We start from the raw sequence: 56761 nt of genomic DNA, 5'->3' as shown, positions 1-56761 counted from the left end.
GGTGTCGGGGTCGGACAGGAGGGCGACGACGTCGGCGGGCAGCAACGACCCGAGTAGCGGGACCTCGGTGCGGGCGGACACGAACCACAGGTCGCCGCCGTGGTCGTGCAGGACCCCGTCGTCGAGCTCCTCGCAGCCACCGAGGTCCTCGTACACACCCACGCCGACCGGGTCGGCGTGGCCCGGCTGGTCGTGGTCCTGGTCGTGGTCCTGGTCGTGGTCCTGGTCGTGGTTGTGGTTGGGCGCCGGGCCGAGGCAACTCTTCGAGACGCCCAACGGGTCGGTGCGGCCGGGGTCGTGGTCGATGGGGGCGACGAGCTCGATGGTGGTGCTGAACGTGGCGTTGGCCGCGATCAGGTCGGCCAACGCGTCGACCCGCGCGGCCCCCATCCGCTGGCCCGGGTTCGCGCGCGCGTACTCGGCCGCCAACCCGTCGACGGCGGACCAGACCTGCATCGCGACCGGGGTCGGCAGGTCGGCCACCAGCCTGGTCATGCCCGTGCAGTCGCCGGGGCGGACCCGCACGTCGCTGCGGGCCCGGGCCAGGTCCGCGAGGTGGGCGGCGTCGTCGGGGGCGCACCGGTCGGCCGCGCGCCGGGCCCGGCGCCGCAACGCCGCGCACGACACCTGCGTGATGCCGCCCTCGAGGACCCGCGCCTCGAACTCGTGCAACCGTGCCGGCGGCGCCGCCCCCGACTCCGCGACCACCGCGTCCACGCGGTACGGCTCCAGGTCACCGGACCACGCCAGCTCCTGCACCTGCGGCAGCGCGCACACCACCCGCCGGGCCTGGTCCAGACGCGTCGACATCGTCCGCGGTGACACGTGCAGCAGCGCCGCCAGCGACCCCGCCGCGACCGCGTGCCCCGACAGCACCTGCCGGCGACGCCCACCCGCAGCGGCCACGGCGGCCACGTCGGCGGCCTCGCACTCGGCCCGCTCGTCACAGCGCCGGGCCACGGTCTCCATCGCCGACCGCTGCCGCGCCGTCGCCGCGCTCACCACCCGCTGCGCGGCCAACACCAGCGCCTCCGCCGCCTCAACCGGCAGGTCGGCGATCTCGCCATCAGTCAGCGCGAACAACGCACCGGCCAGGACGGCCGGATCGGCCCCCTGCACGGACTCCACGCTGTCGAACATGTGTTCGATCCTACAACCCGCCACCGACAGCCCACCCCCACGGACCGACCCGCCGCCCCAACCCGCGGCCAACAGGCGCGATGACCCGGGCGCAACGAGAACCGTTGGGACGACAAGGGATTTGCGAGCTAGGTTCGAACATGGACCGCCCTTCCCTCGACGACGCCCTGACCGACGGCGAAGCTGTCCTGCGCGCGTTCGTCCGCCCCGACGGAAGGCTCTCGGCCCTCCCCACCCGGATCCGCAAGCGACTCGTCGTGCTCAACGAGATGGCCCAGGCGTTCGAGATCGGGGAGACCTACGACGAGACCCAGGTCAACAACGCCCTGCGGGCGTGGCACGACGACGTCGCCGCACTGCGCCGCTACCTGGTCGAGGAAGGCTTCCTCGAGCGCCGCGACGGGCTCTACTGGCGCGCGGGCGGCACGGTCGACCGATAGCCGCGACGACGCCCGGCCGACTGCCGCGACAACGCCCTGCCGACTGCCGCGGCAACGCGTCACCGGACAGCGGTTGTCCACGACGTGGTTCGGCGTGTGGGTGGCCCCACCTGCTGCCAGACTCTGCTCATGCTGAGGCTGGATGACCTCTGGGTCTGGGACTCCTGGGTGGCCGACGACGGCGACCTCTACCACCTGTTCTTCCTCCAGGCGCCGCGTGCACTGGGCGACCCGGGCAAGCGGCACACCGCCGCGACGGTGGGTCATGCCACCTCGCCCGACCTCGTCAGCTGGACCTACCTCGGCGAGTGCTTCGGGCCCGATCGCAGTGGCACCGAGCGGTTCGACGACCTCGCGATCTGGACGGGCTCGGTCGTCCACGACGGCGAACGGTGGCGGATGTACTACACCGCCGTGTCCAACCGTGGTCACCACGTCTACGACCAGCGGGTCGGCCAAGCGGTGTCCGACGACCTGCACCACTGGGAGCGCGGCGCCGTGCCAGTGGTCGGCGTCGACGGGCGGTGGTACAAGAACCTCGCCAACACCCCAGCCCCCACCGAGGGCCCCGACCTCGAGGGCTCGAGCGAGACCTGGCGCGACCCGCTCGTCTTCGCCGATCCCGGCGGCGACGGCTGGCACATGTTCGTCAGCGCCCGGGCCCGCGACGCCGCCCGCAACGATGACGGCGTCGTCGCCCACGCCACGAGCCCCGACCTCGAGACCTGGACGCTCGGTCCGCCGCTCTGCGAGCCGGGGGCCGGGTTCGGCCAGCTGGAGGTGTTGCAGAACAAGCAGATCGACGGTCGCTGGGTGCTCGTGTTCACCTGTCACCCGCAGGAGATGACCGCCGAACGCATCGCCCGCACCGGCGAGTACTGCACCTGGTCCGTTCCCGGAGCCGGGCCGCTGGGCCCGTGGGACATCGATGCGGCCCGCCCCTTCAGCAGCGAGCCGCACCTGTTCGCCGCGCCGCTGGTCCAGCAGCGTGACGGGTCGTGGGTCCTCATCGGCTTCCGCAACCTGGAGCCCCAGGGCCTCGACGGCTTCGAGATCACCGACCCGATCCCCGTCACCCTCGACGACGACGGCTACCTCGTCGCCCGCTGATTCATCCCGCTGACCACCAGGCCAAGCACCAAACCGACCAGCCACCGGTATGCCGGGTGGCCGAGCCGGCCACGCGGCATACCTCGCCTGCCCGGCATCGAAATTGGAAGGCGACGCGGCCCCCGGCCTGTCTAGGGTCGCGACCATGTTCATCCGCCAGGAGCAGCCATCCGACGCTGACGCGATCCGCGAGCTGCACCGCCGGGCGTTCGCCAAGCCGGCCAGCGGTGACACCCCGGCTTCCAGCGGCGACCTCGAGGCGAACCTCGTCGACGAGCTGAGGGCCGATGGCGACCTGATCCCACCCCTGTGCCTCGTCGCGGTGCGGGACGGGCAGGTCGTCGGGCACGTCGCCATGAGTCGTGCGCTACTCGACGACCAGCCGGCCCCACTGGCCGCGCTCGGTCCGCTGGGGGTCCTGCCGGAGCTGCAGGGCACCGGGATCGGATCGGCGCTCGTGCACGCGACGCTCGCCGCCGCGGACGCCCTCGGTCATGCCGGGGTCGTGCTGCTCGGTCACCCGACCTACTATCCGCGCTTCGGGTTCGGCCCGGCGGTGGACCACGGCATCACGCCACCGCAGGACTGGGGGCCGGCCTACTTCATGCTGCGCACCCTCGGCGCCTGGGGTGAGGGTCTCACCGGCGCGTTCCGCTACGCCCCGGCCTTCGAGCGACTCGAAGGGCACTAGCCGTCCGGGTCTGCCTCAGGCGCCGGTCCGGCCGTCGGCGAGCTCGCGCAGGATGTCGAGGTGGCCGTTGTGACGGGAGTTCTCCTCGATGAGGTGCAGCAGCACCCAGCGCAGCGTCGGGTGCACGCCTGACCGGAACGGCGTCGCCGAGGGCTCGTCGAGGTCGAGCCCGGCGATGATGGCGTCGGTACGCGCCGCCTGTGCCGCGTACTCCGCCAAGGTCTGCGCCAGAGGCGTCGTGGCGCCGAGGCTGAACTCGCGGTCCGGCTCCTCGTCGGTCCACGGGCCGAGGTCGGGACCACCGACGAACCGGTTCTCGATCCACGAGTGCTCGACCCAGCGAAGGTGGTTGACCACCCCGCCCAGGCTCATCAGCGGCGACCCGGGGAGCGGCGCGGCGCCCACGTGCTCGTCGGCGAGGTCGCGGCACTTCTCGGCGGCCGTGTCGCGGGTGTACTGGAGCATGGTGAGGAGCGTGGTGCGCTCGTCCCAGGCCTCGGGGGTGTCGGTACGCGTCATGCGTCGACCCTGTCGCACTCGCTCGCCCGGCGCCAGCGACTTCCGGCGGCTCAGTTCGGGTTGAAGCCGTGCTCGGGAGCGGGTGGCACCACACCGAGCGTCGCGGCCAGCTGCCGCTCGCGTCGCACGAGGGTGAGCCCGAGCCGCAGCCGGGTCTCGGTGTCCGGGGCGGCGAGCAACCGCTGGCGGTCGCCGAGGTCGAGCCCCACGGCCGTGCCCACGGCATACGAGAGCTCCTCGGGGTCCGCGGGCCACTCGGGCTCCTCGGCGCCGAGCGTCGTCGCGTAGTCGTGCAGGGCCGTCCGCAGCCGGTCGGCGAGGTCGTGCACCGCCTCGGCGTCGCCCGTGCGCTCCTCGAGGAGGGTCACCTCCCCGGTGAGGTATGCCGTGCCCGCGCCGGGCACGAGCGCGTCGAGGTGGAACCTGCGCACCCCCGTGGAGAGCACGAGGTAGCGACCGTCGCCCACGGGAGCGGCCTGGAGCACGCGGGCCACGCAGCCGACCTCGTGCAGGTCACGGACCGCGTCGGCACCGACCTCGTGGCCCTGCCGGATCGCCACCACGCCGAACTCGGGCACGTCCATGGCGTTGACGAGGTCGCTGAGCAGCTCGAGGTAGCGAGGTTCGAAGAGCTGCAGCGGCAAGGTCGCCCCGGGCACCAGCACGGTGCCGAGGGGGAACAGTGGGAGCTGGGCCATGTGTTCACGCTAGGTGCCCGCGCCTCGGCGCAACACCCCTGCACGGTGCAGTCCCACTAGGCTGCCAAGCGTGTCGCCCTACGTCGTCATCGCCGCGGTCGTCGCCGTCGGCCTGCTGCTCTTCGTGGCCGCGATGGGCGCGAGGGCGCTCCTCGCCCCGAAGGCGCCGACCCGCGCCAAGCTGTCGACGTACGAGTCCGGCGTCGACCCGGTCGGGCGCGACTGGGCCCAGACCCAGGTCCGCTACTTCGTCTACGCGTTCCTCTACGTCATCTTCGCCGTCGACGCGGTCTACCTCTTCCCGTGGGCGCTCGTCGTGCGGAGCAACCTCGGGGCAGCGTCGCTGGTCGAGATCGCGGTCTTCGTCGGCATCCTGCTCATCGGACTCGTCCACGCCGCACGCCGCGGTCTGTTGAGGTGGCTCTGATGACGACCACTCAGCCGACGCCACTGCCGATGCCGCGCGTCGGCCCGGCCACCGACCTCGCACCCCAGCCGATCCGGGTCGTCCTCAACTGGGGCCGCCGCTACTCGCTGTGGGTCTTCAACTTCGGGCTCGCCTGCTGCGCGATCGAGTTCATCGCGGCGTCGATGGCACGGCACGACTTCATCCGCCTCGGGGTCATCCCCTTCGCGCCGGGACCGCGCCAGGCCGACCTCATGGTCGTCTCGGGCACGGTCACCGACAAGATGGCACCGGCCGTGCGGCGGCTCTACGACCAGATGCCCGAACCCAAGTACGTCATCTCCTTCGGCGCCTGCTCCAACTCCGGCGGCCCGTACTGGGACTCGTACTCCGTGACCAAGGGCGTGGACACCATCATCCCCGTCGACGTCTACGTGCCGGGCTGCCCTCCGCGCCCTGAGTCACTGCTGCAGGGCATCCTCAAGCTGCAGGAGAAGATCGCTGCGGAAACGCTGTCCACCAAAGGAATTCGCGCCAAGTATGCCGGCCATCGCATCGCCTCGGCGGGCGAGGTCAACCGGCCCTTGGTGCAGCGCCCACCAGCGCGCCCAGTGGTGGAGCGTTCGGCCGGGGAGGCCCCGTGAGCGACCCCAGCGCCCTCTCGCGCGCGGAGGTCGACCCCGCTGACTGGGTCGCCACGATCTCGGCTGCCCGCGACGAGGGCTACACCTTCTTCGACTGGCTGACGGCAGTCGACCAGTCCGATGACGAAGCGGCTCCCGGCCTCGACGTCGTATGTCATCTGATGGACGGCTCGACACCGACTGCCTTGCGCCGCAAGCTCTTTCGCACCCGGGTTCCCAGCGGGGCCAGCCTGCCCAGCCTGACCGCCGTGTTCCGCGGGGTGGCGTGGCACGAGCGCGAGACCCACGAGATGTTCGGGCTCGACTTCGACGGCTTCGACGACGGCACGGGCCTGGGTCTGCGCCCGCTCCTCCTGCCGGACGGGTTCGAGGGCACCCCCCTGCGCAAGTCGTTCGTCCTCGCCGCGCGGGCCTCCAAGCCGTGGCCGGGCGCGAAGGAGCCGGGCGAGTCCGAGCACGCCAAGCCCACCGGTCGGCGCCGGGTCTCCGCGCCGGGTGTGCCCGACCCCGAGTGGGGTCCGCGGTGAACGACGCGGTCGAGGTGACGCTGCGCGCCGTCGGCGTGCTGGCGGCCTTCCTCGTCCTCCCGCTGCTGGTGGGCCAGACCGAGCACAAGGTGATGGCCCACATGCAGGGCCGCCTCGGCCCCATGTATGCCGGTGGGTTCCACGGCTGGGCCCAGCTGGTCGCCGACGGGGTGAAGTTCGTCCAGAAGGAGGACATCACCCCGGCGGCAGCCGACCAGCGGGTGTTCCGGTTCGCCCCCGCAGTCGCACTGGTGCCCTACCTGGTGGCAATGGCCGCCATCCCGCTGTCCCCGGACGTCGTGGCGGCCGACCTGCCCGCCTCGGCGGTGTTCGTCCTCGCGGTGACGGCGGTCGGCATCCTCGGCACGCTGATGGCCGGCTGGGCCAGCGCCAACAAGTACTCCCTGCTCGGGGCCATGCGGGCCGCCGCCCAGCTGCTCTCCTACGAGCTGCCGATGGTGCTCGCGGTGGCGAGCGTCTGCCTCGCGGCGGGGTCGCTCTCGCTGTCCGGGATCGTTGCGGTCTGGTCTCCGTGGTGGCTGGTCTTCCAGCTCCCCGGGGCCATCGTGTTCCTGGTGTCGGCCGTGGCCGAGCTCCAGCGGCCGCCGTTCGACATGCCGGTCGCCGACTCCGAGATCGTGTTCGGCGCCTACACCGAGTACACCGGCCTGCGGTTCGCGTTCTTCCTGCTCAGCGAGTACGCCGGGATCGTCGTGATGTCTCTGCTCTTCGCCGTCCTCTACCTCGGCGGCTGGCACGGCCTCGCGAGCGACCAGCTCGGGTGGCTGTGGACCCTGCTCAAGGGCTTCTGCATCGCGGTCGTCGTCATCTGGCTGCGGGTGGCCTGGCCGCGGCTCCGCGAGGACCAGCTCCAGCGGCTCGCCTGGCTCGTGCTCGTGCCGCTCGCTTTGGCCCAGCTGGCCCTGACCGGTGCCTGGGTGGTGGCCACGGCATGAGCGAGCAGCAGAAGAAGCCGGGCGCGATCGGCATACCCGGGATCCTCAAGGGGCTGGCCACCACTGCGCGGACCATGGCCAAGCCGACCCACACTGCGGAGTACCCGCACGCCCAGCCGCACCTTCCCCCGCGCAGTCGAGGGGTCATCGCGCTCCTCGAGGAGAACTGCACCTCGTGCATGCTCTGCGCGCGCGAATGCCCGGACTGGTGCATCTACATCGACTCCCACAAGGAGACCCTCCCGGCGACGACCCCGGGCGGACGCGAGCGGCAGCGCAACGTGCTCGACCGGTTCGCCATCGACTTCAGCCTCTGCATGTACTGCGGCATCTGCATCGAGGTCTGTCCCTTCGATGCCCTGCACTGGAGCCCGGAGTTCGAGTACTCCGAGCTCGACATCCGCGACTTGTTGCACGAGAAGGACCGGCTGGGCCAGTGGATGCCCACCGTGCCGCCGCCGTCCGCGCTCGACGAGCACTCCGCCGAGCCGGCCGAGATCGCCGCGACGACGCGACCGGGTCGCCTCGTCCGCACGACGCCCGCGAGGCCCGCGCCGACGCGCGCCACCCCGACGGCGGAGACCGGGGAATGACCTCACTCGACGTGGCCTTCGCTGCGGTGGGCCTGGTCACCGCCGCCAGCGGCCTGCTCGCCGTGACGACCCGGCACGTGGTGCACGCGGCGCTGTGGCTGGTGGTCTGCCTCGGTGCGGTGGCGGGCTGCTACCTCGTGCTCGGAGCGGAGTTCGTCGCCCTCGTGCAGCTGTTGGTCTACGTCGGCGCGATCGTCGTGCTCGTGCTGTTCGCGCTCATGCTGACGCGAGCCCCCATCGGCGCGAACCCCGACATCAGCACCGGTCGGCTGCACCGCGTGCTGGCCGGCGTCCTCGGCGCGGGCGTGACGGCCCTGCTCGCCGCCGCGTTGCTGCCCCTGGCCGGCCCGGCCGTGCGGCGTCGCGACACCTCCACCACCCAGCTCGCCGAGCAGCTCTTCGGCACCTGGGTCTGGCCCTTCGAGGTGCTGTCCGTCCTGCTGCTCGTCGCGCTGGTGGCGGCGATGGCGGTGTCGCGCATGACCCGTCCGCCGACTGCGGCCGAGCCCGCGGTGACCGGTGAAGGCGGCGCAGGATGATCCACCTGGCCGGTCCGTACCTGCTCGCCGCCGTCCTCGCGGGGCTCGGCGCCTACGGCGTCCTGGCCCGTCGGAACGCGGTGCTCGTCCTCATCGGCGTCGAGCTGGTCCTCAACGCGGCCAACCTCCTCCTCGTCTCGGTGGGGGCGAACGGCGGTGACCGGTGGGCTGCGGGCAACGTGCTCACCCTCTTCGTCATCACCATCGCCGCCGCCGAGGTCGTGGTCGCGCTCGCAGTGGTGCTGGCCGTCTTCCGGTTGCGCGGCGACGTCGACCTCAGCGAGCCCATCACCAGCGAAGCGGACGAGGTGAGGTCGTGAGCGGCACCGCCACCCGCCTCGTCGTCCTCGTGCCGGCCGTCGCCGCGCTCCTCGGGCTCCTGGTGGCGCGACGGGCCGACCTCCGGACGCCCAGGCTCGTGGCGGTCGGGGCGTCCCTCCTCGCGATGGTGTTCTCCCTGGCCGAGGTCGTCGGAGTCCATGGCTCGTCGGGGGCGGGCCCGGTCTCGTCCATCGCCGCCCTCGCAGCGGGGGAGCTGCGGATCCCGTTGCAGCTGCAGGCGACCACGGCCACCGCGACCATCGCGCTCGTCGTTGCGGTGGTCGGCTGGGCGGTGCAGGTCTTCGCCGGGTGGTACCTCCGCGACGACGACCGCTACGGCATCTTCGCCGCCACCGTGTCGCTGTTCACCGCTGGCATGCTCCTCGTGGTCCAGTCCGCAGACCTCGTCCTCACGCTCGTGGGGTGGGAGGTGATGGGCTGGTGCTCCTACCTCCTCATCGGCCACTGGAGCCGCAAGGAGTCCGCGCGTCGCGCCGCCCTCAAGGCCTTCCTCGTCACCCGGCTCGCGGACGTCGGCTTCGTCCTCGGGGTGGTGATCCTCGCCGCGGGGGCCGGCTCCACGGCATACCGGCAGGTCGTGCAGTCCTGGGCGGGCACCGGCTGCAACGACGCGGGCGCGTGCACCGGCCCGAGCACCACCCTCCTCAACGTCGCCATGGTGCTGCTGGTCATCGGCATCCTCGGCAAGTCGGGCATGGTGCCGTTCCACGACTGGCTGCCCGACGCCATGGAGGGCCCGACGCCCGCCTCGGCGCTGATCCACGCCGCGACGATGGTCGCGGCCGGCACCTTCGTGCTCGCCCAGCTGTTCGACGTGCTCGCCGTCGCCGAGGGCGCGCGCTGGCTGCTCGCGCTGAGCACCGCCGTGACCATGGTCTATGCCGCGGTGCTGGCCTTCGGGCAGAGCGACCTCAAGCGGCTGCTCGCCTACTCCACCCTGAGCCAGGTCGCCCTCATGCTCTCCGCCCTCGCGGTGGCTCCGGCCGACGAGGGGCCGGGCGCCGGCGTCCTCCACCTCTACTCCCACGCGTTCTTCAAGGCGTTGCTGTTCCTCGCGATCGGGTGGCTCAGCGTGACCGTCGGCGGCACCGCCGCGGCCACGATGCGCGGTGGCGTGCGCGGTCACCTGTTCATCAGGCCGGCGATGTTCGTCGGGCTGCTGTCGCTCGCCGGGGTGCCCCCGCTGGTCGGTTTCGTCTCCAAGGAGCACGTGCTCTCGGCCGCCGAGGCGGGCATCGGCGACGGCGAGGCCCGAGCGTGGATCGTCATGCTGGCGGGGCTGCTGACGGTCGCCCTCACCGCGGCCTACTGCATGCGCGCGTGGATCGTGCTCGACGACCTCGGCTCCGCCGACATCGAGCGACACGACACCGACACCGCGACGGTCGGCGTGCGGGTCGTCGTGTCGGTCCTGGCCCTCCTCACCGTCGTCGGTGGGCTCGTCGTCCTGACCCCGCTGCTCCACCTCGAGGGGCAGATCGGGTGGCTCGTCGCACTGCTCAGCGTCCTGCTCATCGTCGGGGCAGGACTGGCCGTGCGGTCGGTCGCCGACGGGAAGGACCCGGCCATCAGGGTGGTCGGCGCCCGGACGCCGTCCTTCGACGCCGGTCTCGGGGTCGACCGCCTCTACGTCACGCTGGTCGCCCGGCCGGTGCTCGCGCTCGCCCACCTGGTCGTGTTCCTCGACCGCGAGGTCGTCGACGCCTACGTGCGCGGGGCCGCTGCGGCGGCCCGGTTCGGTGGCGCCGGCGGGCAGCGGGCCCACCGGTCGGAGGTGGCGACCTCCGGGCTGGCCTGGGTCGTCGCCGGGGTCGTGGCCGTCGCGCTCGCAGGAGTGGCGCTGTGGTGAATGGACAGCTGTGGTGAGGGGACAACTGTGGTGAGGGGACAACTCTGGTGAACGGACAACCATGGTGATCCTGGTCAGCCTCGTGGTGCCGGCGGCCGTGGCCGTGTGGCTGCTCACCGGCGGTCGCGGCGTCTCCCACCGCACGGCCAACCTGCTCGCGAGCGCCGCCAGCGTCGTGACCCTCGCGGGGGTCCTCTTCGCCGTCATCACGCGCCCCACGGTCGACCGCGCGTGGGTGCCGTCGCTCGGACTGCGCTGGCAGCTGGCCGTCGACGGGATCAGCGCGCCGCTGTTGCTGCTCACCGCGATCCTGGGCGTGGGCGTGGTCCTGCACACCCTCGACCGGCCGCCGCAGGGTGGCACCACGGCGGCGTTCCACGCCTGCCTGCTCCTCGTCGAGTTCGGGGCGCTCGCCACCTTCTACGCCCGCGACGCGGTGCTCTTCTTCGTCGCGTTCGAGCTGGTGCTCGTGCCGATGTGGGTGCTGATCACCCGCTTCGGCGACCCCCACGACCAGCCCGCGCGGTCTGACGCCGGAGGCCGGTTCGTCCTCTACACCGCGTTCGGCTCGACCCTCATGCTGGTCGGCATCCTCGCCCTCGTCGCCAAGGCCGGCACCTCCGACCTCGACGTGCTCGCGCAGGGCGGCGGGCACGGCATACCCGTCGGCACGCAGACGCTCGTCGCAGCGCTGCTGGTCGCCGGGCTGGCCGTCAAGGTGCCGGTCTTCCCGCTCCACACGTGGCTCCCGCCGGCCCACACCACGGCGCCGACGGCCGGCTCGGTGCTGCTGGCCGCCGTGCTCCTCAAGATGGGCACCTACGGCCTCGTGCGGCTGCCACTTGCCTCGGTGCCCGAGGGCTTCGCCCACGTCGCCCCGGTCCTGGCGGTGTTCGGCGCGGTCGGCATCATCTGGGGAGGCCTGGCCTGTCTCGTCGAGCGTGACCTCAAGCGCCTCGTCGCCTACTCGTCGGTGGCCCACATGGGCTTCGTCGTCCTCGGCCTTTCGAGCGGCACCCGCACCGGGCTGCAGGCCGCGTTGTTCGCGAACGTCGCGCACGGCGTGGTCTCGGCCCTGCTCTTCGTGGTCGTCGGTGGCCTCAAGGAACGCTGGGGCAGCGCCGACCTCGAGACGGCGCGCGCGGCCCTGCGCGAGGTCACCCCGCGCCTCGGGTTCGCGCTCGTCGTCGGCTTCGCCGCCTCCCTGGGCCTGCCGGGCCTCGCCGGCTTCTGGGGCGAGTTCCTCAGCGTGTATGCCGCGTGGTCACCCGCCGCCGACCGTCCCCAGGGCCTCTTCCGGGCGCTGGCCGTCGTCGGCGCCCTGGGCACCGTCCTGGCTGCCGCCTACGCGCTCCGGGTCCTGCGCACCGTGTGGGCCGGCGAACGAGTCGAGCCACGGATCGAGGACAGCCGCGACAGCGAGTGGGACGTCATCGCCGTGCTGGTGCTGGCCGTGCTGCTGCTGGGCATCGCGCCCGGCCCACTGCTCGCCCTCACCGACGACACGGTGACCACGATCATCGGGGCCGCGCCGTGAGCGCGCCGACGGCCACGAGCATGGTCACCTTCGACTGGCTGGCCCTGGCGCCCGTCGCGGTCCCCGCCCTGGGGGCCGTCCTCGTCCTCGTCGTCGACGTTCTCGCCCCGCGGCTGGTGCGGTTGCACGCCGCTGTCGGGGTGCTCGCCCTCACGGCCGGCATCGCCCTCGCCGTACCCGGGGCGCTGCGCTCCACTGACGACCCCTTGCGCACGCTCTGCCTGCCGGCTCCCGACGGTGCCTGCCTGTACGAAGCCGGCCCCCTCGCCAGCGCCCTCCAGCTGGGAGCCCTCGCGTCCGCCCTGGTCGTGCTCCTCCTGAGCTGGCCGGGAGCCGACCCCCGCGACCACCTGCGCGGTGGACCGGCTGTCATCGTGTCGCTCGTCCTCGCGGCGACGGCCGGCGCTGCGGGCGTGGCTGCGGCCCACGACCTGGGGTCGTGGCTCGTGTGCCTCGAGCTGGCCACCCTGCCCGCCATCGCGCTCGTCGCCCTGCGCGGCGACGCCCCGGCCGGGCGGGGCGCGCTCGCCCTGCTCACCACCTCCCTGGTGTCCTTCGCGATGGTCGTGCTGGGCGCGGCGCTGTGGCTGCTCTCGACCGGTGAGGCGGTCTTCGCCGCCGGTGGCGTGCAGGATGCGCTCGCCGACCCGGAGCGCCGCGCGGTGCTGCTGCTCGGCGCGCTCCTGCTGCTGGCCGGGCTGGGGTTCAAGCTCAGCCTGGTGCCGTTCCATGTCTGGACACCCCAGGCGTATGCCGGCGCCACCGAACCGGTCGCGGCCTTCCTGGCCGCGACCTCGAAGATAGCCGCGCTCGCCGCTCTGCTCGTCGTCGTCCGGCCGCTGGTCGGGGCGGGCGCACCGGTGCTGGTCGCCATCGGCATCCTGGCCGCCGTCTCGATGACGGTCGGCAACATCCTGGCCCTGGTGCAGGACGACCCGGTGCGGCTGCTCGCCTGGTCCACCGTCGCCCAGGCTGGGTGGGTCGTGCTGCCGCTCTCGGCGCTCGACGACGGCTCGGCCGCGGCCTCGGGCGGGTACCTGCTCGCCTACGTCGTCGCGACGCTGGTCGCGTTCACGGTGGTGCACGTGGTGACGGCCACGCCACGGCGCCGCGGCGTCGTCGACCAGGGACGCACGCTCGCGGCATACACGGGTCTCCTGCGCGCGCACCCGCTGCTGGGAGGGGCGCTCGGACTGGCCCTGCTGTCACTGGCCGGGCTCCCGCCGGGCGTCATCGGCCTGGTGGCCAAGGTCGTGGCGCTGCGCCCGGTCGTGGGGGAGGGGCAGTGGCTGCTGGCCATGGTCGCCGTGCTCAACGCCGTCCTCGGCGTGGCGGTCTACCTGCGCTGGTTCGCGGTGCTGCTGCGCGACCCCGAGGAGGGCCCCGCCCGAGCCGTCATCCGCCGCATTCCCCGGTCGGCCCTGGCCGCGCTKGTCCTCGGTGGCACGGTGCTCGTGGCCACCAGCGTCATGCCGCAGCTTCTGCTCGGGCTGCTCGGCTGAGCGGTCGCCCGACCCTTCGCCCGAGCCGCCGGCAGCGTCGTCCGACACGGCCGGCGCCGGAGCCTGTTCGCAGGGAACGCCAGCACGGAAGGGAGCGTTGAGGCAGACATGCACAACCATTTCAACGGGCTCAAGACCGCAGCCCTCTTCGGCGGAATCTTCGCCCTCCTGCTCGCCATCGGTGGCGTCATCTCGGCTTCGACGGGCAGCTCGGCGTTCATCTGGCTCTTCGCCCTCTTCGGCGTCGGCATGACCGCCTACGGCTACTGGAACTCCGACAAGCTCGCCATCAAGGCGATGCACGCCTACCCCGTCAGCGAGGCGCAGGCGCCGGCGATGTACCGCATCGTCCGGGAGCTCTCGACCGCTGCTGGCAAGCCGATGCCCAAGCTGTTCATCAGCCCCACGGCCGCGCCCAACGCGTTCGCCACGGGCCGCAACCCCGAGAACGCCGCCGTCTGCTGCACCGAGGGCATCCTGGGGCTGCTCGACGAGCGCGAGCTGCGCGGGGTCCTCGGGCACGAGCTGATGCACGTCTACAACCGCGACATCCTCACCGGTTCGGTGGCGGCGGCCGTGGCCGGCGTGATCACGTCGGTGGCCCAGATGCTCATGTTCGCAGGCATGTTCGGCGGCGGCGGCAACGACGAGGACCGGCCCAACCCGATCGCCATGCTGGCCATGGCGCTCCTCGCGCCGTTCGCCGCGATGATGATCCAGATGGCCATCAGCCGCACCCGTGAGTACGACGCCGACGAGGACGGCGCCAAGCTCACCGGCGACCCGCTGGCGCTCGCCTCGGCGCTGCGCAAGCTCGAGGTCGGCGTGGCCGCGGCGCCCCTGCAGCCGACGCCCGCCATCCAGAACACCAGCCACATGATGATCGCCAACCCGTTCCGGCCGCAGGACGTGTCGCGGTTCTTCTCGACCCACCCGCCGATGACCGAGCGGATCGCCCGACTCGAGCAGCAGGCGTACGGGTTCCGCCAGCGCTGATCCGTCCGTTCCACCCCGGTTGAGGCCGATTCGCACCGCCCCTCCCGAGACTCCCGCCGCGACACTCGGGAGGGGCGGGAATGAAGTTCTGGCGGATTCACGTTATGGTTGCTGCAGTTGCAGTTCCTCGTGTGAGTGGGCCCGCCAGTGTGCGGGCCTTTTCCGTAAGCGGTGTATTCCGTGTCGTGGTGATTTCGCAGCTGGTGGTCCGCATCCGCGGCCACATCGGCCAATTAGGAAAGAGTTATCCCATGGCACAGGGAACAGTGAAGTGGTTCAACGCTGAGAAGGGCTTCGGCTTCATCGAGCAGGACGGCGGCGGCGCCGACGTCTTCGTGCACTACAGCGCGATCGAGTCCGGTGGCTACCGCTCGCTCGACGAGGCACAGCGTGTCGAGTTCGACATCACGCAGGGCCCGAAGGGTCCCCAGGCGGAGAAGGTCACGGTCATCTGACCTTGCCCCACCTCTGAACTTCAGTTCGAAGCCCCCGGCCGCCCGCGGCCGGGGGCTTCGGCGTTCCCCGGCACGATGGCTGGTTGAATCGGTCCCATGCCTTCCCTGACCCGGACCGAAGCACGTCGGCGATCCGAGCTCCTGACCGTGACGAGCATGGACGTCGACCTCGACCTCGACCGGGGTGCGGAGACCTTCGGCTCCCGGACGACGATCGCGTTCCGGTGCGCCGAGCCCGGCGCCACGACCTTCGTCGACGTCCTGCCGACGGAGCTGACCTCCATCGTCCTCAACGGCCGGGCCCTCGACGTGGGCGGTCTGGTGGACGGCCGGGTCGAGCTGGTCGACCTCGAGGCCGAGAACGTCCTCGAGGTCGAGGCGACGATGGCCTACAGCCGCGACGGGCAGGGCCTGCACCGCGCGGTCGACCCCGCCGACGGCGAGCACTACGTCTACGGCCACCTGTTCCTCGACGCGGCCCCCCGGGTCTTCGCCTGCTTCGACCAGCCCGACCTCAAGGCGCCCTACACGCTGACCGTCACGGCCCCGGAGGCCTGGCTCGTCCTCGGCAACGGCGCGGCCACCCGGGTCTCGCCCGGTCGCTGGGAGCTCGCCACCACGCGAGCCCTGGCCACGTACTTCGTCACGGTCTGCGCCGGGCCCTACGCGTCCGTGCTCGACGAGCACGACGGCATACCGCTGGGCATCCACGCCAGGGCCTCCCTGCGCACCCACCTCGAACGCGAGGCGGTGCAGATGCTCGAGGTGACCAAGGCGAGCTTCGACTACTACCACTCGCTGTTCGGCATCCGGTACCCCTTCGGGGAGTACCACCAGGTGTTCGTGCCCGAGTTCAACGCCGGCGCGATGGAGAACCCGGGCTGCGTGACGTTCCGCGACACCATGGTCTTCCGCGGCGCCGCAGCCCGTGACGAGGTGCTCTCACGCACCAACACCATCGCCCACGAGATGGCCCACATGTGGTTCGGCGACCTGGTCACCATGCAGTGGTGGGACGACCTGTGGCTCAACGAGTCGTTCGCCGAGTACATGGCGCACCGCACCTGTGTCGCGGCGACCGAGTTCACCGACGCCTGGGTCGACTCGACGGTGGCCCGCAAGGCTTGGGGGTATGCCGCGGAGCGCACCCCTTCGACGCACCCGGTGGCCGGGTCGGCGGCGCCGGACGCCCAGGCGGCGTTGCAGGACTTCGACGGCATCTCCTACGCCAAGGGCGCCGCCACCCTGCGCCAGCTGATCGCCCACATCGGCGACGACGCCTTCATCGCGGGCGTCGGGGACTACCTGCGCCAGCACGCCTACGGCAACGGCACGCTGGCCGACTTCATGGGGTTCATGGAGCGCGCCAGTGGGCAGACGTTGGCTGACTGGAGCCACGCCTGGCTGCTGACCGCCGGGGTGGACGTGATCTCCGTCGACCGTGCGAGCGGTGCCGTGGAGCGCACGGCGCCCACCCAGTACCCGGCCGACCGGCCGCACACCATGGACGTTGCCGGGTTCGCCGATGGCGCGGAGGTCTTCCGGGTGCCGGTGACCCTGACCCAGGACCACACAGTCGTCGACGCCCTGCGCGACGCCCCCGCCGCCGACCTCGTCGTGCCCAATGCCTCCGACCTCACCTGGGCGACGGTGGCCCTCGATGCCCAGTCGGTGGGGGCCGTCCCCACGGCCCTCGCCGCCGTGCCCGACGTGCAGGCGCGGGCCGTGGTCTGGATCGCGCTGATCGACGGCGCCTGCCTCGGCACCATCGACCCCCGGGTGCTCGTGCGGACCTTTGGCGAGGCGTGGCCCGTCGAGGACAACGACTCGGTGCTCAACCGCACCTCGATGTCGTTGCTGGGCAGGATCATCCCGACGTTCCTGCCTCCGGCCGAGCACGAGTGGGCCCAGCGGGTCGTCGCTACCTCGGCCGGGCAGGTGCTCGCCGCGGCGCAACCCGGGTCGACCCGTGCGCTGGTCGCTGCCCGGACCCTGGCGCGGTCCACGGACGACGAGTCCCTGCTGCGCGCCTGGGCCGCGGCCAAGGACCGTCCGGCCGGTCTCGAGGAGGACTCCGACTTCGGCTGGATCGCGGTGCGCAACCTGGCGGCGCGGGGGCTGGTGGACCAGGACTTCGTCGAGGGTCGCCGCGCGGACGACGACACCCTCCAGGGGCGGCTCAACGCCCTCCAGGCCCGGGCCGCGATGCCCGGCGCCGACGCGAAGGCGTGGGCGTGGGCGGAGCTCACCGCCAACCGGTCCCGCTCGAACTACGAGCTCAACGCGCTCGCCCAGGGCTTCTGGCTCACCGACGACCTCGCCGTCGTGCGGCCGTATGCCGAGCGCTACTTCACCGACGTGCCGGCGATGCGCCAGTGGGTGGGGGAGGACGCCATCGCCCGTGTCGCGAGCCTGGCCTACCCCGGCCGGGTGGTCGAGGACGCGACGGTCGAACGCAGCGAGGCGGCCCTGCGTGAGCGCGGCCTCAGCGCGGCGGTGCGGCGGTCGATGGTCGACGGGGAGTCCCAGCTGCGTGAGGCGTTGCGCTCCCGCGCGACCTTCGGCTGAGGCGGCGAACTGCCCCGCCGGCACGGCGGTTGACCACGTCTGTGCAGGTCAGACGGCCACGAGTCGAGGATCTCTGGACGATTTGCCATCGTTTTGGGGGTATCGTTGCCACCGGCGAGGCCCTCGGGATGTCAGTTGACGTTCAGCTCCGTCTACGGAGGTCTGGATGGGTGTTCCTCGATGAACCGACTGACTGAAGGCCTGGTGCTCGGTGAGCGCTACGTGCTGGGAGCCCGCATCGCGTCGGGGGGCATGGCCGACGTGTGGGCCGGCACCGACCAGGTGCTGCAGCGCTCCGTCGCCGTCAAGGTGATGCGACCCGACACCGGTCACGAGGAGCTCTTCGCGCTCCGCTTCCGCGACGAGGCGGTGCACTCGGCAGCCCTGCTGCACCCCAACATCGCCACGCTCTTCGACTACGGCGAGGACGACGGCCTGGCCTTCCTCGTCATGGAGCTGGTCAAGGGCGAGCCCCTGTCCATGTTGCTCAAGCGCCGCGGCCCCCTCGACCCGGCAGAGGTGCGCTCGCTCGTGGGTCAGGCTGCGATGGCGCTGGGCGTGGCCCACGAGGCTCGCGTGATCCACCGCGACGTCAAGCCCGCCAACATCCTCGTGCGTCCCGACGGCCTGGTGAAGCTCACCGACTTCGGGATCGCCCGCGCCCTCGACGCCGCGGGCCACACGAGGGCCGGCGAGATGCTCGGCACCCCCGACTACATCAGCCCCGAGCAGGCGATGGGTGAGATCGCGACCGGCGCGAGCGACCTCTACGCGCTGGGTGTCGTGGCGCACGAGATGCTCTCCGGCCGCAAGCCCTTTGACCGTGGCACGCCCGTCGCGACCGCGCTCAGCCACGTGAACGAACCCCCGCCTCCGCTCCCGGAGGGGGTGCCCGAGGACCTCGCGTCCCTCGTCACGGACTGCCTCGCCAAGAACCCCGCCGACCGGCCCGCGAACGCACGCGAGGTCGCGTCCCGGGTCGGCATCGGCGACCACGAGATGGCCGGGCTCGCCCTGGGGCTGGCCAGCGCGCTTGACAGCTGGGTCGATGACGACTCACCTGACACCGACGGCTCGGTGATCCGGTTCCCCGACCTGGGTGGCCCCACGATGGCCATGCAGACCGAGCAGGGCACCGCCTAGAACAACCACCACGGACAGGTATGCCGCCGTCCCCGGCCGGGGACGGCGGCATACCACCGCCTCGTCAGCGCCTGTGGGCGCGAAGGTCAGCGGTAGTTGGTGAACTGGATCGCGAAGTCGAGGTCGTCCTTGCTCTTGAGCAGGGCCTGGACGGCCTGCAGGTCGTCGCGCGACTTGCTCGTGACGCGCAGCTCGTCGCCCTGGATCTGCGACTTGACCGACTTCGGGCCCTCGTCGCGGATGATCTTGCCGACCTTCTTGGCGTTCTCCTGCGAGATGCCCTCCTGGAGGCCGACCTCGAGGCGGTACTCCTTGCCGGAGAGCTGCGGACCGCGCTCCGGCACGTCGAGGTGCTTGAGCGAGACCTTGCGCTTGACCAGCCAGGTCTGGAACACGTCGAGGACGGCGTTGGCGCGCTCCTCGGTGTTGGCCTTGATGACCACCTTGTCCTCGCCGCTGGCCTCGATGGACGCGCCGACGTTCTTGAAGTCGTAGCGGGTCGCCACCTCGCGCGAGGCGCTGTTGAGGGCGTTGGCGACCTCCTGGTGGTCGATCTTGCTGACGATGTCGAACGAGCTGTCGGCCATGGTGGCGTGTCCTTCCTGGGCGTCACACGGCAGTCACCCGGTCGGGGGACCACCGGTTTCGGCATTCGTGGTTGTCCTTGCTATCCTTCCACGCGCACCAAGGCAGGTTGCCCGAGCGGCCAATGGGAGTGGACTGTAAATCCATCGCGAAAGCTTCGAAGGTTCGAATCCTTCACCTGCCACCCAGTGCTCAAGAAGGCCCCTGACCAGCGGAAACGCAGGTTTGGGGCCTTCTTTGTCGCCCCGTCTCGTGTCCGGCTGACGGCGGCCATTGGCGGCCTTCTACGGGTATCCGCGGGGAAATCGCGGGGAAATCCCGCCCCTTAGCCCTGCCCCAGGTCGACACGTTCACTGACTCTCCGGCGGCTGCAGGGCTGACGCGATCCGTAGCCGCGCAGACTCGTCCTGCCCCGAGATGCAGGTGGCGTAGACACGGAGGAGCACGTTCACGCTGTGGCCCGCCCACTCCGCGACCTGAGTTGCCGGCACGCCGGCGTTCAGCCACAGCGAGACGGCCGCGTGCCGCAGGTCATAGGGGCGTCTGCCGAGTGGCGAGTCGTACTCATCGTCGGTGAACACGGACCGACGGGCTCGGTCCCAGACCCGGTACACGATGCCCATCGACTGCGGACTCGCAAATGGCGGGGCGACGGGCACGCCAGCTCTGCCCGCGCGGGTGACGAAGAGGCGACCGCCGACGCCTGGTGGAAACTGCTGACTATGTCGGCTCAGGATCTCGACGAGTTCGGGTACCGCTGGCACCAGCCGGGTCGCGCGACGGGCGCGGTGCTTGAGTTCGCGATCTTCTGTGGGCAGTCCGCTGTCCGTCCACTCAGCACCGGTGGTCTGAGTCGACCCGACCAGGTGCAGGGTGCCCCAGCCCGGCTGACCGTGTGTGAGTTCTAGGTCCTTGAGCCTGAGGTGGCGCACCTCCGCCGGCCTCAGTGCGGCGTAATAGATGCAGGCGAAGAAGGCCTCTAGAGAGGGATAGGTGCGCCTCACTTCGGCGAGCAGCGCTCTTGCCTGACCGGGATTGACGACGACGCGACGGTCGACGACGTCGGTGTGGGCCGGCGGCTTCCACTTCACCTTGTCCATCGGGTTCCCGGGAAGGGCGCCGACCTCGACGCCATATTCGAAAGCGCTGTAGAGCGCCGAACGTTTGCGCGCGACAGTGCTGGGCGACGCCGCTCCACCATCGAGATTAAGCGCGAGCGCATCTAGAACGGGGCGCAGCCGCGAGGGCTCGGCGATTTCAGCAAGAGTGGGCGATCGACGCAACGCCCACGCGAGCGCCGCCGAGAATTCGTCGGGAGGAGAAGCTCCTGTCCCCTGCGACCTCCTCGCGCCGGTATTGAAGGCCCAGTGGGCGAGTGCTCGGCGAAGCACTCTTGGATCTGGCCCACCGGCCGGAAGGGCCGCGCAGGTGGCCGTGACGAGCCCGTCGGCAAGCCCCCGCCGGTGCTGGGGCGAGGCGTGCGCCCACTTCGTGTCGACGAAGGCACATGCGTGCTCGAACCAACTGGGACTGATGACCGCCCGGGCCGCCTGCGCCGGAAGGCCTGTGTCCAGGTCGAAGGGTTCCGCGTTCCGAATGCCGACCAAGAGGGTTGCCCTGAAGGACTCCGCGGACTTCACCGTGCGAAAGGTCCGTTGGAATGACTTTCCTGCGACCCTCCACCGAACCGAATGAGTCGTGTTGAGCTTGCCCTTGTAGGTGCGGACGCCCCAAACCCGAACCTCGAAGGACTGCGTCGAGTTCATGGGTATCAGGCCGACTGCTCCAGCGACTCAAGCCAGCGGTCGAAGTCCACCCGCTTGATTCGGAGATCCCCGTTGGGGAGTTTCAGGCATGGCGGCGCCTTGTGGGCGGCCCGCCAGTCATAGAAGGTCGAACGGGCGACACCCAACTCGGCGCAGACGTCCCTGACCGTCAGATGGATCCGCTCCACACGCTTCGCCTCAGACATGGCTGCCCCTTCTCAGCTACCGGCTATGAATAGACAACGCGGCGACCGGGGCACCATATGCAGCCGACGCCGACAAGCGGTCTCATCAAAGTCAGCGCGCATGCCGAGAGGGTGCAAAGGGACTGCTGAAGGTGCGGTGCGTCGACAGCTGAGGACTTGTCGCAGATCAGGTCCTGGGAAGACATGAAGCATCTTCATCATCAGCGTGGTGAAAGCGATAGTGATGAAGAAGCGAATGTGGACGAAGAGGCAGCAGTACCGGCCTAGCCGTTCAACTTCGCTGCCCGCTCCAGTCGGTCGAGGGCCTCGACGGCGTTCTCGACAGACATCGCGGAGTCGTCTTTGCGGCAATAGGTGAGCATCTTGCGCAGCCGTGAGCGGTCCTTCTTCACCAACTCAGTCTGCCGGAAGTCGCGAGCCGAGACGAGGTTGGCCAGGACAACGAAGTCGGTGCAGTGGCGCGTGCTGGCCCGGTCCGAGGCGATCTCGGTACGGGCCGCGGCCTTGCCGACGAGGGCTCCGACAAGGTTCGGGCGCAGGACGGTGCCAGTGCGGCCCATGGCCACAACGATGACTGGCTCGCTGCGATCTAGGGCCTGCGTCGTGCCGGGCGCTGAGATGGTCGGGGCTCCTCCGGCGCCGATGCGGGACGCTGCGCGTTCGCCGACACCTTCGGGGATGAGTACATCGATCTGGGCCTGGTCGCGGCGCCAGCGGTGCTGGATGCCGTCACCGGAGATGTCAGGGGTGAAGCCCATATCGCGCAGCGCGCCGGTGAAGGTCACGAGCATCGTTGGGGAGGCTCTGACGTTGACGACCGTGTCGACGTCGTTTGTCGGACGCGTTGGCGAGACACCGCGTTCGGCACAGTGCAAGTGCACCAGTTGACCGCCGATGAGGGCCCAGTCGGAGTCAAGGCGCTCGTAGAGATCCATGAGGGCATGCCAAGACTGCGTCTGGGCTTCGTTCATGGCAGGCAGCTCGACGGGGTCAGCCACTGTCTGCTCCGACGACGCGGGCCCCGCGGGCGACGAACCAGGCATGCACGTCGGCGACCGAGCGGACGGCTTCGCTCTTCTCGCGGACTCCGTCGTGCTCGGCCAGGTCGGCAGCGAGCGCGAGCGGGGAGCGGGCGATGTCGTCGAGGGCGACGAGTGGCCGGTTCATGTCGTCGGCATGCACGACATGGAAAATTACGTTGGCTCGGGAGCGGGAAGCGGGGGAGAGCAGGTAGTCGTCAACCAGGGCGTCGACGTCGTCGGCGGACACGTAGCCTTCGGCGACAGCACCGACGGACATGTTCGAGTCGGGAAGCGAGACGCCGGACAGGTGGACGCGCTCGTCGTCTCGGACGTCCGGCAGGTCGCGCGGGGAAGCCACGAAGAGGGCGCGCTCAGCCCGGTTACGCAGAGCGTGTACGAGATGGGCCGCGGCGTCCTCGAGCTCGGCGGAGGAGGCGAGGGCGAGCAGGCGCGCTAGCCGCGACCGGGCTCGGGACCTGGCCGAGGGGCTTAGTTTTGAGGCGGCCTGGTCACCGGCAGCCACGGCGAGCAGGTCCCATGCGGACTTCGACGACAGCGGACGCCCAGGCCCGGCGTGGTGTCTGATGCGAAGCAGGTCGTTCGTCTCGACGGCCCACTGGTTCCCAACCTTCTCCGCAGGCAAGGAGCCTTCCCGTATTCGCTGATGGATGCGCTGCGGATGGACGCCGAGCATCTCGGCAGCTTCGGCCACACTCACATGCACATCGGACATGTTGCCACTTCCCTATAAGTTCTTAGAGGTTTGCAGCAATCGTATAAGGACTTATAGGTTTCCAGCAAGCGTTGGTGAGCAATGAGCGCGGGGCCGACGCCGACAACGGGCGCCTCGCCCACCGGACCGGACGAAGGCGCCGTGCGACCAGCATGACCCGACTAGGGCCGACATTGAGGACCCGGCTCTGTCACGACAGCCCAACTCGAAGCCCGACGACGTGTGCGTGGTCCTACCCCGGGCAGCCGGAGCGCCTCCCTCGACTCGCCCTCGGCCCAAGCTGGCCAATCCCGATCCTCACCGGTGACCCATCGATACGCCCTTCCGGCACTGCCTCACGTGCCGACGCCAAGACTCCATGCCCCCGCCTGTCTCCCGTCATGCCCGCCCTACCCCACTCGCCCGCAGCCACGCCCAGCCGACCACCCTGATCCAGCCCTCATTCTCGTGCCACACGTCAGGCACCAAGGTGGGCCGGGTCCGATGGTGCCCCGTCGTGGTCGTTGCCTTGGCGTGACGATGTCGATGCGGCGGATGACGTTGGGTTCCGGGTTCCGGTACCTGATGTCGTCGGTAGCGCGTGCCGATCGGGAGGGTCCGACGGCGGATCCGTTGACGGCGTACTACGCGCAGGAGGGCACCCCGCCGGGCCGGTTCCTCGGCTCCGGGCTGGCTGGTCTGGCCGGTGGAAGGGGTGTCGAGTCGGGGTCGGTCGTTTCCGAGGAGCAGCTGTGGCGGATGCTCGGGATGTTGCAGGACCCGGTCACTGGTCAACCGCTGGGGCGTGCCCCGATCGCGGATCGTCCCGCGTGTCGTGATGCGGCGGGCAGGCGGCGTCCGGCGTCGCGGACGGTGGCTGGGTTCGACCTGACGTTCTCGGCCCCGAAGAGTGTGTCGGTGGCGTGGGCGCTTGCGGATGGGCCGACTCGGGAGCGGATCTACGCGGCGCACCAGCGGGCTTTGGAGTTCGTGATCGGGTACGCGGAGCGGGAGGTGTTCACCACCCGGACCGGGCGCGGCGGGGTGGTCAGCGAACCGGTCCGTGGCGTGGTCGCGGCGGGGTTTGACCACTGGGACTCCCGCGCGGGTGACCCGCAGCTGCACACCCACGTGGTGGTGCTGAACCGGGCACAGGCGGCCTCCGACGGGGCGTGGCGCACCCTGGACTCGCGCGCGTTGTTCAAGGCGAACGTCGCGCTCTCGGAGCTTTACAACGGGGCGCTGATGGACGAGCTCACGGCGGATCTGGGGTGGGGCTGGGAGGCCCAGCGCCGGGCCCGCTCCACGTCTCCGACGTGGGAGGTGACCGGAGTGGGCAAGGCGTTGCGGGAGGAGTTCTCGCAGCGCTCGACGGCGATCAACGCCGCCACCCAGGACCTGATCGCGGGCTTCGCCGCCTCCCGCGGGCGGCAGCCCGCTGCGGCTGAGGTGATCCGGCTACGGCAGCAGGCCACCCTGCAAACGCGACCTGCCAAGGAGCCGCGGCCGCTGATCGAGCTGGTCCGCGGCTGGCGCCACCGAGCCCAGCCGCACCTGAACCAGGAGCCGCAGGCTTGGGTGGCCACGCTGGCTGACCGGTGCGACGTGCCTGCCCTGAGTGCGGCCGACCTCGAGGACGGAATGCTCAAGGACGCCGCGACCGTGATCGTGGATGCGGTCGCCGCCCGGCGGGCGACGTTCACCCGCTCCAACGTGCTTGCAGAGGCATTGCGGCAGCTGCAGGGGGTTTGCTTCACCAGCCCGCACGAGCGCGCCCATGCGGCTGAACGAGTCACCGCCCTATCGTTGGAGGCCTCGGTGCAGCTGTCCCCACCAGACGTCGGGCGCGTCCCCGCCACACTCCAGCGCGCAGACGGTTCCACCCGTCTGCGGGCCCGTGACGCCACCATCTACACCACGACCCGGGTGCTGCAGGCGGAGGAACGGCTCCTCGCCGCAGGCCGCACCACCGAGGGACCCCAAGTGCCCGCAGTGGTGGCCGCGGCGACAGCTGGTGCGCCGTTGTCGGAGCGGGCAAGTGGTCGCCGGCTCACCGTCGAACAAGCCGAAGCGGTATGCCGCGTGGTCACCTCCGGCCGCGCCCTCGACGTGCTGGTCGGTGCGGCCGGGACCGGAAAGTCGACCACCATGGCCGGGGTGCGTGCCGCGTGGGAGGCGGCTTTCGGGCGGGGGAGTGTGGTCGGGCTCGCCCCGTCCGCCGCCGCGGCGGAGGTCCTCGCGGACGCGGTCGGGGTGCCGACGGAGAACACCGCCAAGTGGCTCACCGAACAGGGCCGGCAGGACCAGCGCCTTGCCGAGCTGGCCTCCCTCCAAGGCAAGCTGCGTGTCGCCAGCCCATCCCTGCGGACCCGCGCCATCACCCGCCGCGCTGGTCAGGTCAGGGCGGAGCTGGACCGGTGGCGGCTGCGCCGCGGCCAGCTGGTCATCGTCGACGAAGCCTCCATGGCCGGCACCCTCGAACTGGACACCCTGGTCGCGCACGCCCGGGAAGTTGGCGCGAAGGTGTTGCTGGTCGGCGACCCGGCCCAGCTGTCCCCGGTCGCCGCGGGCGGCGCCTTCCGGCTCCTGGTCACCGACCGCGCGGACGCGCTCGAGCTGGTTGACGTGCGGCGGTTCCGGCACGAATGGGAACGCAAAGCCAGCCTGGCCCTGCGCGACGGCCAACCCACCGCCGCCCACCCCTACTTCCACCATGGCCGCATCCAGGACGGCGACCGAGACACCATGATCGAGGCCATCTACCAGGCCTGGCGCGCCGACACTCGCGCCGGCCGCACCTCACTGATGGTGGCGGCCGACGCCGTCACGGTGGCCGAGCTCAACGCCCGCGCCCGCGCCGACCTCGTCGCCACCGGTCACGTCGCTGGCGATGGGGTCGCAACGGCTGACGGGACCACGATCGGGACCGGTGACGTCGTGGTCACCCGGCTCAACCAGCGCGACCTGCACGCCGCTGGTGGGTGGGTCAAGAACGGCGACCAGTGGACCGTCACCGCCGTCCACGACGACGGGTCGCTCACGGTCCACCGCACCAATAAGGCAGGAGCGGCGAGCTGGCTGCCGGCCGAGTACGTTCGCGAGCACGTCGAACTCGGCTACGCGACCACGGCCCACCGAGCTCAAGGCCGAACCGTCGACACCTGCCACGTCTACGTCAGTGCAGCGACCGTTCGGGAATCGCTCTACGTGATGGCCACCCGTGGCCGCGAGGCCAACCGGTTCTACGTCGACACCAGTTACGACCCCGACGCCGATACGGCACACGACCTCGCGGACCCGGTCCCGGTCAAGGAGGTGCTCAAGAAGGTGCTCGCCACGACCGGTGCCGATGTGTCGGCAACCCAAACCCGCGAGCATGAGGCTGCCGCGGCGAGCAGCCCGACCCGAATAGACGCCGAAGGCGCAGCCATCCAGCATCACCGGCGCGGCCAGCGATACACCGACCTGCTGCTCGCCGCGGGAGTCGCGCCCGAGCACATCGAAGCGGCCAAGGCTGCCAATCGCTGGCGCCCCACACTGGAGCGGATGCGATTGGCTGAACAGTTGGGTCTCGACCTGCGAGCTGCACTGCAGACCGCCAGCGAACGGCGTAAGCCCGACCAGCCGCTGCTGGCTGGAGTGGACGCCGGACTCGCTTCCTGGAACGCCGATCACGACACCCGCCGAGAGTGGGGCCCACGGATCCGGTACGAACCGACTGTCACGCTGTAACGGCGTCCCCGACTGGGACTGACTTCCAGCGGACCGGCCAATCAATGCCAGGCCCGATGAGGTCGCGCCAGAGAGCCCTGGGTGTCACCGATGTCGACTACCTGTGTCGACCCGCTGCTTTCCGATCTTCAGATAGACGCGAAGCCGCAGGTTAGTGGGGCCTTTTCGACGTGACGTGCGACATCTCGTGCAACGTCTCGCCACCTTCGCGCCTCGATCCAGGCTTCCTGCTGCGACCTACAGGGCGCTGGCGGGCCGAATGCCTGAAGCGATGGTCGCCTGCTTTGACGCCTATACAGGGGCAGATCGTCACCTGCGACAGCCGCACGCACGCTGACCTCGACCTTCCCCTTGACGGCAGCGCCGCCGCTGGATCCGCGCTCGGGCCCACCGCCAAAGGGGCCTCCCTGTACATCGACACAATCGCCGTGCAGCCCAGTGACGCCAACGCCGGGGTGCGTCGCTTTGTTGGGCCAGCGGAGCGGGCGTCCACGCGACCGGCAATCAGATGCCCCGCTCCGCAAAGGTCACCTCAAAGGCGCCCGGGGTGGCTCCGATACCAAGCGCTTCAGGGTGAACCGGACACAGTTGTACAACGCTGGTCGGATAGAAGCTCGCCCCCGTTCCGCGACCAACCGCCCTCCGAGTCGCCCAGTGAGGACTAGCATTGGCTCGTGGCCGGCGCCAATGACGACAACTCAAGCATGCTCGAGAAGTCGATGCGCGTCATGCAGGCGTTCCGGCGCAGCGAAGGCACCTTGCGGTTCTCTGACATCGTGGCTCGCACGGGCATGCCCAAAAGCACAACGCACCGGCTCATCAAGGCACTGGTCGAGCTCGAGATGCTCGCGGAGCACGATGACGGGTTCAGTATCGGTATGGCTGCTTTCGAGATCGGCGACTTGGTGCCGGTGCGTGGGGAGCTCCGTGACGCGGCCGTGCCGTACATGAAGGACCTCTTCCAAGGCACGAGCCAGGCAGTCCACCTGGGAGTGCGTGACGGACTCGAGGTGGTCTACGTCGAGAAGTTCGGGTCCGGGCATGAGGCAGACTTCCCGTCTCGAATCGGCGGGCGCCTACCGCTAACCTGCACTGCTGTGGGCAAGGTCCTGCTTGCCTATGCGACGACCGCCGTGATCGACGACGTTCTGTCGCGCCCGTTGCGTCGGCTCACGGCGCGGTCGATCACCGATCCCAAGGTGCTCCGGAGCCAGCTGTCGGGCATCCGCATCGTTGGCTTCGGCACCGAGTGTGAAGAAGCTGTCCTGGGCGGAGCGTGCGTTGCCGCGCCGATTCTCGTGCGTGGGCACATCCGTGCAGCCTTGTCTGTGTCGGTGAAGGCGGACGAGTTCGTGCCCAGTCGGCTTTCGGCCGCGGTCAAGACCGCAGCGGCAGGCATAACCCGCGAGCTCTCCCGCTACGACCCGGCTCGGCCTGTCTAGGCCTCAAGGTTCTGTCCGACGGAACGCGTCGGCACACGCCGTCCAGCGCTGCCTAGTGTGTCGACACAGGAGGTAGCGATGGGCTCCCGGTTTGACACAGTCGCTCAGGCTGAACAACAAGCACGCAGGCGGCTGCCGAAGCCTGTCCTCTCCTCCCTCCAGGGAGGGCGCGAGCAAGGCTTGTCGCTCCAGGATAACTGCAACGCCTTCGGCGAGCTGGCGCTGATGCCAAGCGCCTTCGACAAGCCTGAGACGGTCGACCCGTCGACGAGCTTTCTCGGGCAGCCGCTCAGCTTTCCGGCCATCGTGTCTCCCGTCGGAGCTCTGGGGCTCCATCCGGATGGTGAGCTTGCCATCGCCCAGGCGGCTACCCGCATCGGCGTCTCGATGTCGGTGAGCTCGTTCGCGAGCAAGCCCGTCAGTGAGATCGGTCAGATCACTCAGAACCTGCACTTCCAACTGTATTGGCTGGGAAGCCGGGCCGACATCGAGGCTCGCCTCGAACGCGCCGCCGCGGCAGGCGCGAAGGGACTCATCGTCACCGTCGATCTATCGCGCTCCGCACCACGACGCGACTGGGCAGCCGCCTCGTCGCTGCCTTCCAGCTGGACGGCGCGCAGCATTCTGCGCCATGGGCCCTCCGGTGTGTCACGGCCCCTGTGGCTACTGCAATATCTGCGGCGCGGCACCCTGCCGAGCCTCAGGATCCCGAACCTGGCCGGGGCGGACGGTCAGGAGCCGACCTTTGTGCAGGCACTCGAGATGATGCGACGAACCCCTCCCGCGACCAGAGACGATCTCGCGTGGCTGCGGGAGAAGTGGGACGGTCCATTGATGTTCAAGGGGATCAACTCGCTGCGCGATGCACGGATCGCTGAGGACTTAGGCGCAGACGCCATTGGCTTGTCCAACCACGGCGGCAACCACCTCGACGGCACCGTGTCTGCGATTCGCTACCTTCCCGCGATAGCCGAGGCACTGGAACGCCCGGTGCCCATCAGCATCGATGGTGGAGTCAGACGAGGGACCGACGTGGTGAAGGCGGTGGCTCTGGGGGCGAGGGTCGCGTTGCTCGGGCGGGCTGTCGCGTATGGCCTCGCGGTCGACGGCGAAGAAGGCGTGTTCCGCGTACTCGAGATCATCCGTTCTGGCGTCGTCGAAGCGATGGACGCGATGGGCGCGGCATCCGTCGCTGACCTTGAACGGTCGGACGCAATCGTGCGTCGGGACAACTTCTTCGTCGTGCCGCCCCGCTAGGCGTACCGCCCCGCCAGTCGGTCACCGCCACTGAAGCCGCGCCGCAAACAGGCAGCATGCCGCCAGGGCCGATGAGACGGCCGCGCTCGACCAGGCGATCTGCACGTTCCAGATGGTGACGACCGACGCGAAGACGATCGGCCCGGTGGAACCACCGAAGAACACCCCGGCCTGCGTCACTCCAGCCGACGCCGCCGCGCTTCCTGGGCGAGCGCGGGCGACGCTGAAGTTGAACAAGGCGCTCCAGCCCCAGCCACACCCATACGCGACCACAGCGCCGACCACGAATGCCGCGGCGTCACTCATGGCCAGGAGCGCAAACCCCAGAGTCCCTGCCACGGCAAGGGCACCGAGGCCGGTGACATCCCGCGCGCCCGCCGAGCGCCCGGCACGGGCCACAACAGCGATGCGGGCGCCGATGGAGACCACGCTGGCACCGATCTGTACAGCTCCGACGGCGGTGGCATGCATCCCCGTGCGGGTGCCGGTCAGGACGAGGAAAGAGGGCAGGCACTGTGCTGCGAAGGAGAGGAAGAACCCACCCAGTGCCATCAAACCGATGAAGTGCCGCGCCTTGGCACGGGGCACCCCGACCTCTCTCACGGGGACCAGCCCCRGCGGCGCACTCGTGGGCGCTGGCTGGTCGTCGGCGAGCGGCACGCCTCTCACAGCGAACTGGGCGAGCACGGTCACGCCGGCCACTGCCGTGACGGCGAGGCGCCACGATGCGCCATGGAAGGCTGCGAGCACCAGGCCGGCCAACAGTGTGGTCCCTGGGACGGAGGCCTGCACGAGCCCGAACGACAACGCCTGAGCTCGTATACCGGCAACGCCGGTAATCACGTGCGTCGCCGACGGCTGCGCGGCAGCGTTCGGGACACCGAGTAGGGCGAGCACGACCACGATGGTTGTCGCGTTCGGCGCCATGGCGATGATGAGCAGGCCGAGGGAGGCGATGGCACAGGCCAGTCGGAGGAGACGTCCCGCACCCCAGTGGGAGACAGCGCGACCCATGACCGGCGACGTGACAGCCGACACGAGGAAGTACCCCCCGATCCCCACCCCCAGTTCCGTAGTGCTGAATGCGAGTTGGTCGTCGAGCTGAACGGCGAGGACAGCAACGAGGAAGGGAGGGGCTGCCACTGAGATCATCGCGCAGACTGCCGCGAGCACCCGGGAGCGATCACTGGGGGAGCCGCCTGCCGAGGCAGAGGTCCTGATCATCGCGCGGCTGCTCACGTCGTCCGGCTCCAAGGATGTGCTTGCTGACTCGGGGTGAGTGGGTGGGATGGCCTCCGGACGGCTTCCCTCCTTGCGACCGCCCTTGTCCTCGCTACTGACTGGTGTAGCCACCGTCCACATGCACGACGGAGCCCGTGGTGAAGCCCGCTCCGGCGCCGAGCAGCGGGACGACCATGTGGGCGATCTCGTCGGGGGTGCCCCACCTGCCGAGGGGGATCTTGGCGGTGAAAGCTCGCTGGGCCTCGCTCCCGGCCGAAGCGGCGTTCATCGCACTCCGCACGGGGCCTGGCGAGATGCAGTTGATCGTGACGCCGGAGCCTGCGAGCTCGAGCGCCAATGAACGCGTCATTGCCGTGACCGCCCCCTTGGTCGCCGCGTAGGCGGCGCGCTGCGGGGCGCCTACTGTCGCCAGGACCGAACCGATGGTCACGATCCTGCCGAACCCCACGTCCACCATCCCCGGCGTGACCGTGCGCACGGCCAGCCACGTGCCCAGGACATTGGCCTCGAACGCGTTCCGGAAGTCAGCGAGATCGACCTCCTGGAGTCCTCCGGGAAGGAGCACCCCGGCGGCCGTGACGAGCCCCTCGATCGTCCCCCACCGTGCAGTGACGTCCTGGACGGCGCGATCGAGTTGCTCCGGGCTCGTGACGTCCGCCGCAATGGCTACGACGTCTCGCGAGCCGCCGCGGCTGACCTGCTCAGCGGCAGCAGCGCACTTATCGGCGGACCTGCCAACGATCGCGACCGGTCGACCTGTCGCAGCGACCGCCTCGGCGACTCCCAGGCCGATGCCGCTGTTGCCTCCGGTGACGAGTACCGGCCCCGCGCCGAACTCGCTCATGTTGTCCCTCACTCGAGTCTCCTGTGTGGTCAGTGGTTGGTTGATTCTGCGGGGTCGAGCGGTGGACCGCCTGAGAAAGTTCTGCCACGCGGATCTCATGTTGTGCTCGCGGCGGCGTTTGCCTGTGAATGGGCACATGAAGCAACCCTCAAGCCGACTGGTCAGTGCTGGTGGTACCACCTTCTCGGTGGCGGAGCTGGGCACTGGCACGCCGCTGCTGCTGCTGCACGGTGGCGGACCCGGCTGCACCGCCTGGACCGACTTCGGACCGGTCGCAGAGCTGTTCGCAGCGCACCACCGGGTGGTCTTGGTTGACCTCCTGCAGTACGGCGGATCCGACATGTCCGAGATCCAGGGCCCGATGTGGGACCACCACTCCAGGAAGATGGTCGATCTGCTCGACGAGCTCGGGATCGATCGTGCCGACTTCGTCTGCAACTCGTGGGGCGGCACGATTGCCCTCCACCTCGCGGCGACGTACCCCGACCGAGCGCGAGCCGTGGTGGTCACCGGCAGCATGCCCGTGTTCGAAGGCGAGGCCTCTGTGGCACTCCCCGAGACTGGTCGCGACGTGCGAGTGCGGTCGTTCCGTTCGGCCCGCGACCGCTACTACGGGGGCGAAGGGCCGACGAAGGCGAAGATGCGGGAGCTGATCGGGTCGCTGGAGTGGTATGACGCCTCGCGGGTGCCCGAGGAGACCGTGGAGCTGCGGTGGAGGAACAGCCTGTACGCCGAGGAGATCGCCCTGGCGACGTCGGCCAACCCCCGGGGTGAATGGCAGGATCTCACTGTCGAACTGGGCATGATCCAGGCCCCCGTCCTGTTCTTGTGGGGCATGCAGGACGCCTTCCTAAAGCCGGAGTACGCGCTCATGCTTGCGCGCTTGGTACCCAGCGGAAGCCTCCATGTCATGGACCACGCCTCCCACCATCTCCAGGAGGAGCGCCCCGAGGACTACGTCGCCGTGGTGCAGAGCTTCCTCGGCCGCCAGAACTGACGTTCCATCCGAAAACGATATGGAGAGCCCATCGTGCCGATGACAGAAGGCGATGCGAACCGCATCGCGCAAGCGCTCAGCGAGGCAGCTCGCGACGCCCGACCCATCCCGCCCATTCGCCACCACGCGAACGGTCTTGACGTGAACGACGCGTATGACGTGCAGCGCCGGCTCGTGGGCAGCATGATTGCGGGCGGAGCCCGTAGGGTCGGCCGCAAGATCGGCCTGACCTCACCAGCGGTCCAGCAGCAGCTCGGAGTCGACCAGCCGGACTTCGGTGTGCTGCTTGACGACATGCAGGTCGCTCAGCACGGCATCGTCGTGGTGGACGAGATGATCCAGCCGCGAGTCGAGGCCGAGGTCGCCTTTGTGCTGGCTTCCGATCTGGACGCCGTAGAGATGGACCGCGACGTGGTGATCGCCGCGCTTTCACACGCCTCGGCTGCTCTGGAGATCGTCGACAGCCGCATCGAGGACTGGGACATCTCGATCGTGGACACCGTCGCCGACAACGGCTCCTCCGGACGGTTCGTGCTCGGCGACCACACACTCTCGCTCCACGACTTCGACGCCAAGGGCGTGCAGATGACCATGACTGCCAACGACCGTGTTGTCTCGCAGGGTGACGGCAGCGCCTGCCTCGGTGATCCGTTGAACGCCGTTGTCTGGTTGGCCAAGACGGCAAGAGACCTGGGCGACCCCTTGAGGGCGGGCGAGATCGTCCTGTCCGGGGCGCTGGGACCAATGCATTCGGTGGCGGCGGGTGAGCTCGTCTGCGCCGAGCTGACCGACCTGGGCAGCGTGTCAGTCGAGTTCGTCGGAGCAGGGCGATGACGACGAAGGTGGCCATCGTCGGTTCCGGCAACATCGGAACAGACCTCATGTTCAAGATCCTCAGAGGACGAGGCACTCTGGAGCTTGCCGCCATGGTGGGCATCGACCCCGACTCGGACGGCCTCCGCCGCGCCGCGAGCCTGGGGATACCGGTGACTTCCAACGGAGTCGAGGGCCTGATCGGTCTCGAGAACTTCCACGAGATCGACGTGATCTTCGATGCGACGTCCGCCAAGGCTCATCGCGCCAACGCGGCGCTGCTGGCGCCCTACGACAAGGTGATGATCGACCTGACGCCGGCCGCGATCGGGCCGTTCGTGGCGCCCACCGTCAACCTCCGCGAGCACGCCGCTTCGCCGAACATCAACATGGTGACCTGCGGAGGTCAGGCGACGATCCCCATTGTTGCCGCGATCAGTGCGGTCACAGAGGTCTTCTACGCAGAGATCGTGGCGTCAATTGCGTCCCGGTCCGCGGGGCCCGGTACGCGGGCAAACATTGACGAGTTCACCGAAACGACGGCCGAGGCGCTCGAACGGGTCGGTGGCGCGGCGAGAGCCAAGGCGATCATCGTCCTCAACCCTGCGGAGCCGCCCGTCATCATGCGCGACACGGTTGCCTGCCTGATCGGACCCGATCACCACGCCGAGGTCTCCGCCTCGATCGACGCGATGATCTCGCGCGTGGCGCAATTCGTGCCCGGATACCGGCGCACGCAGGAAGTGCAGTTCACCCCCGTCACCTCCGACGACCCGATGAGAGCCCTTGCGCCGGATCCGGAAGCGGGGACGCATGTCGTCACGGTGCTGATGCAGGTCGAGGGCGCCGCCCACTACCTGCCGGCATACGCGGGGAACCTCGACATCATGACCGCTGCGGCGGTGCAGGTTGCCGAAGAACTCGCCTCGCTGGCCACAACAAGAGGCGGGCCGGCCGCCGGAGAGGAGGCATCGTGAACACGTTCTACCTGCAGGATGTGACGCTCCGCGACGGCATGCACGCGCTTCGCCACCGTCTCGGCCTCAGCGACCTCCAGCGAGTCGTCTCGGCGTTGGACTCTGCCGGGGTGGATGCGATCGAGGTGGCACACGGTGACGGTCTGGGCGGCGGCAGCATCACGTACGGATTCGGAAGCCACACTGACTGGGACTGGCTGGAAGCCGCCAACGCGGTCATTCGCCGCGCAACGTTGACGACCCTTCTGCTCCCGGGGATTGGCACCATCGAGGACATTCGTCACGCTGCGGAGCTCGGTGTGCGGTCGATCAGGATCGCCACCCACTGCACGGAAGCGGACGTGGCTGCGCAGCACATCACCTATGCGCGCGAACTGGGCCTCGACGTTGCGGGCTTCCTCATGATGAGTCACATGAGCGGACCGGAGGAGCTGTCACGGCAGGCCAAGCTCATGGAGAGCTATGGCGCACACTGCGTCTACGTCACTGACTCAGGTGGCAGGCTGACGACCGGCGAAGTCAAGGCTCGAGTCGTAGCCTTCCGCGCCGCGCTCTCGGACGAGACGCAGATCGGTATCCACGCACACCAGAACCTCAGCCTGGCGGTTGCCAACAGCGTCGCCGCTGTCGAGGCGGGAGCCTTCAGAATCGATGCGTCTCTTGCAGGGCTGGGCGCCGGCGCCGGGAACTGTCCCATCGAGCCGCTCGTGGCCGTTGCCTCCCTGCTCGGTTGGGACCACCCCGCCGACCTCGACGCGCTCGAGGACGCAGCCGACGACGTCGTCAGGCCGCTCATCGACCGGCCGATCCAGGTCGACCGCGACACGCTCACCCTCGGATACACGGGTGTCTATTCCAGCTTCCTGCGACATGCGGAGCGTCAGGCGCAGCGTCACGGAGTGAAGGCACGCGACATCCTGAAAGAGGCTGGTGCCCGGGCCCTTGTCGGCGGCCAGGAGGACCAGCTCGTCGACATCGCTCTCGATCTGGCCCGCGCAGGCCGCCCCCAGGCGGAGGTGTCATGAGGTGTCGCGATCCGCGCAGGATGGTTCACGCCGGGAGGTTCCCTCGCGAGTTTCCTAGCCGCCAGATTTCACGCAGGAAGTTGTTCCGGTACGCGAAACTCGCCGCCCAATGGGGCCCGAGGCGCACTTACGCTAACCACATTGTGAAGGTCTTTTTCACAAACGACCGGGCGAAAACCCGAACACAATACGCAGGGCAGACAACACATCCATTGGTGCGCCACCGCGCGACGAGAGCTGCAACGTGCGGCATCGGAATTCACAGGAGTACACATGCTTAAGACGATTAAGGCGACGGCGCTTTCCGGCGCGCTTATCGCGTCAGTCCTGCTCTCCGGCGCGTGTGGCGCCGAGCAGCCGAGCGCCACGGCGGCCTCCCTGAAGCCGGCCCGACTCGCCGTGGGACTCGACCCGACCTACGCGCTCGTCTTCGTTGCGCAGGACCAGGGCTACTTCAAGAAGCACGGGGTCGACGCCAAGCTGGTCCAGACCGAGGGTGGGCCGTCAATGATCCAGGCCGTCTCCGGCGGTCAGGCCGACTTCGCCTACGGCACCGACCTGACCTCGGTGGCCAACCTGGGCTCCAATCCGGACCTTGCCGCCCTCGGCGTGGTCGGGCAGTCGGACACCAACTTCTTCACGGTCTTCAGCAAGAAGGTCAAGTCGGCGTCGGACATCAAGACCATGGCGGTGGTGCCTGGCTCGGCGGCCTACATGACGGACAAGTACCTCAAGAGCCAGGGCATCGACCCGAAGAGCATCCACTTCGTCACGGCGGCCTTTCCCGACATCCCTGCGATCATCAACCGCGGTGATGCAGATGCCACTGTCGCCATCCAGCCCTGGGCCGACCGCATCGTCAGCCAGGCGGGTGGAAAAATCGTAGGCGACATCGGCGACTACGGCGCCTACTACGCCCTGTGGCTGACGACCTCGAGCAAGTGGCTCGCGAAGCACCAGGAAGAGGCCGCCGGCGTGTTCGGTGCGCTGAACGACGCGAGCAAGTACGTGCAGGCACACCCTGACGAGGCGGCAGCGCTGGTGTCAAAGAAGCTGGGAATGCCCCCGGAGCAGGCGCTCAAGGTGCTCAAGAGCACCGACTTCACCTTCCGCGACTTTAATGAAAAGGACGCCGAGCAGGTGAAGGCGGCCACTGCATTCTTCATGAGCCAAGGAAAGATCAAGGCTGGCCCTGCCGATTCGCAGATCCTCAAGGGCTGGTATCCGCAGCACGTCAAGTAAGCCGATCGGCGACATTCTCCACATTTAAACAATTGAATTCAGGCCAGTCCTGAGCACCTGGGCCAAGACTTCTCGTCTCGGCCCAGGTGCCTTTTCACTCGGCCTCTGGTTCGCCGGAGTCCAGCCACCCAAGGAGCCACCGTGCCCATCGTTAGCGTGAGTCTCACCGCAGGCCGTGACGAGACCGTGAAGGCGTTCATCGCGCGAGGGATCGTCGACGTGGTCGCCGAGTTCGCTGCGGTCTCCGCAGACGGCATTCATGTCCTCTTCACCGATCTCGACCGGCAGGCCTGGGCCATGGGGCCTCGCTTGCTGTCTGAGAGCCGGCCTCGCCCACCAGCGGTCCGCTCGATGCCCTACCAGCACATCTACCACCTGGACGTTGCCCTCGAGCGTCGCGACAGTTACCTCGAGTGGCGCCGCCGGCGGTTGCAGCCGCACCTGGCAGTCACAGAAGGCTTCCTGACGACGTCGGTGGTGCTGCCCGACGACCACAAGACCGACGGGCTCGTGGTCGTCGAACGGTGGCGTACCAAGCAGGCTCGCGAGGCATTCCTGAGCGCGCAGGGAGAGCTCCTCACCGAGGCCGCGGAGCTGGTCGGTGCGGCAACGACGCTGGCCAGCGGCAGCGTCGCGGACACGTGGCGAAACCCCACACCATGACGTCACGGACGCGTCGAGTCGTCATCGTCGGTGCTGGAAGCGCCGGGTGCCTGGTGGCCGCTCGCCTGAGCGAGGAGCCTCATCTCAGCGTGGTGCTTCTGGAAGACGGTCCCGACCATTCACACGAGAGCGTCAACGCAAAGCTGGCGTCCTGGAACTGGCTTGACGCCCTCGAGGCGACCGAAGCCTTCGTGCCGGACCTTATGGTCCGGCGACATGTTACCGACCTGCCCCGCCAGTACCGGCGCGGGCGAGGCTTGGGAGGCACGGCGTTGCTGAACGCGATGATCGCGATGCCGGGACTTCCAGCTGACTACGACCGGTGGGCTTCGGAGTTCGGGCTGTCCGACTGGTCCTGGGAAGCGGTCGGACCCGTATTCGAAAAGCTGGAGCGCGACCTCACCCTGACGCCGAGCGCATCTTTGACACCACTCGACCGTGCGGTGTTGTCGGCCGCCCCCGAGCTGGGGCTCGCCAACGACGTCGATCTGCTCGGTGCGCACGACGGCGCTGGTCGACTGTGGCTGAATGCTTCTCAGGGGCGCAGGCACTCCAGCCGCGAGCGATACCTGAGCCCGGCCATGCGGTCGGGGCGCCTTGACGTCCGCCCAGGCGCACGGGTCGATCGCGTCCTGGTTCGCGATGGAGCAGCCACGGGGGTCCGGCTCGTCGACGGCTCCCAGATCGACGCGGACCTCGTCGTTCTCTGTGCTGGGGCGTTGGAGACGCCCGCCATTCTCCTTCGCAGCGGCTCGAGGCGTCCGGGCGTCGGCTCCAATCTGCTGGACCACCCCTCGGCGACCATTCTTCTCAGGCTTCACGAGAAGTTTCGGCACGTCGACCGGGCAAAGCCCACCATCGGAGCCGGCCTGCGGGTCTCCTCGACGTATGGACAGAGCGATCTACACCTCCTTCCGGTCCACGGGTTGCCGGCCGGGATGGCCGAAGGCTTCGACGGGCGGGTCATCATCGAGCTCATGGCCGCAGAGTCCGCTGGCACAGTGGAGCTTTCGTCCCCCGACGGGTGTCAGCCGCCGCGTGTCGACCAGCGGATGCTGACGACAGCCCGCGACCGCGCAGCCATGCGCGAAGGCGTCGACCTAGCGTTAGGACTGCTCAAGACCGAGCCTTTCAGGAGGATGGTGTCCGAGGCCTGCGTCGAAGACAGGGGTACGCCTGTCGACCGCCTCAGGGACGAGGACTTCTATGAGTCATGGGTCGCGAGATCACTCTCGGGATCGCACGCGGGTGGGACCGCCCGCATGGGCAAGGCGGATGATCCGTATGCGGTCGTCGATGGTCGGGGGAGAGTCATCGGCTGGGAGAGCTGCTGGGTCATGGACGCCTCAGCCATGCCTGTCGTCCCTACTGCCAACCCGCACCTACCCATCCTGATGCTCGCCACGAAACTGGCCGAGTGCCTGGTGGAGGACGTCACCTGAGCTGTTCGGCAGGGACACCACGACCCACAGGTGTCGGCGAAAGCGCCCCTCCTACTCACGGTAGGAGGGGCGCTTCGGGCCTCAGGGGCCGGCCGGACTGAAGTTGCTCGTCAGAAGCGGAGTCCGAACCGGCGCAGGAGAGCCGTGGAGAGTAGGCGGATGACGCGGTCACAGAGGAAGCCGAGGATGCCGAGGGCAACGATCCCCACGAAGATCCAGTTGATGCGGCCGAAGTTGCGGGCCTGCCACAGAAGCGCGCCGAGTCCAGTGTCGGCGGACACGATCTCGGCCGAGACGATCGTGAGAAAACAGTTGGCGAGCGACAGGCGCGCCCCCGTCACCAGATGCGGGACGGTCGAGGGAAGCACGATCCGGGTCAGCACCTGCTGGCGGGTCGCGCCGAGGCTCTCTGCTGCCCGCAGCCGCGAGTCAGGGATCGAGGCCACGCCGGCGATGGTGTTGAGGGTCACGATGAAGACGCCGGTGTAGAAGATGAGGATCACCTTCGACGTCTCACCGATCCCGAACCACACGATGGCAAGAGTCACGAACGCGATGGGCGGGATGAAGCGGAAGAACTCGATGAACGGGTCGAGCATGAGGCGAAGGATCTTGATCCGGCCCATGAGGATCCCGAGTGGCGCACCGACCACAAGCCCGAGCCCCCACCCGATACCGATGCGGCGCAGGGATACGAGAGCGGCCTGCAACAGGGTCCCGCTGCTTGCGAGCTCAGCGGCCGCCAGGGCCGTCTCCTTGGGGGAGGCCACAAGCAACGGACCGTAAGCCATGGCGCAGAGCTGCCAGAGCGCCAATCCCAGCAACAGCGACAGGATCACGAGGCCGATTCGCGAGACGCCTCTGACGGAGACTCTTCGCGTCTCCCGGACAACAACGGCGGTCATGCCAGTACCTCCTCGTCGGCGCCTTGCGCCCGCAGCGACTTGCTGACTTCCTTGCTGATCTCCTGCTGTAGGTCCCTGCGCAACGCGATGGCATCGGGGTCGTCGAGCTGGCGCGGCCGGGGAAGATGCACTTCACGCACCGACTTGATGCCAGCAGCAGGACCGGCCGTCATAACCACGATGCGGTCGGCGAGTCGGATTGCCTCCTCGATGTCGTGTGTCACGAACACCACGGTGCATCCGCGGTCACGCCAGATGCGCTCGATCTCGGTCTGCATGACCTCCCGGGTCTGGGCGTCCAGTGCGCCGAAAGGCTCATCCATCAGGATGATGCTGGGCTCGTTCGCGAGGACCCTGGCTACCTGCACACGCTGCCTCATGCCGCCCGAGAGCTGCGAGGGCAGGCGATCGGCCGCATGCTTCAGGCCCACCAGGGCGAGATACTCCTCGACCAGCTCTGCTTGCCGAGACTTGGAGAGCTTTCTGACGCGAGGACCGAACCCTATGTTCTGACGTACCGTGAGCCATTCGAACAGGACGTCAGTGGACTGGAAGACCAGGCCACGCTCCACGCCGACCTTCTCCGGCGAGCGACCGTCGACTCTGAGCTGACCGCTGACCACCGGGACGAAGCCAGCAAGCGCGGAGAGCAGCGTCGACTTCCCGCACCCGCTTGGGCCGAGTAGGCAGACGAACTCGCCGGGCTGGACGTCGAGGCTCACGTCTTGCACGGCGGTGAACGCACCGAAGGCGATCGTCACGTTGCGCACCGATGCGGGAGCGCCCCGAGATTCCTCGTCGCCACGGGTCGACACCGGTGACGCGGCCGCTGATACGTTGGGGTTGCGGAGAGTGGTCATGGTGCTTTCCCTCGTGCTGGAGATCTGTTGGGTCATGTCGGCTCCAATTCCGGTTGCCGTTGTCGCGCGGTGCGCGGGACCCGATCGGCGCCCTCGCCAGCTGCCGGCTGTCGGCCACTTTTGACAAGGCTAGATCGGTGTTCATGGGGCCTTGCCTGGTGTTCCGTTCGACGGAACCCCCCGCAGGCGCTGCGAACCATCACGAAGGGTCGGGGAGGCGTCGAACATAGGAGGTGTAGTCCTCGCCGGCCCTGACGACTGCGAGCACCTCCTCGGGGTCGAAGTTGTCGCCCACCGGGTCCTCGACGAACACCTGTGAGGTCATGTACTCGATCGCGTCCTCCGTCGACATGACGTCCGCGTAGAACTCGCTCCGATGACCGTCAGGGTCCTCGTAGTACAGGGACAGCGAGGGGCCATGCTTGACGTGCTTGACGGGCTTGATCCCCTCGTCGCGCAGCCGTTCGTAGACGGACATCAAGGTCGGCACATCTTCCCAGGCATAAGCCACGTGCCGCACGCCCGGACGCTTCGCATAGTCAGCGGCGGCAGACGCCGACTGGCCGTTCGCGTCGTCGACGGGTCCGAGGTTAATTAGGGCATGACGGTGGTGCTCATGGTCGAAGGACAGGAAGGCATGCTTCCCGTTGTTCATCCGCACGACGTCGCCGAAAACGGTCTGGTAGAAGGCGATCATCTCGTCGAAGCGATGCGTCCCGTAGACGACATGCGCGATCTGAGTCGGGTGAGCCATGGTGTTCTCTCCATCTGTAGTGGGTTGGTCGGGGGAACCGTGGCCAGCGTTCGGCTACCAGCTCATCCCGATCCCGGTCTCAAAGGGACCGGATCTCTTCGCTCGACCGCATCGCCGTGTCCAGCGCGATGCGGACGAGCATCCTCGTGAACCTCACGGCATCGTTGAGGTCCACGCAGTTCATGCCGTACTCGAATCCAACCTCGCGATCGCCCTCGACCACCTTGGGCATACCGACCCGCGCCGTCGGAATGCCGGCCCTCCGAAACAAGTTGGCGTCGGTCATTCCGCTGAGCGAGCGCTCCGGTTCGTGGGCGCGGCCCTCCAAGGCCTCCCAGGCCGCCACCGACGATCGGCTTATCCACGCACCCTCGCCCGTGTCGGCCCCTGGTATCGACAGCACCATGTCCACATCGACGCGGATGTCGAGCTGGGCCGCGATGCGCTCGACCGCAGCCCGGAGCTGCCGTTCAGCCATCACCGGAGTCATGGCGGGAGGTGTCCGCAGGTCCAGCCGCACGACGGCGGTGGCCGGGACGAAGGATGGCGTCCGATCCCAGCCAGCCTCGACTCCGCCGACGACACCCTGAGGAGCGACCCCGCCGCCGGAGTTCGCCGCGCTGTACTGGGGGAACCACTCCTCGAGGGCGTCGACGAGGCGGGCCGCAGACCTGATCGGATTGTCGTAGGGCAGCCTGTGGCGCGCGGCCACGTAGCTGTGCGCACCGTGGACGGTGAGGTTGAACCAGGTCACGCCCACTTCCTCCCATGTGACCGCCCATCCCGGCTTCGCGATCACCGCAACGTCGGGCCAGACCCCCTGCTGGATGAGGAAGGAGGCGCCGACGCCGTGACCGACATTGCGCCGCCCCGGTCCGGGGCGCGCGTTGGCGGGCATGCCGCCCGCCCCGAAGGCGATGAGCACATCGCCCACAAGGGAGGCGTCAGCCCGCCGGATCGCCTCGGCCGCGGCCAGGATGCAGGCCGCGTGCCCCTTCGGGTTTGAAGCACCCAGTCCGGCGAGCAGACCATCACGCGGTCGGTATGCAGCTGTCTCGAGGTCAGGAGTCATCGATCCCACAACCGGCATGTCGTATGCCGCATCACCGGTGGTGACCGTGTCGATGGGTGCGTAGAGCATCACGCGACTCCCTTGGGTGTCGCTGCCCCGCAGCCGGCCCCACGCGTTCGCCTGATCGTCATCGATGCGCATCAGATGGCCTTCGACCCCGCGCTCTTCCATGAGCTGGACGATGCGCTCGGCCAGGGGCAGCTCTCGGCCTGTCGGGCTCGGCACGTTGACGAACTCCGTGACAAGCGATGCAATCTGGTCCTGCGTCACGAGGGCCGCCGCTCGGTCGAACGTGTCGCGGATTCGGTCCGGCAGGCCCGCGCCCCAGCTCGGATCGACTCTTTCAGTCACTCTGGTCTCCCGTGTTCGGTGATGCATTGATTGTGACCGGCCCCCTGCCGCGAAGGCTCGCAGAGTTCTGCCAGGCGGACCCTGACGGCTGCCCCGCGCCGGTGCTAAGCCGCCGGTACCGAGGTGGGGTTCCGCTGCCACGCAATGCCTCGCCGACCGGCCGGTTCCGTTGTCTGGAACTTGGGTCCCGTGAATTCGGTCGCAGGGCGTACGGTCGCTGAAACCTCAGCCTTAAGGAGAAGTCGTGCCGGGAGTCAGCGCAAATCTTGAAGTTGGACAGGAACACGCGGTCGGCGCGTCAGCGGCGGGAGAATGCCCGAGGGAGGCAGTGCCCGCCAAGGGCATCTGGAGCTCCCTGCTGGGCACGGATTTCAGCGTGACGCACCGTCAGATCGGCGACTGGAACACGCGGATCCTCGAAGCGGGCGCCGGTGAGGAGGTACTGATCCTGCTGCCTGGAACGGGCGGACACCTGGAGGCATACAGCCGCAACGTCGCAAGCCTCGCCGGGCGGTTCATGGTGGTCGCTTACGACTGGCCGGGTCACGGGTTCACCACCCTGGCAGAAGCCGATCTGGAGCTACCGACCTACCTTGACCACCTGGATGGCGTGATCAGCTCCTTGGGTGTCGACTCTGTCCACCTGTGCGGTGAGTCGCTGGGCGGGTGGGTCGCCGCCAAGTACGCCGCCGCGCATCCAGGGCGAGTCCGGCGGATGGTTCTCAACACCCCGGGCGGGACGATGTCGGCCCCCGAGGTGATGGCCCGGATCAGGGAACTGTCGCAGGCGGCCGCAGACGACCCCAGCGAAGAACGGATCCGCACGCGCCTGGAATGGCTCATGGCCGACCCGGCCAGTGTGACGGACGAGCTGGTTGCGATTCGGAAGGCGATCTACTCCCAGCGGGGGTTCGCACAGTCCATGCGTCACATCCTCTGCCTTCAGGACCCGACGATAAGACAGCGCAATCTCATCACCGATGACGAGCTAGCCGCGATCAAGGCCGAGACCCTGGTGGTTTGGACCAGCGACGACCCATCGGGACCGGCCGCTGCGGGTCTGCAGATGGCTGCACGCATTCCGGCGGCGCGGTTCGCCCTGATCGAAGGGGCCGGGCACTGGCCGCAGTGGGAGCAGAGCTCGGTCTTCAACGAGCTGGTGGGAAACTTCCTGCGCGTGGGCCTGTGACCACGAACATGGCCCAGACGCAGGTGAGCACTGAGGAGGTGGAGTCGTCGATGACCGCATCTGTGCCCACGGCAAGCGACACCGAGAGGTTCATTGAGGCCGGCGGGATCCGGATTCGTTATCACGATGTTGGCGAGGGGCCGGTCCTGCTCTGCATTCACGGCGGCGCACCAGGGGCGTTCGGCTGGGGCAACTTCGGCCCGAATGTCCCGACGCTGTCCCAGCGCTTCCGGATGCTCGTGGTCGACCTCCCAGGGTACGGCGGTTCGCAGAAACATGATCTGCCGGCCGAGGGACGTGCCCGTCTGGGAGCCACGGTCTTCGCGGCCCTCCTGAAGGAGCTGGGCATCGCACGCGCACACGTGGTCGGCTTAGCAACGGGCGGCGTCGTGGCGWTGCGTATGGCGATCGACAGTCCCGAGGTCGTGGACAGGCTCGTGCTCGTCAGCTCGGCTGGCGGCATGCCGCTGATTACCCCCAGTCCCTCCGAAGGCTCCAAGCGGATCGGTCGCTACTACGACCCGCCTGGCCCGACAGTGGAGACCATGCGCGACTACCTCGAAATGATCGTGTTCGACCGAAGCCTCATCACGGACGAGATCGTTCAGGAGCGTTACGAGGCCAGCATGGACCCCGAGTTCATCGCGCACGCACCCGAGGGCAAGGCAACCGCGGTGCACGAGCCGGTTTGGCTAGAGGCGGACCGCATCCGGGCCAAGACCCTCATCGTTTGGGGCCGTAACAACGTGGTCCAGGGCTACGACAACGCCCTCCTTCTCCTCAACCGGATTCCGGACGCCAGAGTCCACGTCTTCGGACGGACGGGCCTGTGGGTCCCGTTCGAGCGCCGAGCAGAATTCGAGGCTCTCCTGAACGGCTTCTTGGAAGCCTCATAAGCCGCCGGTCCACCTTGCATCGTGTCACCATTGCCCCAGGCCGCCCTGTCCGGGATCCCTGAGGGTCTGTCGTCAGATGGTGATGAAAGGTCAGTCAACGGCGGCGTTGCTTCCCTGCGCGATGTCCAGCCGTTCGTTCCTGAAAGTACAATATGGGCGATTCGATCAAGCGCCCGAGCTCGGACCAACGATGTTCAGGGGGCGCGGTGGACGCGTCTGCTGGTGTCGTAGAACTCCTTCAGCAGGAGATCGACCCGATCACTAGCGTGCAGGGTGAGCAGCACCTGAAGTTCGTCCCAGCCTGACTGTGTGCCGGCGTCATTGCGCCGGCGTATCTGCACCCAGCGACAACGGCAGGTTCAGCCCTGGCAATCATGGGGCTACCTCGGTGGACAAAGTCAGCTCGCGGAAGCGGCGGCCGCATTCGGGTTGCCGTCGGTCATCTGGTGTCGAATGCGGGCGGCTGATCCTCGAGGGTCTCGCGCAGCCAGGTCCGTTCGGCGCGACTGGTGGCGCGGGCGGTGAGCAGTATGCCCCGCCGGTAGGGGTCGGCGATCTCCTCGGCACGCAGGGGCCGCTCGTTGTCGTAGAAGAAGCTTGCCGGTTCCTCCAGGAACTCCAACCGTCTGCGCAGCACCGCGTGCTGTTCGGCCACGGCGGGCAGGTGGGAGAGGAATGCCAGGATGACGAAGAACCGGGTGAAGTCGGTGATCTCGTGGTCGGCGGGCTTGCGCAGGCGCTGAAGCATCTCGGTCCGGCCGGCCGCCGTCAGGCTGAGCATGTATCGGGCCCCCCCGGCAGTTGGGTCGGAGCGCCGCCCGATCAAGCCGGCCCTGGTCAGGCGATTGAGGGCCGGATACAGGCTGCCGTCACTGACCGGCCGCGTATAGCCAGTCAGTTGTGAGATGCGGCGGCGCAACTCGTGTCCGGGCAGGAGCCCTTCGGCGAGGAAGCCGAGTATCGCGAGTTCCAGCATGAATCCATCTTCGCACCCGAACATCGAATCGATGTTAGCCTCGCAGGTACTCACCCAAACGTCTCCGGAGAGGCACAGCAACATGCCGTCGCAGTCCACCGAGTCAGTGATGAACCGTTTCGTCGAGTTCATCAACACGGGCAACGAGGATCTCGCCCGCGAGGTCATTTCTCCGGACGCGGTGTTCCACGCGCCAACCCATCCGGAACCACTGCGTGGGCCCGATGGGTACATGCAAGTCATCGGGATGATGCGTAGCGCCTTCCCCGACGTCCAGTGGACGCTGGAAGAGACGGTCACCGAAGGCGACACCGTGGTCGCACGGTTCACCATGGAGGGAACCCACGAGGGTGAATTCTTGGGGATCCCGGCGAGCGGCAACAAGATCTCGGTGCAGGCCATGAACTTCTACTACCTGGCGGACGGCCGGATCGTCGGCGAACGGGGCCAGCCCGACCTCCTCGGGGTGATGCAGCAGATCGGTGCCCTACCGGCGCCGTTAACCTCATAGCGCCGAGTCTTCTGCCGCGCGGGATTGCCGCTGCCGGGGTGCGTTCCCCGCGGTAGCAGAGGGCCCGCACCAAACGCGGCCGGCCGCATGGGCAAGGACGACAGGGCGGTCGTCGACAGCGAACTGCGTGTCAACGGCGTGCACCAGACTGGTCATCAACCTGGTCCGAGTCGCCGGCCCAACCGGTCAGACGTCGCTATCCGTCTCCCCTTGGACGAAGGGCGGGAACATCGTTGCATCACGCAGTCCAGCGGGACCGACGTGTTCAGCTCGGTGACCCTTCAGTTTCTGGCTGACTCAACGACCTCGCGACCACCGGGTTGGCTGTGTCAATTGATCTTGTCGGCACATGGACTGACTGCCTGCGATCAGCCGCCGTCATGATCAGAATGCCGAGGCTGTCCCACGGGGCAGCCATGTAGGTCACGTTACGCCACCGCTCGCGCCAACCGGCCACGCTCATGGGACCACGACCAGCTTGCCGGTGGCGAGGTTCTGCTCCATGCGGTGGTGAGCATCACGGATCCGGTCGAGAGGGTAGGCCCGGTCCAGCGGGACGAGGCGAACGTCGCTGGCGGCTGCGTCGAGGTAGTCCTGCAGGACCTGCTGAAAGGTCGGCGGCTTCGCCGGAGTACGCGGTGAGCCTGACCCCTGAGGGCAGGTAGTCAATCGGGTAGAAGTCGTCAACGACCCAAGAGTTGCTCAGCATCCCCGTGAAGCAGCCCACCCCGTGCACTTTCAGGGTCCGCAACGTGTCTCGAAGGGCGGGGGCGCCGACTAGCTCCAGAGCCACGTCCACCCCATCGGCCACGAGCTGGCGCACTTGAGCCGCAATCTGCCCGTCGTCGATGACCACATGGTCCACACCGATCTCGCGTAGGGGCGTGGCCTTGGCCTGAGAACGGGTCGTCGATATGACGGTGAGCCCCATGCGCTTCGCGAGCACGGCGGCAGCCATCCCGACTGAGGAGGTGCCTCCACGCACGAGCAATGTCTGCCCCGGTTGTGCGTCCAGTCCAGTCGTCAGGCTTCCGTGTGCCGTCTGGAGCATCTCCGGGACGGCCCCCAGGAGCTCCCATGGGAGATCGCTGCGAAACGGGATCACCTGGGCAGTCGGCACGCACGTGTATTCGGCGTATCCGCCGTCGAAGGTGCGACCCATCCCGCCCATCATCGTCATCACCTGCTGCCCGACCGAGAACTCGCCGCCCGGTGCAGCGACGACCTCGCCAGTCGCCTCGATGCCGAGGACGCGCGGAAAGGTCACTCCTTCGGCGAGGCCGAGTCTGGTGTGCAGTTCGGACCGGTTGAGGCCCGCCGCTCGCACCCGGATGAGTACCCACCCGTCCCGCGGCTGCGGAACCGGAATCCGTTGCACCCTCAGGGCGCCGACCGCGCCTGGGCCAGACAGTACGACAGCCCGCATCGTGTCGGTCGCGGCGCTCACGCTGCGGCGTCCCGGGCGGCGTCGGGGAATGCGCGCGATCCGAGCAGGGCTGCGAAGTCTGTCGCAGCCCGTGGCGGGAGACCCTGCGTGAACGGCCACGTCAGCGACCTCGCGCCAATCATCGAGCCCTCGCTGCACCTAAGGCGTGGACTGGGCGGGGCTCCTCAGCCCACCCATCCGCATGGCCCGGGACGGCCTCCCTGCGGGATGACCGTGCGGCCTGTCCGCCCGGCACGGCATGAACAACTATTTCACTATTATTCATTGACTTTCGCATAGGTGAAATCTACCGTACGTGTCAAGTGCTCGCGCCAGGGCGCCCAACTCCATACAGCCGCACTCTTCGCCAGGAGAATCTCCATGTCTGTGACCCCGTCCGGCAATGGCGCCGGATCCCGCCGTGAACTTCCAGTTCTCCTCATCGCGGGTGCGTTTGCTGCCCTGGAGGGCTATGACCTCGCCTCATACGGCGTCACCATCCCCTCCCTTCTCAAGTCCGATCTGAACGTCACTAAGCAGTCAGCCGGCCACGTCGGATCACTACTCGCTATCGGCATGCTCATCGGGGCCGCCCTCTGCGCCCTGCTCATCCGCAGGGTAGGAAGCCGACGGCTCCTGCTCAGCGGAGCCGGACTTTTTTCGGTCGGCATGCTGGCGTGCGCCCTCGCGCACAGCTTCGGCCTTTTCGGCATCGCCCGAACCGTCGTCGGCCTCGGCGTCGGCATCGTCCTGCCTACCCTGACCGCATACATCGCAGACCTCTCCGCTCCCGAGCGACGCACCCGAAACGTGGGCGCGATGATGGCCGGCTATGCAGGAGGCGCCCTCGTCTCGGCCCTGCTCGCAAGCTTCCTGCTGCCCGAGGCATCATGGCGGTGGATCTACGCTGCCGGCGCCGTTCCCGCCATCGTCCTTCTCCCTCTGGCGGTGCGGGCACTTCCCGAAAGCCCCTACACCCCATCCACCGCAGGGCTCACGACCCAGCGCGGCGACGTCGGCGGTCTGCGCTCCCTCTTCGGCAGCGGTGTATGGCTGCCGACGCTGCTCTTCTGGGCCATCTCCTTCTGCGGTCTGTTGCTCGTATTCGGGATCAGCACGTGGCTGCCCACCATCATGCAAGCGGCCGGCTACTCCCTTGGCTCCTCCCTGCTCCAAGCCGCGGCGATGTGGGTTGGAGCCGCCGTCGGCATGGTCGCCGGGGGACGCCTCGCTGGACGGCTTGGCATCAAGCCCGTTGTCGTGACCTCATTCCTCGCCGGCGCCGCCGCCCTCCTCCTGATGACCCTGAAACCGCCGCTCCCCTTGCTATTCGTCCTCATGTTCGTCAGCGGCCTGGGCTTCATCGGTTCACAGGTCCTCACCAACGCCTTCATCGTCACTCGCTACCCCGACCACCTTCGCGGTCCCGGAATCGGGTGGGCCCTGTCCATCGGCCGTGTCGGCGCCATAACGGGCCCAACCATGGGCGGCGCCATCCTGACCTCATCCCTTGACGTGTCGTGGAACTTCTACCTGTTTGCCATCCCCGGTGTCATCGGAGCCGTCCTGGCAGCATGCGTCCCCCAAATCACCAGATCGAACGGCGCGACCCGACGACACGAAGCGAAGGAAGCAGGGCTCAAGGCATGACACTTCACGCCCTCGTGAGCAAAGACCAGGAGCCCTGAAATGACCATCACCGCAGAAGGCGTCGATGTTGTCGTCGTCGGATTTGGCCCCACCGGAATGAGCCTGTCAGCACTGCTTGGGCAACAAGGCGTCAGCGTCCTGGCTATGGAGAGGTATGAGGGCCTCTACAACCTGCCGCGGGCCGCGGCCTTTGACGACGAGACCATGCGGACATTCCAGAAACTGGGCGTAGCCGAGAAGATGCTGGCTGGCACGAACGTGCAGCGGGGCTACGTGTGGGTCAACGGCCGTGAAGATGTACTGCTCGACATCGAATTCGACAACCCCGGCCGCTGTGGCTGGCCCGCTCAGTACATGATGTACCAACCGCACATCGAGACCGTGCTGCACGAACTCGTTGAGACCCTCCCCACCGTCGAGGTCCGCCGTGGCACTCAGGTGACTGGCATCGACCAGCATCCCGATTACGTCACCGTGACGAGCCGTGACGCACACGGAAACGAACAACAGGTCCGCGCCCGTTACGTGATCGGATGCGACGGCGGCAACAGCACAGTGCGCAACGTGATTGGCGTTGGCCTCGACGACTACGGGTTCTTCGAAAACTGGCTCGTGTGCGACTTCCAGCTCCGGCACGACGTCCCCGGGCTGCCCACTTTCCGTCAGGTCTGCAACCCCGCCGAACCAATCGCCATCGTGAACATCGGCCCCGGCCACCATCGGTTCTCGTTCCGGCTGGAGGCCGACACCTCGGCCGAGGAGGCGATCCGGACCGACCGGGTCTGGGAGCGCGTCGGGGACTACCTCACCCCCGCCGACGCCAACTTGATCCGCACCGCGAACTACACCTTCCGCTCCAGCATTGCTCAGCAGTGGCGGCAACACAGGGTCCTGCTCGCCGGAGACGCAGCCCACCAGATGCCCCCCTTCCTCGCACAGGGAATGGTGTCTGGCATTCGCGACGCCAGAAACTTGGCATGGAAGATTCAGATGGTCGTGGCCGGCGGCGGGCCCGACGACCTGCTCGACACATACCAGGTGGAACGCGAACCGCACGTCCGCTTCATCACTGAAAAGGCCATCGAGCTCGGTCGGGTCCAGACTATGCGGGACGTCGAACAAGCCGAACTTCGCGACGCCCAGATGATCGCCGCACGCCAAGCGAACATGAAGCCGGACAAGCTCGTGTACCCGGCCCTGCGCGGCGGACTCATAGTCAGTGGCGGAGACATGCTCCCCCAGGGCATTGTCTCGTCAGCCGAACGCACCGCCCTCTTCGACGACGTGGTTGGCACAGGGTGGCTCGTTGTTGCCAACAGCGCCGTCTCCCTGGCAGCCATCCCCGACGACCTTCGCGCGGCCTTCGGCTCGCTCGGCGGGCGCGAAGTCACCTTCGGGATCGGGTCCATGTTCGAACCCGCCGACCTGTCCGACACCGGCGGCACCTACACCCGCTGGTTTGCCAGCACAGGCTGCGTCGCGGCAATTGTGCGTCCGGACAGCTACATCTACGCCCTGGCAGGTAACGCAGAGGAGCTGGGCGCGCTGATCAAAGAGCTGCTCGGCCAGCTCCGCACCACCGCCTGACACCCCCGCAGACAAGGAGAACATCATGAAAGGCAAAATCGCGCTCGAAGAGCACTGGGCGATTCCCGAGACACTCCAGGACTCCGCCGGCTTCGTACCCGGCACCTACTGGGACGAACTGCAGAACCGACTCCTGGACGTCCAGGGACGTCGCCTGGAACTCATGGACGAACATGGCATCGAGACGATGATCCTGTCCCTGAACGCACCTGCCGTCCAAGCGATCCCAGACCGCCGGCGCGCCATCGAAATCGCCAAACGCGCCAACGACGCCCTCGCCGAAGAGTGCGCCAAACGTCCGGATCGGTTCCGAGCCTTCGCCGCGCTGCCCCTCCAGGACCCCGACGCCGCCGCCCAGGAACTGCAGAGGTGCGTCACCGATCTCGGTTTCGTCGGCGCCCTCGTCAACGGGTTCTCCCAAGACGACCAACATGGCAACGGGCAGGAGCCGCTCTACTACGACCTACCCTGGTACCGCCCATTCTGGGCCGAGGTTGCACGGCTCGACGTCCCGTTCTACCTCCACCCACGCAACCCGCTCGCACAGGACGCCCGAATCTACGACAACCACCCCTGGCTGCTCGGCCCGACCTGGGCTTTCGCGCAGGAGACGGCCGTCCATGCGCTGCGACTCATGGCCAGTGGCCTGTTCGACGACCACCCCTCGCTTCAAATCGTCATTGGCCACATGGGCGAGGGCATCCCGGCAATGCTGTGGCGCATGGACAACCGCAATGCCTGGGTCGACCTTCCACCCACCTACCCGGCCAAGCGACGCTTCGTCGACTACTTCACCGAGAACTTCCACATCACCACTTCGGGCAACTTCCGCACCCAGTCGCTCATCGACGCGATCCTCGAGCTCGGTGCCGACCGCATCATGTTCTCGACCGACTGGCCCTTCGAGAACATCGACCACGCAGCCAACTGGTTCGACGCAGCCTCACTTTCAGAGGCGGACCGCACCAAGATCGGGCGGACCAACGCAGCCTCGCTCTTCGGCCTCGACCGATGAACGCCGAACCGGCGCCCCAATTCGCACTCCACGGGTTCACCCACACGACAGGGCCGGCCCGCATCGTGTTCGGGCGCGGCTGCCTGGCACAGATCCCCGAGGAGGTCGCACGAGCCGGGGTACTCCGCGCGCTGGTTCTCACGACCCCCGAACAGGCCGAGCACGGCGCCGCGCTGGCTGCCTCCCTGGGCGACCTGTCTGCAGGCGTCTTCAGCAACGCGACCATGCACACTCCAGTCGCCGTGACCGACGAGGCCGTCACCACATTGCGCGCATCCGGGGCAGACGGAATCGTTGCCCTAGGCGGGGGATCCACGACAGGGCTTGGGAAGGCAATCGCCAGCCGTACGGGAGTGCCCCAGATCGTGGTCCCCACCACCTATGCGGGCTCAGAGGTCACCCCGGTTCTCGGCGAGACAGAACATGGGGTGAAGACCACTCGCAGCGGCCCGGAGATCCTGCCCGAGGTCGTCGTATACGACCCATCCCTGACCGACACCCTGCCCGAAGCCCTCACGGTGACCAGCGGCCTGAACGCGATGGCGCACGCTCTCGAGGGTCTTTACGCACGCGACGGCAGTCCACTCTTCGCCGTGCTAGCCACGGAGGGTCTACGGGCCTTCCGGGAAGCACTGCCTGCACTCCACCGCGACCCGAGCGACCAGCACGCCCGGGATACGGCCCTTTACGGGGCGTGGCTGTGCGGCACCGTGCTCGGAGGCGTAGGTATGTCCATCCACCACAAGCTGTGCCACACCCTCGGTGGAAGTCTCGACCTGCCCCATGCCCCCACCCATGCAATCCTCTTGCCGCACACCATGGCTTTTGTCGCTGAGGCAGCCGCGGAACAACTCGCCCCGGCACGTGAACTTTTCGGAAGCCCGCTCGGCGCGAGCCTCTATGACTTCTCCAGCATCGTCGGTGCCCCGCAACGGCTTGCTGACCTGGGCGTGACGGAAGCCGACCTCGACCGTGTGGCGGACCTTGCCCTCACCTCCCCGTACTGGACTCCCCGACCCTTGGAACGTCACGGCATTCGCTCCTTACTTCAAGATGCGTGGGCGGGGCACCGGCCCGGCTCAAGCGCCTCGGACGCAGGCAAGTCATGACGTTCTTCACCGAGGAGCGCTCAGCCGAGGAAGTCCTGGGACGCACAGGCCCCGACGCCAACCCACGCGTGGCACAGATCATGACAAGCCTCATCCAGCACCTTCACGCGTTCGCGAAGGAGGTGGCCTTGACCGAGGCTGAGTGGGAGCACGCAATCGCATTCCTCACCAGCACGGGACAGTTGTGCAACCACGAAAGGCAGGAGTTCATCTTGCTCTCCGATGTGCTCGGACTGTCGATGCTCGTGGACGCGATCAACCACCACCGCCCTAAGGGCGCGACCGACAGCACCGTGTTCGGCCCGTTCCATGTCACCGGCGCACCCATCCGCAGCATGGGTGAGAACATCACCTTCGACGGCAAGGGTGAGAGCTGCCTGTTCACCGGACGCGTCCTGGACCTCACGGGCTCCCCTATCGCAGGCGCATGTGTGGACGTGTGGTCAGACAATGCTGACGGCTACTACGACGTCCAACAGCCCGACATCCAGCCGCAGTGGAACAACCGCGGCAGGTTCATCACCGGTGCCGACGGCGCGTACTCCTTCCGCGGAATCAAGCCAACGTCATACCCCATTCCCGACGATGGCCCCGTCGGTCAGCTCCTCGGTGCGCTCGGCCGCCACCCGTACCGGCCAGCGCACGTGCACTTCCTCATCACGGCCGTGAACTACGAAAGACTCGTCACGCATACATTCGCAGCAGGTGACGACTACCTCCGCTCCGACGCGGTCTTCGGGGTGAAAGAGTCCTTGGTGACCAACTACGAGCGCGCGGACCACGACACCACTTGGCGGTGCAATTTTGACTTCGTGCTCACCCCGGACACCCCTGACAACCTCGCATCCCCGCACCCGACCCACCGATAGACTCGTCCACTGTGCAACCGGACGACGCGCCTCAGCCGCAAGAGGCACCTCCAAAAGGCCAGCAGCAGGGCATCCAGTCCGTCGAACTGGCCATGTCGATCGTTGAGACCATTGAAGCTGGCCTCGGTCCAATGAGCCTCACCCAGATTGCCCATGCCGCCAACATGGGCGCGAGCAAGGTCCACCGCTACCTCGTGAGCCTGGTCCGCACGGGCATGGTCGTGCAGTCCCACAGATCCGGGCTATACGACCTTGGTCCGGCGATGCGCCGAATCGGTGTCGAGTCTCTGCGTCGCCTCGACGAGGTCGGCCTCGTGTCTGAACATCTCCCTGACCTGCGCGACCGAACCTCCCACGCCGTCAACCTCGCCGTGTGGGGTGACCACGGACCGATTCTGGTTCGCTGGGACTATGGGTCGTACGCTCTGCCGATCACGGTACGCGTCGGCGCAACACTGCCACTCTTGACGTCCTCGGTCGGCCGCGTCTACCTGGCCTACCTGCCCGACTCGCTCACGCGGCCAGTCTTGGAAAGTCAGATGTCGACAGACACGGGACGCCCGCCGAACGCGGCAGAACTCGACCGGATCCGGGCCGAAGTCAAGCGTCGCGGTGTCGCCGTCACGTCCGGCGGGGTTATCCCCGGCGTGGCGTCCATCGCCGCCCCGGTATTCCCCCCAGGAGAGTCCATCCCGCTGGTCATCGCAGTGGCGCTACCCGCCCGCATCGCTGACGCTTCGGAACTGGCACGCATCGAGTCCGAACTGCAGCAGACCATCGACCGTATTCGTCTCGACCTGGGCTCGTCGCGTGGAGCGTGACCACCTTCACCCTGGCCGCCCTCGACCCAGACCCATCGGCAATGGCTTCCATGGCACGGCCAGGCTAGGAGACAAGAACGCAGCAAGAACTGCCGCTACGGCTCGAGCGCGCCGCCCGTCATCTGCGTGAGGACTTCGGCGGCCCGCGCCACATGCGGGGCGGGCTCACCTGCCCGCGTCGCCATACAGAGCTCAATTGCAGACCGTGGCGTCAGCGGCCTGAACGTCGCCCCGGGCACGCCGAGAGCAGACACTGGCTCAGGGACGACGGCAACCCCCAGCCCGGCCGCGACAAACGTGACCATGGTGGAGGTCTCGGCCACCTCCTGCCTCACGCGGGGCACGAAGCCGGCATCCTGACACAGGCTGGCGACGACACCGCTCATCACTGAACGTCCCTGGCCCGCGTGCATGATGAAGTTCTCATCCCTGAGGTCACTGACTTTGATACGCTTGCGCCCACTGAGCCGATGCCCCTCCGGCAGCGCCACGATCAGCTTGTCGTGGCGCAGCGTCCGCAGCTCGATCTCAGAGCTGTCAACTGGTGGTCTCAGAAGGGCCAGGTCGATGTTCCTTGCGACCAGCGCCTCAACCTGCGCCGGTGCGAGCATCTCGCCGCGAAAGCTGAAGTCGACACGCGGCAGCTCCTCTCGCAGCCTGCGCGCCAGGGCTGGCAACAGGCTGTACGTCGCGGACCCCACACAACCCACGACTAACCTGCCCTCCGTACCGGCCGCCACTCGCCGTACCTCCCTCGCGGCGTCCTCGACCTCCCACAGCACAGAACGCACCCGGTCCAGGTAGGCCACCCCTGCAGCCGTCAGCTCAACCTTGCGCGTCGTACGCCTCAAGAGCTCCACCCCGAGGCCCGCCTCGAGCAGCCGGATCTGCTGCGACAGCGGAGGTTGCGCCATGTGCAGTCGAGCCGCAGCCCGCCCGAAATGCAATTCCTCAGCAACCGCAACGAAGTAGCGCATCAGACGAAGTTCCACCTACTCATACTCGCACAGTTCTAATAACGCTCGAATAGGTACTTCTCTCTTCCGAGCCGACTGCGTACCTTCGACGGCATGGACATTGTGATCTGCCACCCGATGCGCACTCCGGTCGGCCGGTTCGGAGGCAGGCTGGCGTCACTGACCGCGGCCGACCTCGTGGCCGGGCTCCTGCGAGAACTGGCGCACCGCGCGAACCTGTCCGATGGCGACRTCGACGACGTCATCCTCGGCCAGGGCTACCCCAACGGCGAAGCGCCCGCGATCGGACGCGTCGCTGCACTCGATGCCGGCCTTGGCACGTCCGTGCCGGGAGTGCAGGTGGACCGTCGATGCGGATCTGGCCTGCAGGCCGTCCTATACGCCGCAGGCATGGTGTCCACCGGAGCGGCCCGACTGGTTGTCGCCGGAGGCGTCGAGTCCATGTCCCAGGTGGAGCACTACGCCCTCGGACTACGCACCGGGATCCGCAGCGGCAACGTCCAGCTCGCCGATCGCCTGGCACGGGCCCGCGAGACCGCGGGCGGGCAGCACCACCCCATACGCGATGGAATGATCGAGACCGCAGAGAACCTACGTCGCGAAAATGCGATCAGCCGTCGCGCACAGGACGAGGTCGCCCACCGTTCCCACCAGCGAGCCATCGCCGCCCACGCAGCAGGCCGATTCGCCGACGAGCTCGTCCCCGTCGTAGTAGCCGGCACCCGCAGCAAGCCCGACCTGGTCATCGACCAGGACGAGCATCCACGGGCCGACACGACGATGGACACCCTGGCCGCCCTCCCGCCCATGCGCCGCAAGGTCGACCCGGGCTCCACCGTCACCGCCGGCAACTCCAGCGGCCAGAACGACGGAGCCGCCCTTTGCATCGTCACCACCCGCACCGAGGCCAAACGCCGGGCACTTCAACCCATCCTCGCGCTGCGCTCGTGGGCTGTCGCCGGGGTCGCACCGGAGACGATGGGTGTCGGCCCAGTGCCGGCAACTGCAGCGGCCCTGACCCGGGCGGGCCTGAGCCTCGCCGACATGGACCTGATCGAGCTCAACGAAGCATTCGCAGCCCAAGTGCTGGCCTGTCTGGGCGAGTGGAGAATCGACGCGCAAGACAACCGGCTCAACCCGAACGGGTCCGGAATCTCCCTAGGACACCCGG

54 protein-coding genes, 1 tRNA gene and 2 pseudogenes (2 of these 57 running past the window's edge) are annotated in these 56761 nt (G+C 68.2%); 38 read left to right on the top strand and 19 right to left on the bottom strand.

The genetic code is table 11. The features are described 5' to 3' along the window. A protein-coding gene (locus AC1DX8_RS07775; protein WP_477629342.1) for an HNH endonuclease signature motif containing protein crosses the window boundary here: on the bottom strand, nt 1-1140 show its 5' portion. 357 nt of this gene lie to the left of the window's left edge; the window shows 1140 of its 1497 coding nt (coding positions 1-1140); the start codon lies at nt 1138-1140; the stop codon falls past the left edge of the window. A gap of 140 nt (nt 1141-1280) precedes the next feature. Here AC1DX8_RS07775 and AC1DX8_RS07770 point away from each other — a divergent pair, with 140 nt between their 5' ends. From AC1DX8_RS07770 to AC1DX8_RS07760, 3 genes are all read left to right on the top strand, one after another. Next, a complete protein-coding gene (locus AC1DX8_RS07770) occupies nt 1281-1580 on the top strand; it encodes a DUF2087 domain-containing protein (protein ID WP_477629341.1) in 300 nt (99 codons plus the stop codon). 129 nt (nt 1581-1709) lie between these two features. Next, entirely contained in the window at nt 1710-2690 is a 981-nt protein-coding gene (locus AC1DX8_RS07765; RefSeq protein WP_477629340.1) for a glycosyl hydrolase, read from the top strand. A 145-nt stretch (nt 2691-2835) separates the two neighbouring features. Beyond that, nucleotides 2836-3381, top strand: a complete 546-nt coding sequence (locus AC1DX8_RS07760) for a GNAT family N-acetyltransferase (protein WP_477629339.1) — start codon at nt 2836-2838, stop codon at nt 3379-3381. A gap of 15 nt (nt 3382-3396) precedes the next feature. Here AC1DX8_RS07760 and AC1DX8_RS07755 read toward each other — a convergent pair whose 3' ends face one another. Both AC1DX8_RS07755 and AC1DX8_RS07750 read right to left on the bottom strand, forming a co-directional pair. Beyond that, complete coding sequence (locus tag AC1DX8_RS07755) at nt 3397-3900, bottom strand: DinB family protein (protein ID WP_477629338.1); 504 nt, start codon at nt 3898-3900, stop codon at nt 3397-3399. 50 nt (nt 3901-3950) lie between these two features. Beyond that, entirely contained in the window at nt 3951-4598 is a 648-nt protein-coding gene (locus tag AC1DX8_RS07750) for an LON peptidase substrate-binding domain-containing protein (RefSeq protein WP_477629337.1), read from the bottom strand. A gap of 70 nt (nt 4599-4668) precedes the next feature. Here AC1DX8_RS07750 and AC1DX8_RS07745 point away from each other — a divergent pair, with 70 nt between their 5' ends. The 14 genes from AC1DX8_RS07745 to AC1DX8_RS07680 all read left to right on the top strand — a co-directional run bounded on the left by AC1DX8_RS07745 (nt 4669) and on the right by AC1DX8_RS07680 (nt 18655). After that, nucleotides 4669-5025 carry an NADH-quinone oxidoreductase subunit A gene (locus AC1DX8_RS07745; RefSeq protein WP_477629336.1) on the top strand — a complete coding sequence of 119 codons (357 nt, stop codon included), beginning with the start codon at nt 4669-4671 and terminating at the stop codon, nt 5023-5025. Next, entirely contained in the window at nt 5025-5648 is a 624-nt protein-coding gene (locus AC1DX8_RS07740; RefSeq protein WP_477629335.1) for an NADH-quinone oxidoreductase subunit B, read from the top strand. Before AC1DX8_RS07745 ends, AC1DX8_RS07740 begins: the two co-directional genes overlap by 1 nt. After that, on the top strand, nt 5645-6175 hold the full coding sequence (locus AC1DX8_RS07735) for an NADH-quinone oxidoreductase subunit C (protein WP_477629334.1): 531 nt from the start codon (nt 5645-5647) through the stop codon (nt 6173-6175). The genes AC1DX8_RS07740 and AC1DX8_RS07735 overlap by 4 nt, the downstream gene beginning before the upstream one ends. Next, nucleotides 6172-7131, top strand: a complete 960-nt coding sequence (locus tag AC1DX8_RS07730) for a complex I subunit 1/NuoH family protein (RefSeq protein WP_477629333.1) — start codon at nt 6172-6174, stop codon at nt 7129-7131. The genes AC1DX8_RS07735 and AC1DX8_RS07730 overlap by 4 nt, the downstream gene beginning before the upstream one ends. Further along, on the top strand, nt 7128-7724 hold the full coding sequence (locus AC1DX8_RS07725) for a NuoI/complex I 23 kDa subunit family protein (RefSeq protein ID WP_477629332.1): 597 nt from the start codon (nt 7128-7130) through the stop codon (nt 7722-7724). Before AC1DX8_RS07730 ends, AC1DX8_RS07725 begins: the two co-directional genes overlap by 4 nt. Next, on the top strand, nt 7721-8263 hold the full coding sequence (locus tag AC1DX8_RS07720) for an NADH-quinone oxidoreductase subunit J family protein (protein WP_477629331.1): 543 nt from the start codon (nt 7721-7723) through the stop codon (nt 8261-8263). Before AC1DX8_RS07725 ends, AC1DX8_RS07720 begins: the two co-directional genes overlap by 4 nt. Next, nucleotides 8260-8583, top strand: a complete 324-nt coding sequence (nuoK, locus tag AC1DX8_RS07715) for an NADH-quinone oxidoreductase subunit NuoK (RefSeq protein WP_477629330.1) — start codon at nt 8260-8262, stop codon at nt 8581-8583. Before AC1DX8_RS07720 ends, nuoK begins: the two co-directional genes overlap by 4 nt. Further along, nucleotides 8580-10454: an NADH-quinone oxidoreductase subunit 5 family protein gene (locus tag AC1DX8_RS07710; RefSeq protein ID WP_477629329.1), complete on the top strand. Its 1875-nt coding sequence runs from the start codon at nt 8580-8582 to the stop codon at nt 10452-10454. Before nuoK ends, AC1DX8_RS07710 begins: the two co-directional genes overlap by 4 nt. Before the next feature lie 61 nt (nt 10455-10515). Then, a complete protein-coding gene (locus AC1DX8_RS07705) occupies nt 10516-11991 on the top strand; it encodes a complex I subunit 4 family protein (protein ID WP_477629328.1) in 1476 nt (491 codons plus the stop codon). Further along, nucleotides 11988-13493, top strand: coding sequence for an NADH-quinone oxidoreductase subunit N (locus tag AC1DX8_RS07700; protein ID WP_477629327.1), 1506 nt, complete (start codon nt 11988-11990; stop codon nt 13491-13493). Before AC1DX8_RS07705 ends, AC1DX8_RS07700 begins: the two co-directional genes overlap by 4 nt. 108 nt (nt 13494-13601) lie before the next feature. Beyond that, nucleotides 13602-14489 (top strand): zinc metalloprotease HtpX, encoded by an 888-nt coding sequence (gene htpX, locus AC1DX8_RS07695; protein WP_477629326.1) that lies wholly within the window; start codon nt 13602-13604, stop codon nt 14487-14489. A gap of 251 nt (nt 14490-14740) precedes the next feature. Then, nucleotides 14741-14944, top strand: a complete 204-nt coding sequence (locus AC1DX8_RS07690) for a cold-shock protein (RefSeq protein WP_056924211.1) — start codon at nt 14741-14743, stop codon at nt 14942-14944. A 96-nt stretch (nt 14945-15040) separates the two neighbouring features. Further along, nucleotides 15041-17512, top strand: a complete 2472-nt coding sequence (pepN, locus tag AC1DX8_RS07685; protein ID WP_477629325.1) for an aminopeptidase N — start codon at nt 15041-15043, stop codon at nt 17510-17512. A gap of 180 nt (nt 17513-17692) precedes the next feature. Beyond that, a complete protein-coding gene (locus tag AC1DX8_RS07680) occupies nt 17693-18655 on the top strand; it encodes a serine/threonine-protein kinase (protein ID WP_477629324.1) in 963 nt (320 codons plus the stop codon). An 86-nt stretch (nt 18656-18741) separates the two neighbouring features. Here the strand turns inward: AC1DX8_RS07680 and AC1DX8_RS07675 are convergent, their stop codons facing one another. Beyond that, nucleotides 18742-19242: a YajQ family cyclic di-GMP-binding protein gene (locus tag AC1DX8_RS07675; protein WP_477629323.1), complete on the bottom strand. Its 501-nt coding sequence runs from the start codon at nt 19240-19242 to the stop codon at nt 18742-18744. Nucleotides 19243-19343: 101 nt separating this feature from the next. Between AC1DX8_RS07675 and AC1DX8_RS07670 the strand changes: the two genes are divergently transcribed. Then, a tRNA-Tyr gene (locus AC1DX8_RS07670) sits at nt 19344-19424 on the top strand. A gap of 166 nt (nt 19425-19590) precedes the next feature. Here the strand turns inward: AC1DX8_RS07670 and AC1DX8_RS07665 are convergent. The 5 genes and pseudogenes from AC1DX8_RS07665 to AC1DX8_RS07645 form a co-directional block, all read right to left on the bottom strand. Further along, on the bottom strand, nt 19591-21006 hold the full coding sequence (locus AC1DX8_RS07665; protein ID WP_477629322.1) for a tyrosine-type recombinase/integrase: 1416 nt from the start codon (nt 21004-21006) through the stop codon (nt 19591-19593). Between the two features lie 5 nt (nt 21007-21011). Further along, nucleotides 21012-21212: a helix-turn-helix transcriptional regulator gene (locus AC1DX8_RS07660; RefSeq protein ID WP_477629321.1), complete on the bottom strand. Its 201-nt coding sequence runs from the start codon at nt 21210-21212 to the stop codon at nt 21012-21014. 263 nt (nt 21213-21475) lie between these two features. Then, nucleotides 21476-22183, bottom strand: coding sequence for a hypothetical protein (locus AC1DX8_RS07655; protein WP_477629320.1), 708 nt, complete (start codon nt 22181-22183; stop codon nt 21476-21478). Between the two features lie 19 nt (nt 22184-22202). Further along, nucleotides 22203-22757, bottom strand: coding sequence for a hypothetical protein (locus AC1DX8_RS07650; RefSeq protein ID WP_477629408.1), 555 nt, complete (start codon nt 22755-22757; stop codon nt 22203-22205). Nucleotides 22758-22832: 75 nt separating this feature from the next. Continuing rightward, nucleotides 22833-22967: pseudogene (locus AC1DX8_RS07645) on the bottom strand (helix-turn-helix domain-containing protein); the annotation flags it as partial. A 483-nt stretch (nt 22968-23450) separates the two neighbouring features. On the opposite strand from AC1DX8_RS07645, the gene mobF reads away from it, so the two are divergent. The 3 genes from mobF to AC1DX8_RS07630 all read left to right on the top strand — a co-directional run bounded on the left by mobF (nt 23451) and on the right by AC1DX8_RS07630 (nt 29377). Next, nucleotides 23451-26678 (top strand): MobF family relaxase, encoded by a 3228-nt coding sequence (gene mobF / locus AC1DX8_RS07640; RefSeq protein WP_477629319.1) that lies wholly within the window; start codon nt 23451-23453, stop codon nt 26676-26678. Nucleotides 26679-27352: 674 nt separating this feature from the next. Then, entirely contained in the window at nt 27353-28120 is a 768-nt protein-coding gene (locus AC1DX8_RS07635; protein ID WP_477629318.1) for an IclR family transcriptional regulator, read from the top strand. A 78-nt stretch (nt 28121-28198) separates the two neighbouring features. After that, entirely contained in the window at nt 28199-29377 is a 1179-nt protein-coding gene (locus AC1DX8_RS07630) for an alpha-hydroxy acid oxidase (protein WP_477629317.1), read from the top strand. Between the two features lie 21 nt (nt 29378-29398). Here the strand turns inward: AC1DX8_RS07630 and AC1DX8_RS07625 are convergent, their stop codons facing one another. Together AC1DX8_RS07625 and AC1DX8_RS07620 are read right to left on the bottom strand one after the other, a co-directional pair. Then, entirely contained in the window at nt 29399-30601 is a 1203-nt protein-coding gene (locus tag AC1DX8_RS07625; RefSeq protein ID WP_477629316.1) for an MFS transporter, read from the bottom strand. A gap of 109 nt (nt 30602-30710) precedes the next feature. Further along, the gene (locus tag AC1DX8_RS07620) at nt 30711-31475 is read right to left on the bottom strand and encodes an SDR family NAD(P)-dependent oxidoreductase (protein WP_477629315.1); all 765 of its coding nucleotides are present in this window, start codon (nt 31473-31475) and stop codon (nt 30711-30713) included. A 124-nt stretch (nt 31476-31599) separates the two neighbouring features. On the opposite strand from AC1DX8_RS07620, the gene AC1DX8_RS07615 reads away from it, so the two are divergent. The 7 genes from AC1DX8_RS07615 to AC1DX8_RS07585 all read left to right on the top strand — a co-directional run bounded on the left by AC1DX8_RS07615 (nt 31600) and on the right by AC1DX8_RS07585 (nt 38622). Then, nucleotides 31600-32460 (top strand): alpha/beta fold hydrolase, encoded by an 861-nt coding sequence (locus AC1DX8_RS07615; protein WP_477629314.1) that lies wholly within the window; start codon nt 31600-31602, stop codon nt 32458-32460. A gap of 141 nt (nt 32461-32601) precedes the next feature. Then, on the top strand, nt 32602-33294 hold the full coding sequence (locus AC1DX8_RS07610) for a 2-keto-4-pentenoate hydratase (RefSeq protein ID WP_477629313.1): 693 nt from the start codon (nt 32602-32604) through the stop codon (nt 33292-33294). Beyond that, nucleotides 33291-34250: an acetaldehyde dehydrogenase (acetylating) gene (locus AC1DX8_RS07605; protein WP_477629312.1), complete on the top strand. Its 960-nt coding sequence runs from the start codon at nt 33291-33293 to the stop codon at nt 34248-34250. Before AC1DX8_RS07610 ends, AC1DX8_RS07605 begins: the two co-directional genes overlap by 4 nt. Then, nucleotides 34247-35275 (top strand): 4-hydroxy-2-oxovalerate aldolase, encoded by a 1029-nt coding sequence (gene dmpG, locus AC1DX8_RS07600; RefSeq protein WP_477629311.1) that lies wholly within the window; start codon nt 34247-34249, stop codon nt 35273-35275. Before AC1DX8_RS07605 ends, dmpG begins: the two co-directional genes overlap by 4 nt. 273 nt (nt 35276-35548) lie before the next feature. Next, nucleotides 35549-36517 (top strand): ABC transporter substrate-binding protein, encoded by a 969-nt coding sequence (locus AC1DX8_RS07595; protein ID WP_477629310.1) that lies wholly within the window; start codon nt 35549-35551, stop codon nt 36515-36517. Between the two features lie 156 nt (nt 36518-36673). After that, complete coding sequence (locus AC1DX8_RS07590) at nt 36674-37180, top strand: hypothetical protein (RefSeq protein ID WP_477629309.1); 507 nt, start codon at nt 36674-36676, stop codon at nt 37178-37180. After that, entirely contained in the window at nt 37177-38622 is a 1446-nt protein-coding gene (locus AC1DX8_RS07585; RefSeq protein ID WP_477629405.1) for a GMC family oxidoreductase, read from the top strand. Before AC1DX8_RS07590 ends, AC1DX8_RS07585 begins: the two co-directional genes overlap by 4 nt. Nucleotides 38623-38732: 110 nt before the next feature. Here the strand turns inward: AC1DX8_RS07585 and AC1DX8_RS07580 are convergent, their stop codons facing one another. The 4 genes from AC1DX8_RS07580 to AC1DX8_RS07565 form a co-directional block, all read right to left on the bottom strand. Beyond that, nucleotides 38733-39527 carry an ABC transporter permease gene (locus AC1DX8_RS07580; RefSeq protein ID WP_477629308.1) on the bottom strand — a complete coding sequence of 265 codons (795 nt, stop codon included), beginning with the start codon at nt 39525-39527 and terminating at the stop codon, nt 38733-38735. Beyond that, complete coding sequence (locus tag AC1DX8_RS07575) at nt 39524-40423, bottom strand: ABC transporter ATP-binding protein (protein WP_477629307.1); 900 nt, start codon at nt 40421-40423, stop codon at nt 39524-39526. The genes AC1DX8_RS07580 and AC1DX8_RS07575 overlap by 4 nt, the downstream gene beginning before the upstream one ends. Before the next feature lie 163 nt (nt 40424-40586). Then, a complete protein-coding gene (locus tag AC1DX8_RS07570; protein ID WP_477629306.1) occupies nt 40587-41141 on the bottom strand; it encodes a VOC family protein in 555 nt (184 codons plus the stop codon). Between the two features lie 79 nt (nt 41142-41220). Next, on the bottom strand, nt 41221-42483 hold the full coding sequence (locus tag AC1DX8_RS07565; protein ID WP_477629305.1) for a M20 family metallopeptidase: 1263 nt from the start codon (nt 42481-42483) through the stop codon (nt 41221-41223). Between the two features lie 325 nt (nt 42484-42808). Between AC1DX8_RS07565 and AC1DX8_RS07560 the strand changes: the two genes are divergently transcribed. Together AC1DX8_RS07560 and AC1DX8_RS07555 are read left to right on the top strand one after the other, a co-directional pair. Further along, entirely contained in the window at nt 42809-43753 is a 945-nt protein-coding gene (locus AC1DX8_RS07560; RefSeq protein ID WP_477629304.1) for an alpha/beta fold hydrolase, read from the top strand. Further along, entirely contained in the window at nt 43750-44649 is a 900-nt protein-coding gene (locus AC1DX8_RS07555; RefSeq protein WP_477629303.1) for an alpha/beta fold hydrolase, read from the top strand. The genes AC1DX8_RS07560 and AC1DX8_RS07555 overlap by 4 nt, the downstream gene beginning before the upstream one ends. A gap of 439 nt (nt 44650-45088) precedes the next feature. Here AC1DX8_RS07555 and AC1DX8_RS07550 read toward each other — a convergent pair whose 3' ends face one another. Continuing rightward, the gene (locus tag AC1DX8_RS07550) at nt 45089-45625 is read right to left on the bottom strand and encodes a PadR family transcriptional regulator (protein WP_477629302.1); all 537 of its coding nucleotides are present in this window, start codon (nt 45623-45625) and stop codon (nt 45089-45091) included. A gap of 109 nt (nt 45626-45734) precedes the next feature. On the opposite strand from AC1DX8_RS07550, the gene AC1DX8_RS07545 reads away from it, so the two are divergent. Next, complete coding sequence (locus AC1DX8_RS07545) at nt 45735-46136, top strand: ester cyclase (protein ID WP_477629301.1); 402 nt, start codon at nt 45735-45737, stop codon at nt 46134-46136. Nucleotides 46137-46595: 459 nt separating this feature from the next. Here the strand turns inward: AC1DX8_RS07545 and AC1DX8_RS07540 are convergent, their stop codons facing one another. Beyond that, complete coding sequence (locus AC1DX8_RS07540; protein WP_477629300.1) at nt 46596-46805, bottom strand: zinc-binding dehydrogenase; 210 nt, start codon at nt 46803-46805, stop codon at nt 46596-46598. An 88-nt stretch (nt 46806-46893) separates the two neighbouring features. Continuing rightward, nucleotides 46894-47562, bottom strand: a pseudogene (locus AC1DX8_RS07535) (alcohol dehydrogenase catalytic domain-containing protein); the annotation flags it as partial. Between the two features lie 387 nt (nt 47563-47949). Between AC1DX8_RS07535 and AC1DX8_RS07530 the strand changes: the two are divergent. Genes AC1DX8_RS07530 through AC1DX8_RS07505 form a run of 6 tightly spaced genes read left to right on the top strand, consistent with a single transcriptional unit; the run spans nt 47950 to nt 54613 of the window. Next, nucleotides 47950-49212 carry an MFS transporter gene (locus AC1DX8_RS07530; protein ID WP_477629299.1) on the top strand — a complete coding sequence of 421 codons (1263 nt, stop codon included), beginning with the start codon at nt 47950-47952 and terminating at the stop codon, nt 49210-49212. 39 nt (nt 49213-49251) lie between these two features. Continuing rightward, a complete protein-coding gene (mhpA, locus tag AC1DX8_RS07525) occupies nt 49252-50799 on the top strand; it encodes a bifunctional 3-(3-hydroxy-phenyl)propionate/3-hydroxycinnamic acid hydroxylase MhpA (protein WP_477629298.1) in 1548 nt (515 codons plus the stop codon). 25 nt (nt 50800-50824) lie between these two features. Then, nucleotides 50825-51814: a gamma-resorcylate decarboxylase gene (gene tsdA / locus AC1DX8_RS07520; protein ID WP_477629297.1), complete on the top strand. Its 990-nt coding sequence runs from the start codon at nt 50825-50827 to the stop codon at nt 51812-51814. Next, nucleotides 51811-52923, top strand: coding sequence for a maleylacetate reductase (locus tag AC1DX8_RS07515; protein ID WP_477629296.1), 1113 nt, complete (start codon nt 51811-51813; stop codon nt 52921-52923). Before tsdA ends, AC1DX8_RS07515 begins: the two co-directional genes overlap by 4 nt. Further along, nucleotides 52920-53792, top strand: coding sequence for an intradiol ring-cleavage dioxygenase (locus tag AC1DX8_RS07510; protein WP_477629295.1), 873 nt, complete (start codon nt 52920-52922; stop codon nt 53790-53792). The genes AC1DX8_RS07515 and AC1DX8_RS07510 overlap by 4 nt, the downstream gene beginning before the upstream one ends. A gap of 11 nt (nt 53793-53803) precedes the next feature. Then, on the top strand, nt 53804-54613 hold the full coding sequence (locus AC1DX8_RS07505) for an IclR family transcriptional regulator (RefSeq protein ID WP_477629294.1): 810 nt from the start codon (nt 53804-53806) through the stop codon (nt 54611-54613). Nucleotides 54614-54708: 95 nt separating this feature from the next. On the opposite strand, the gene AC1DX8_RS07500 is transcribed toward AC1DX8_RS07505, so the two are convergent. Continuing rightward, nucleotides 54709-55605 (bottom strand): LysR substrate-binding domain-containing protein, encoded by an 897-nt coding sequence (locus AC1DX8_RS07500; protein ID WP_477629293.1) that lies wholly within the window; start codon nt 55603-55605, stop codon nt 54709-54711. 78 nt (nt 55606-55683) lie between these two features. Between AC1DX8_RS07500 and AC1DX8_RS07495 the strand changes: the two genes are divergently transcribed. Next, nucleotides 55684-56761 carry the 5' portion of an acetyl-CoA C-acetyltransferase gene (locus tag AC1DX8_RS07495; RefSeq protein WP_477629292.1) on the top strand. It continues 140 nt past the right edge of the window, so the window shows 1078 of its 1218 coding nt (coding positions 1-1078); the start codon lies at nt 55684-55686; the stop codon falls past the right edge of the window.

The organism is Pedococcus sp. P2_A3, from assembly GCF_056405035.1.
This window is presented reverse-complemented; position numbering and strand designations above follow the sequence as displayed.

Coding starts and splice junctions, on each gene's coding strand:
- AC1DX8_RS07760 (WP_477629339.1), top strand. CDS start 2,836: ATGTTCATCCGCCAGGAGCAGCCATCCGACGCTGACGCGATCCGCGAG.
- AC1DX8_RS07585 (WP_477629405.1), top strand. CDS start 37,177: ATGACGTCACGGACGCGTCGAGTCGTCATCGTCGGTGCTGGAAGCGCC.
- nuoK (WP_477629330.1), top strand. CDS start 8,260: ATGATCCACCTGGCCGGTCCGTACCTGCTCGCCGCCGTCCTCGCGGGG.
- tsdA (WP_477629297.1), top strand. CDS start 50,825: ATGAAAGGCAAAATCGCGCTCGAAGAGCACTGGGCGATTCCCGAGACA.
- AC1DX8_RS07705 (WP_477629328.1), top strand. CDS start 10,516: ATGGTGATCCTGGTCAGCCTCGTGGTGCCGGCGGCCGTGGCCGTGTGG.
- AC1DX8_RS07755 (WP_477629338.1), bottom strand. CDS start 3,900: ATGACGCGTACCGACACCCCCGAGGCCTGGGACGAGCGCACCACGCTC.
- AC1DX8_RS07570 (WP_477629306.1), bottom strand. CDS start 41,141: ATGGCTCACCCGACTCAGATCGCGCATGTCGTCTACGGGACGCATCGC.
- AC1DX8_RS07550 (WP_477629302.1), bottom strand. CDS start 45,625: ATGCTGGAACTCGCGATACTCGGCTTCCTCGCCGAAGGGCTCCTGCCC.
- AC1DX8_RS07680 (WP_477629324.1), top strand. CDS start 17,693: ATGAACCGACTGACTGAAGGCCTGGTGCTCGGTGAGCGCTACGTGCTG.
- AC1DX8_RS07605 (WP_477629312.1), top strand. CDS start 33,291: ATGACGACGAAGGTGGCCATCGTCGGTTCCGGCAACATCGGAACAGAC.
- AC1DX8_RS07665 (WP_477629322.1), bottom strand. CDS start 21,006: ATGAACTCGACGCAGTCCTTCGAGGTTCGGGTTTGGGGCGTCCGCACC.
- AC1DX8_RS07655 (WP_477629320.1), bottom strand. CDS start 22,183: ATGAACGAAGCCCAGACGCAGTCTTGGCATGCCCTCATGGATCTCTAC.
- AC1DX8_RS07595 (WP_477629310.1), top strand. CDS start 35,549: ATGCTTAAGACGATTAAGGCGACGGCGCTTTCCGGCGCGCTTATCGCG.
- AC1DX8_RS07725 (WP_477629332.1), top strand. CDS start 7,128: ATGAGCGAGCAGCAGAAGAAGCCGGGCGCGATCGGCATACCCGGGATC.
- AC1DX8_RS07720 (WP_477629331.1), top strand. CDS start 7,721: ATGACCTCACTCGACGTGGCCTTCGCTGCGGTGGGCCTGGTCACCGCC.
- AC1DX8_RS07630 (WP_477629317.1), top strand. CDS start 28,199: ATGGGCTCCCGGTTTGACACAGTCGCTCAGGCTGAACAACAAGCACGC.
- AC1DX8_RS07580 (WP_477629308.1), bottom strand. CDS start 39,527: ATGACCGCCGTTGTTGTCCGGGAGACGCGAAGAGTCTCCGTCAGAGGC.
- pepN (WP_477629325.1), top strand. CDS start 15,041: ATGCCTTCCCTGACCCGGACCGAAGCACGTCGGCGATCCGAGCTCCTG.
- AC1DX8_RS07660 (WP_477629321.1), bottom strand. CDS start 21,212: ATGTCTGAGGCGAAGCGTGTGGAGCGGATCCATCTGACGGTCAGGGAC.
- AC1DX8_RS07770 (WP_477629341.1), top strand. CDS start 1,281: ATGGACCGCCCTTCCCTCGACGACGCCCTGACCGACGGCGAAGCTGTC.
- mobF (WP_477629319.1), top strand. CDS start 23,451: ATGGTGCCCCGTCGTGGTCGTTGCCTTGGCGTGACGATGTCGATGCGG.
- AC1DX8_RS07515 (WP_477629296.1), top strand. CDS start 51,811: ATGAACGCCGAACCGGCGCCCCAATTCGCACTCCACGGGTTCACCCAC.
- AC1DX8_RS07615 (WP_477629314.1), top strand. CDS start 31,600: ATGAAGCAACCCTCAAGCCGACTGGTCAGTGCTGGTGGTACCACCTTC.
- mhpA (WP_477629298.1), top strand. CDS start 49,252: ATGACCATCACCGCAGAAGGCGTCGATGTTGTCGTCGTCGGATTTGGC.
- AC1DX8_RS07545 (WP_477629301.1), top strand. CDS start 45,735: ATGAACCGTTTCGTCGAGTTCATCAACACGGGCAACGAGGATCTCGCC.
- AC1DX8_RS07750 (WP_477629337.1), bottom strand. CDS start 4,598: ATGGCCCAGCTCCCACTGTTCCCCCTCGGCACCGTGCTGGTGCCCGGG.
- AC1DX8_RS07690 (WP_056924211.1), top strand. CDS start 14,741: ATGGCACAGGGAACAGTGAAGTGGTTCAACGCTGAGAAGGGCTTCGGC.
- AC1DX8_RS07740 (WP_477629335.1), top strand. CDS start 5,025: ATGACGACCACTCAGCCGACGCCACTGCCGATGCCGCGCGTCGGCCCG.
- AC1DX8_RS07675 (WP_477629323.1), bottom strand. CDS start 19,242: ATGGCCGACAGCTCGTTCGACATCGTCAGCAAGATCGACCACCAGGAG.
- htpX (WP_477629326.1), top strand. CDS start 13,602: ATGCACAACCATTTCAACGGGCTCAAGACCGCAGCCCTCTTCGGCGGA.
- AC1DX8_RS07510 (WP_477629295.1), top strand. CDS start 52,920: ATGACGTTCTTCACCGAGGAGCGCTCAGCCGAGGAAGTCCTGGGACGC.
- AC1DX8_RS07765 (WP_477629340.1), top strand. CDS start 1,710: ATGCTGAGGCTGGATGACCTCTGGGTCTGGGACTCCTGGGTGGCCGAC.
- AC1DX8_RS07575 (WP_477629307.1), bottom strand. CDS start 40,423: ATGACCCAACAGATCTCCAGCACGAGGGAAAGCACCATGACCACTCTC.